Raw genomic sequence first — 57,252 nt, 5'->3', positions numbered from 1 at the left:
CCAGTACCGCTACGAACTGCAAGACGTCGCCAGCCGGGTGACCGCGGGCCTCGTTCCCGGCAGCCCGCTGGCGCTTGGTGTCGAAGACGGCCACGCCACGGTGACCCTCGACAAGGCCGACAATGGCCATTTCGAAGCGCGCATCCTGGTCAACGGCAACCCGATCCGGGCCGTTGTCGATACCGGCGCGACCAGCACGGTGCTGACGTCGGAAGATGCGCAGGCCGCCGGCTTCAATCCGGCGGCGCTCAATTACACGATACCGGTTTCGACAGCCAACGGCATGGCGCGGGCGGCCGCGGTAAAGACCGACGCGGTGGCGATCGGCGGCATCGTGCGCAAGGACATGTCGGTGATGGTCGCGGCACCCGGCATGCTGAGCCAAAGCCTGCTCGGCATGAACTTCATCGGCTCGCTGTCGGGCTTCGACGTGCGTGGCGACCGTATGATCCTTAGGGACTGAGCTCAGGCCGCCTCGGCGGCCCCTCCACCGAATTCGACGGCCGCGAAAGCCGTCTTCAGCACGTCGGGCCCGGCACCGGGCCGGTTTGCGTCGGTCGACAGGATCTGGCGGTAGCGGCGTGCACCGGGCAGCCCATGGAACAGCCCGACCATATGGCGGGTGACATGGCCGAGCCGCCCGCCCCGTTCGATGTGGCGCGCTGCGTAGTCCGCCATGGCATCGATCAGCCCAGCGAAATCGAACGCCTCAGGCCTTGCGCCGTAGAAGGCGGCGTCGATGCCGGCCAGTATGCCTGGCGTGTGGTAGGCGGCGCGGCCGAGCATGGCGCCGTCGACATGATCGAGATGCGCCCGCGTCTCTTCAAGCGACTGAATTCCGCCGTTGATGCCTATGAATTCGTTCGGCTTTTTGGCCTTCAGCCGATAGACCCTGTCATAGTCGAGCGGCGGGATGTCGCGGTTTTCCTTGGGGCTCAGCCCTTCCAGCCACGCCTTGCGCGCATGCACCCACAGGGTGTCGGCGCCGGCCGCGAAAACCCCGTTCGCCAGCGCATCCAGCGCCAGCTCCGGATCCTGTTCGTCGACGCCGATTCGGCACTTGACGGTGACGGGGATTGTCACGGTCGCCTTCATCGCCGCGACGCAGTCGGCGACGAGGTCGGGCACCTTCATCAGGCAGGCGCCGAACGTGCCCGACTGGACGCGGTCGGACGGGCAGCCGACATTGAGGTTGATCTCGTCATAGCCGAAGGCTTCGCCAATGCGCGCCGCTTCGGCAAGTTTCGCCGGATCCGAGCCGCCGAGCTGCAGCGCGACCGGATGCTCCACGTCATCGAAGCCGAGCAGCCTCTCGCGCGTGCCCTGTATGACCGCGTCGGCCACCACCATTTCGGTGTAGAGCAGCGCATGGCTCGTCAGCTGGCGATGGAAGAACCGGCAATGCCGGTCCGTCCAATCCATCATGGGTGCAATGGCGATCTTGGCGTTCAACATATTGTTCGGGTTGGCCTTCCAGGCGATCTATCTACCGGATCGGATCGATTGGCGCAGATGTAGCGTATTTGTCGTCCTATTCAAACGGCTGCCTCTTCGGGCATTTGCGATGATGCAGTCGGGCCGGATTGCGCGCTGAACCAAACGATGCCCAGACCTGATGCGGACCTGGAGCATCCGATTGCGTTAGGCTGCGTTCCGACAAGGGAGCTGCCGCCATGAACGATCCGAACGCCGGAAAGACCGCCTTCGACCCGCAGCAGCTGGAGCCTATAGCGAGACAGCATGCGGCCGACGTCGATGGCATGGTCGCGCTTTTCGAGGCGGACGCCGTGATCGACTGCGGCGGCGGACGTTCTCTGCGCGGTCATGAAGCCATTCGTGACTACTATGCCGAGATCGTTGCGTCTGGACGGAAGTTTGCGGTCGGCGAACAGCGACCGGCGCTCATTTGCGGTGACCTGGCGCTCACGTCTACCCGTCTTCCGGACGGGGACGTCACCAGCGAGGTTGCCCGGCGGCAGGCCGACGGCTCCTGGCTTTGGGTGATCGATCGCTATTCGGTCGCTTGGGATTAGGCCTTCCGGAAAAACCGGCCGGCCACGTCACCCCGGGCGCGTCAACACACTGCGGCCGTCATGGCCGCAGTCCTTGCGTTCGGCAATCCGGGTGCGGCTAGCGCCGCAGCGCGTACACGCCCGCCATGGTTTCGCCGGGGACGGGCAGCGCCGTGTCGTCGTCCAGGAGCCGCGTGATCCGGGCAAAGCCGGTGAATGCCTTCCTGGCCTCCTCCGCCGACATCTGCCCCGCCAAAGCTGCCGCGCAGCAATTCAGCGCGCACTGATACACTGGCCCACGTCGCCCCGTCGGCCATTTACGCAAGAAAACCATCGCCTCGGCGACACTATCCACTTCTTCTACAGGGTGTCCCTGCCCGCGCGAGATCCGCACGGGCGCAAAGAAATGCAGGTAGTCCATCGTTTCCTCCCGGTCGATCGCGATGCCGCCCGATCGAACCTTATGAAACGCACAGTCTTGCGGTTGGTTCCATACAGAAAACGGAACCTTTAAAAAATCTTTTGGTCGATGGTCGCCAGCTAAACCGTGGGGAAGTGGCAGGCCACTTTGCGGCCGGATCGATATTCTCTCAGCTCCGGCCGCTCGGTGCGGCATCGCTCGACCGCGATCGGGCATCTTGGGTGGAAACGGCAGCCGGATGGCGGCTTGAGCGGGCTCGGCACGTCGCCGGTGAGAATGATGCGCTTGCGCGTCCCGCTGGGCGTGGTCTCAACGACCGGAACCGCCGAGATCAGCGCCTGGCTGTAGGGATGGGCGGGCGTCGCGAATACATCCTCCGCCGGCCCTTCCTCGACGATCGACCCGAGATACATGACGGCGATGCGGGTCGACACCTGGCGTACCACGGACAGGTCATGCGCGATGAAGATGTAAGTGAGGTTCAGCTTCTCCTGTAGGTCGGCCAGCAGGTTGACGATCTGCGCCTGCACCGAGACGTCGAGCGCGGAGACCGGTTCATCCAGCACGACCAGATCGGGATTGAGCGCGATGGCCCGCGCAATGCCGACCCGCTGGCGCTGGCCGCCGGAGAATTCGTGCGGATAGCGCATGACATGGTCCGGCAGCAGGCCGACGAGCTCGAACAATTCGGCGACGCGTGCGGTGATCTCGCGCGACGAAACCTTGCCATGGATGCGCAGCGGCTCGGCCACCAGATCACCGACGCGCCGGCGCGGATTGAGCGAGGCCGACGGGTCCTGGAAGACCATTTGCAGGCGGCGTCGCAGCGGCCTCAACTCGGACAGCGATTTCGAGGTGATGTCCTCGCCTTCGAACAGCAGCTCTCCGTCGGATATGTCGTAGAGCCTCACCAGGCAGCGCGCCAGTGTGGACTTGCCGCAGCCGGATTCGCCGACCAGGCCGACCGTCTCGCCGCGCCGCACGGTCAGCGAAACATTGTCGACCGCATGCACGGTTCGCTTGCCTTCGGCGGAGAAACGGGTGCCGATCGAGAAGCGCTTGCCGAGTGAGCGCGTTTCGAGGATAGGGCTGTCGGTCATAGGTCCGCTCATGCCTGCGCCACCCGGAAGCACGCCGCGGCGTGGGTGCCGATGCCAAGCTCTGGCTTGTTGGTCACGCAGGCCTCGTAGTGCACCGGGCATCGCGGGCCGAAAGCGCAGCCCTGCGGCAATCGCAGCAGCGATGGCGGCGAACCGGGAATGGCCGGCAGGCGGCGCGGCTTTTCACCGGTCAGCGGCGGGATCGAACCCAGCAGCGCGCGCGTATAGGGATGCCGCGGGTCGGAAAACAGTTCCGTACGGCTGCCACGTTCCACCACGCGGCCGGCATACATGACCATCACCCGGTCGGCGAGTTCGGAGACCACGCCCATGTCGTGCGTGATGAACACGACCGCCGACCTGTGCGTCGCGCGCAGTTTTCTCACGAGGTCGAGAATGCCGGCCTGCACCGTGACGTCGAGCGCGGTGGTCGGCTCGTCCGCCACCAGCAGCGCCGGATTGCAGGACAATGCCATCGCGATCACCGCGCGCTGCCGCATGCCGCCCGAAAGCTGATGCGGATAACGCGACATCGCCTCGTGCGGATTGGGAAAATTCACCTCGGCCAGCAGTTCTTCGACGCGCACCATCGCCTTGGCCTTGCTGATATTCTGGTGCGCGCGGATCTGTTCGGCGATTTGCCAGCCGATCGTGTAGACCGGCGTCAGCGCCGTCATCGGATCCTGGAAGATCATCGCGATCTCGTTGCCGCGTAAACGACGAAGCTCCCGCGCGGGCAGCCCGACCAATTCGCGGCCCTTGTAGCGGATCGAGCCTTCGATGCTGGCGTTCGGATCGGTGATGAGGCCCATCACCGCCAGCAGCGACACCGTCTTGCCGGACCCGGATTCGCCGACGACGCCGAGAATCTCGCTTTCCTCGAGGTCGAAGGAAACGCCATCGATGGCCTGCACCAGACCGTCATTGGTGCGGAAGGATACTTTGAGGTCGCGCACCGACAATATCATGATGTCCTCAGGCGCGGATCGAGAAGGATGTAGACGAAATCGACGACCGCATTGGCGATGACCACGAACATGGACGCATACATCACCGTCGCCATGATCATCGGCAGGTCGAGATTCTGCAGCGCGTCATAGGTGAGCTTGCCGATGCCGTGCAGCCCGAACACCACCTCGGTCAAAAGGGCCGAGCCGCCCACCAGCGCGCCGAAGTCCAGGCCGAACAAGGTGACGAACGCGATGAGCGATGTGCGCAAGGCGTGGCGCAGCAGGATGCGCGTCTCCGACAGGCCCTTGGCCCTGGCCGTGCGGATAAAGTCCTCCTGCAAGGATTCGATGATGGCGGCGCGCAGCACGCGCCCATAAATGCCGATGTAGAGAATGGCCAAGGTGATCCAGGGTATGATCAGCGTCAGGAACCAGCCTTTGGGATCGTCGGAGAAATTCTTGTAGCCGAGCGGCGGGACCCATGAGAATGCCCAGCTGTCGTGGTAGCGGCTCTGGGTGATCAGGTTCATCACCTCGCCCAGCCAGTAGACCGGCATGGAGATGCCGAGCAGGCCCAAAGCCATCAGCAGCTTGTCCAGCCAGCTGTCGCGGGTGGCGGCCGCAACGATACCGATGATGATGGAGACAACCACCCAAAGGATCGCCGCCCCAAACACCAGCGAGAGCGTGACCGGGATCGAATCCATGACCGCCGGCACCACCTTCCAGCCGCGATTGACGAAGGAGGTCAGGTCGCCGGTGACGAAGATCTTCTCCATCATCTTCACATATTGCACGTAAAGTGGCCGGTCGAAGCCAAAATTGTGGCGCACCGCTTCCAGCACTTCGGGCGTTGCATTGCGCCCGGCGATGCGCGCTGCCGGGTCGGCGCCCGGCGTCGCGAAGAAGATCAGGAAGACGATGACCGAGATACCGAACATCACGAACAGCATCTGACCGAAACGGCGCAGGATGGCGTAGATCATCAGTCGCGCCCCAACCGAACCTTGGAGCGCGGGTCGAGCGCGTCGCGCAGGCCGTCGCCGAAGACATTGAGCGCCATGACGGACACCGCGATGGCCAGGCCTGGCACCAGCGCCACCAGCGGCCTGGTGTAGAGCAGCGCCTGCCCGTCCTGGATGATGGTGCCCCAGCTGGCGGCAGGCGGCTGCACGCCGATCGACAGGAAGGAAAGTGCGGATTCCGTCAGCATGTTCAGCGCCATCATCAACGGTACGAAGACGATGAGCGTGGTGGTGATGTTGGGCAGGATGTCGCGCCACAGGATGCGCCATCCCGGCACGCCGAGATTGATCGCGGCCAGCACGAATTCGCTGTGGCGCAGCGACAGCACCTGCCCGCGTATCGGGCGCGCCACATAGGGCACATAGACGATGCCGATGATGATGACCGGCAACCATAGACTGCCGGACTCGATATCGATCGGCCCGATCCTGATGCCTTGCGCGATGGTGACGATGGAAAGCGAAATCGCCAGCAGATAGATCGGGAACGCCCACAGGACATCCAGCAGGCGTGACAGCACCGTATCGGTGATGCCGCCGAAATAGCCTGCGATCAATCCCGCCGCCGTGCCGATAATCAGGGTGAAGATGGTGGCCGCACCGGAGATCAGCAGCGAGCTCAGCCCGCCATAGAGCATTCGGGCCATGACGTCGCGCCCTTGGCTGTCGGCGCCGAGGAAATAATTGCCGAGCCGCCAGGTCGGACCGAGCGGCGTGTAGCCGAGCCCCAGCCCCTCGGTCGATTGTTCCATCACCGGAACGTCGGCGCCGTCGATCTGGATGACGGCGTCGAGCGTCGAGGCGAAGGGGTCCACGCCGGCCCACTTCGCATAGAGAGGCGCGCTGAGGCAGGCCAGCACGATGAGGAGGAACACGGACAGGGATGCCATGGCAGCCCTGTCCCTTGCCAGCTTCGCAAACGCGACGGCCCAGGGCCCTCGCGTCTTGCGTGGCATGGCGACGGCTTGGTTCGACACGGACGTGCCCCTCCGCAGTTCGTTACTGCACCCAGGACTGGGTGATCATCCAGTTGAACTGCCGGTTGAACTTGAAATTGCCAACCCGTTTGCTGACGAAGTCAAGCCGCTTTGGCGTGAAGAGGCCGACTGCCGGTGCCTTGTCCGTGACCTGCTTGTCGATTTCGGCCCACATTTTGTCTGCGGCCTTCTGGTCGGTCACGCCGAGATCCAGCGCCTTTTGCATCTTGGCGTCGATGTCCTTGTCGCAGAAGCCGGCGATGTTGATCGAGGCATCCGAACCTTCACGGAAGGAGGCGCAGCTGAACAGGATGTTCAGGAAGTCGGAAGCCGCGGGATAGTCCTTGTACCATTGGGTGACCGACATCTGCACCTTGTTGTTGGTGTTCTGGATGTAGGTGAACTGGATGTTGGACGAGATCGGCTTGACGTCGGCGACATAGCCGATGGTGGTCAGCACGCTCTGCAGGTAGACGCCGATCGACCGCGAAATGGCGGTGTCCTCGACGATAATGGTCACCTTCTGGCCCTTGGTGCCCGATTCCTCGACGAGTTGCTTTGCCTTGTCGATATCCGGTGCCGACCATTTGGCGCCGGGGTTCTTGGTGAAGGGGCAATAGTCCTCATGGCCGGGGAAGTCCGGCGGCAGGACCTGACAGACCGGCGAGGCCAGCACCTTGCCGCCGAACAGCTTGACCAGCGTGTTGCGATCGATCGCATAGGCAACGGCCTGGCGCGCCTTTTCGTTGTCGAACGGTGCGAGACGGTTGTTGAGGGGTGCATACCACCATGCCGAAAGCGGCGAGATGTGCAGCTGGTCCATGGACTTGCTGCCAAGTTCGCCGAGGCGGTCGCTCGGCAGCGCGTCGAACATCCAGTCCGCTTCGCCGTTCTGGATCGCCGTCACGGCCGCTTCCTCGGACAGGCCGAAATCATACTGGACGACATCCGGGTAGCCGTCCGGTTGCGCTTCCTCGCTCCACTGCTTGAAGTTCGGGTTGCGCGACACCGTCATGCCCTTGTTGGGGTCGAAGGCGGAGATCATGTAGGCGCCGGTGCTGGGAACGGGCTTGGAGCCCATGTCTTCGGCGGGCGTATCCGCCGGCAGCACCACGGCATGCGGCAAGGCAAGCTTGTAGAGGATCTCTGCGTCCGGCTTGGTGAGATTGAGGGTGATGGTACCGGCCGCTTCATCACCGACGACGCCGCCCTCCAGCGTGCAATTCTTGGTATCGGCCAGGCATTTGTCGGCGCCGACAATGCCGGCATAGAAGGTGCCGGAAGTCGGCCCGGAAACCTTGAAGATGCGCTGGAAGGAGGCGACGACGTCCTTGACGCCCATATCCTGGCCGTTGGAGAACTTGATGCCCTTGCGCAGCTTGAAGGTGAAGGTCTTGCCGTCATTGCTGACCTGCGGCAGCGCCTCGGCCAGATCGGGGACGATGGTGAAGCCGTCCATGCCCTCGGCCTTGCGGAAGGCCACCAGGCCGTCATAGATCGGCTGGTACATCTGCCAGCCCTGGTCGGTATAGTTGATGTGCGGATCGAGTGTTCCCGCCGCGGAGCGGGCCAGAAGGCGGATGGTGCCACCTCGGTGCTCCTTGAGATATTCAGCCTGTGCCGGAGCGAGCCACGTGCCGACCAGCAGTGCCGCGGCTGATGCGGCCAAAAGCAGTTTCTTCATGTCTTGGTTCCCCTTTTCTCAGTTGTCGTTGTCGTCCAGGAAGTCACCCACCACCCGCATGCACGCGTCCTGCTCTTCGACATGCGGCATGTGGCTGGAATGCTCGAATATCTCCCAGCGCGATCCCTTGATGCCGTCCTTGAAGGGCTGCACGGTCGCGGGCGTGGCCTCGTCGTAGCGTCCGGAGATGATCAGCGTGGGAACATCGACAGCCTGCAGGCGATCGACGATGCTCCAGTTCTTCAGCGTTCCGATGACATGGAACTCGTTCGGCCCGTTCATCAGATGATAGACAGTCGGGTTGCGCACGACCTGGTCGAAGGTCTCCGTCACCTCCGGTGGGAAAGGCACGACCCGGCAGACATGCCGCTCGTAGAACACCATCGTCGCAGCCTGATAGGCCGGATCTTCCGTCGTGCCGGCCTGTTCGTGCCGGGTCAGTGTCTCCTGCACGTCTCCAGGCAGGTCGGCGCGCAACCGGTTGGCCTCTTCGACCCAAAGCTTCATGGAAGCCGGCGAGTTGGCGATGGTCAGCGACTTCAGGCCCTTCGGCCGCGTCACCCCATACTCGGCGCCCAGCATGCCGCCCCAGCTCTGACCCAGCACATGGAAACCCGCGCGGATGCCGAGATGATCGATCAGGTTTTCAAGCTCGTCGATGAAAAGCCGTGGCGTCCAGAAATCGGCGCCTTTCTCCGGCAGCAAGGTGGAATTGCCGCAGCCCAACTGATCGTAGTGGATGACGGCGCGGTCCCGTCGGGCGAGATGCTTGTAGGCATCGACGTAATTGTGGGCGGCGCCCGGCCCGCCATGCAGGATCACCACTGGGGCCTTGTCGGCATCGAGATCGCCAGAAATACGATACCAGGTCTCGTAGCTGCCGAACGCGGCTCGTCCCTCTTTGCTAGCGACCTCTGACGACATCCCGGTTCCCATCACGTTTGAACGCATTTTGTTTCTGTCCCCGACAGCAGGCGCTCAGTTCAGCCTGGCCTGCACCCACTCTTCCAGCATCTGGACGCCGAACGCCGTCGCGCCTTCGCGGCCGAGCGGACGATCCGCGTCGGCCATTTCCTTGCCGGCGATGTCGAGATGCACCCAGGGACGATCCTCGGTGAAATGGCGCAGGAACGCCGCCGCGTAAGGCGCGTCACCGTCTTCCATGTCCTTGGCGTGGTGCCGGATGTCGGCGAAGGGCGATTGCAGGCCCTCGTCATAAGCCTTGTCGAGCGGCAGTTGCCAGAACCGCTCGCCAACCGTTTCTCCGGCAGCGATCATCTGCGACGCCATGGCATCGTCGGTGCTGAAAAGACCGGCAAAGACCGATCCCAGGCCGCGCATCACCGAATAGGTCAGCGTCGCCAGATCGACGATCACCGACGGGTTGAAGCGCGATGCGGCATAATAGAGGCAATCGGCCAGGATCAAGCGCCCTTCCGCGTCCGTGTCGAACACCTCGACCGTCTGTCCTGACGCCGTGGTGATGATGTCGCGCGGCTTAAGCGCGGTGCCGGACGGCATGTTCTCGGCAATACCGAGAACGCCGACGGCATGCACAGGGCTGCCTTGCCGGGCAAGCGCGATCAGCAGGCCGACCACGGCAGCCGCGCCGCCCATATCTGCCTTCATGTCGAACATCTGCTCGCCGCGCTTGATGCAAAGGCCGCCGGAGTCAAAGCACACGCCCTTGCCGACGAAAGCCATCGGTTGGGAAGGAGCGCCCTTGCCGCGATAGCGCAGCACCGCGACGCGCGGCGGCCGCACCGACCCGGAGCCCACAGCCAGGATCGCGTTCATGCCGAGTTCCTTCAGCCGCGACGGATCGAGTATCTCGACATCGATGCCGGCTTCGCGCAGCGGCTCCAGATGATCGTGGAAATTGTCGGGATGGAGATGGTTCGGCGGCAGGTTGACCAGCGTGCGCGCATATTCGACACCGTCCGCTATGGCATTGATCCGCGCCAGTGCCGGGGTCAGCTCCGCGCTGCTTGCTCCGACCAGTTGTATCCGCAAGGTCCGGTCCGCTCCCGCCCCCTGGCGCCGGTTGCGCATGTCGAATCGATAGCGCCGCAGCCGCATGCCCAGCGCGACACGCGCCAGGATCTCGGCTGCGGGCAGGTCGATGCCGTCAATGGGGTCGAGGACAAGCGTCGCGGCGCACTCGCACTTGCCTTCCAGATGCGCGGCAAGCAAACCGCCGGCGCGCGCCAGGGACAGGGCGGTTACGGCCTCGGCCTTGCCGAGGGCCAGGACGATCACGCGCCGGGCCGATGCGCCCTGGGGGGCGATGAGATCGATACAGGCGCCGGATTCGGCCAGGGTGGCCGGGTCGGAGCAGGCACGCGACAGGATCCCGCTCATCTCGGCGTCCAGTGCCGCTGCCCGCGGGCCAAAGCCTGCCTGGGCAGTTCGCAAGATCACGACGACAGCGGTTTCCGCGGAAATCCCGTCCGCCGTTTCAAAGACCGGCACTGGCGATTGAGGCATAGACTGGCATTCTCCCATTTGCTGACGACCCCCGGCCTCGGCTCAGCGCGCATCGCTTCGCCCGCCAATGGCGAAAACCTGTTGCCGGTCTCTGCCGTTGGTGGAATGGTGCCGGAGGCCTCAAAAAATCGTTTTCGGATGGCGACTTAGCCGCTCTTGCCTTTTGGGTAGCGCCGAACAGGCCAGGCGATCAAACGCCAATTTTGCCCAAGTCGGTTGACAAAAACTCAACTGACAATTCATGATCGGCCAATGGCCCTACCTTCACTCAATGGCATGCGCGCTTTCGAAGCCGCCGCACGTCTCGGCAGCATCAAGGATGCAGCGGAAGAGTTGCACCTGACCCCGTCGGCCATCAGCCGCCATATCCGTGCGCTCGAAAGAAATCTCGGCCAGGATCTGTTCGAACGCGGCTTCCGCCAGATAACGCCGACCATCAGGGGTTCCTACTATGCGCGCAGCCTCTCCGAAGCGTTCGAGGCCATCTGGCGCGCCACCGACGACGTCAGCCTCGCCGATGGCCCAAGCCACGGCAGGACCCAACGCGTCCGGGTTTTGTGCGTCCCGGCGGTCCTGAACCTTTGGCTGGCGGACCGGTTGCCGAACTTTCGCAAGCTGCATCCGGCCGTGGAGCTGGAGATCTCGACGTCAGGCAAGCGTGCCAACTTCGATTTGGCCATTGTCGACGAGTTCGTCTACAAGGCCGGCCCAGCGCTGACGCTTTTGATCCCGCTGGTTCTGACGCCGGTCTGTGCGCCCTCATTGCTCGATGGGCCCGTGCGGCTGCGATCGCCCGCCGATCTGGTCAACCATCATCTTATCCACGAATGCGAGAGCATGAGATGGAAGCGTTGGCTGGAGCAGGAAGGCGTTTTGGACACGACGCCGAAATCCAGCACGACGCTGGATGACTGCACGCTGATCATGCGCGAGGCGATCAATGGCGCCGGAATTGCGCTCGCCGATACGATGATGGCGCAGGATCTTCTGCAGCAAGGCAAACTTGTCGCGCCGTTTGAGGCCCGCCATACCTATCCGGCCGGCATCTACCTGCATCAGCGCCGCAGCATCGGCAACAAGCCCGGCACCGGCCTGTTTCAGGACTGGTTGTTGTCGGAAGTCGAGGACCACAAGCGGGTCATGGCCATCGCCTAGGCGGAGAAGCGGCACCCGAATTCGAATCACCAGAATTCAACAGCGGCCCACCATTGCGACCCCTCGATAATCGCGGTTCGCATTGAATATCTTTAAGGCCAAAGCCGGCAAATGGATCGGTTGCCGGTTCCCCAGCGTCAGGCATAACCTGCACGGCTATCGCGTGGAGGCGCGTGGCCAATCAAGGGGAGGACATTGCAGTGACCATACAAGGCGCATCGCCTGACCTGTACAACGAGGATCTCGCTCCGGCCAAAGTTCGAAACTGGGGACCATTCTCGATCTTCAACGTCTGGACATCGGACGTCCACAGCCTGTGGGGCTACTATCTCGCCGCCAGCCTGTTCCTGTTCTGCGGCGGCTTCGTCAATTTCATCATCGCCATCGGCATCGGCTCGCTGATCATCTACGCGCTGATGAACATGGTCGGTTATGCCGGCGTGAAGACCGGCGTGCCCTATCCCGTGCTTGCTCGTGCCTCCTTCGGCATCTGGGGTGCCAACATCCCGGCCTTGGTGCGCGCCATCGTCGCCTGCTTCTGGTACGGCGCGCAAACGGCCGCCGCCTCCGGCGCCATCGTGGCATTGTTGACCCGCCTGCAATGGTTCGACGAATTCAACAAGACCTCGCATCTTCTCGGCCATTCCACCCTGGAGGTGATCTGCTTTGTCATCATCTGGGCGCTGCAGCTGCTGATCATCCAAAAGGGCATGGAAACGGTGCGCCGCTTCCAGGATTGGGCGGGGCCTGCCGTCTGGGTGATGATGCTGCTCCTGGCCATCTATCTCTGCGTCAAATCGGGGAGCTTCGCCTTTACCAGCGATATTCCGATGGATGTGCTGCGCGAAAAGACCGCCGACGCCGGCATTCCGGGCGATCCCGGATCGTGGACGGCGCTCTTCGGGGTCGCGGCGATCTGGGTGACCTATTTCTCGGCGCTCTATCTCAATTTCTGCGACTTCGCCCGCTATGCGCCGGACAAAGCCGCGCTGCGCAAAGGCAACATCTGGGGCCTGCCGGTCAATCTGATCCTGTTCTCACTGGTCGCCGGCGTCACCACCATTGCCGCCTATGACGTCTACCACGAAGTGCTGCTGCATCCCGACCAGATCTCGGCCAAGTTCGACAGCTGGTTCCTGGCGGCGCTTGCCGCCCTGACCTTCGCGGTTGCCACGCTCGGCATCAACGTCGTCGCCAACTTCGTCTCGCCAGCCTTCGACTTCTCCAACGTCTTCCCGCGTCAGATCGACTTCAAGAAGGGCGGCTACATTGCAGCACTTATCGCGCTGGTGCTCTATCCCTTCGCGCCGTGGGAAGGCAGTGCCGCGCATTTCGTCGGCATCATCGGCGCGACGATGGGGCCGATCTTCGGCGTCATGATGGTCGACTATTATCTGATCCGCAAAGGCGAGGTCGACGTCGAGGCGCTGTATCGCGAGGATGGCGAGTTCCGCTTCCAGGGCGGCTGGCACGTCAATGCCTTCATCGCGGCCGGCATCGGTGCTGTCTTCTCGTCGATATTGCCGAACTTCACCAACTGGCTGCCGTCCTGGTGGGGCGTCTATGGCTGGTTCTTCGGCGTGGCGATTGCCGGCATCATCTACTATGTGCTGCGCACCGCCGCCGTGGGTGCGGGCGCCAAGACAGCGAAGGCCTAAACACAGCGAAGGCCTAAACAAGGGAATAAGGCAGTAGGGGCAGTAAGGCGGTAGGGAAATACTGCCCTACTGCCCTACCATCTCCGCCAATTTGCGCACCGTGTTCCAGTTGCGCGACGTGCCTATGCCAAGGCGCTTGTGATTGACGGCCGCAAGCAGCCGCGAGCTTGGTCGTTCGCGCGAAAACACAAGCCATATGTCGCCGCCGATCAGGAGCACCTTCTCCTCCTCGGCGGCATAGGCCTGAAGCCCCGACAGGACATCTTCGGCCACAGGCTTGCGCATCACACGCACCGCGACCTGATCCCCGGCTTCCTCCGATTCGGTTGGGAACGGATTGCGCGAAGCGAGTTTCTGCCAATCTCCAGCGCCACGGACAATGATGTCGACGTGGCGGCCAAAGGCCGTTTCGAAGGCGGCCTCCAGCCGCTTCTCAAGCGCGGCAGTGGCGGTCCTCTCAGCCTCGAAGACCAGATTTCCCGTCGCCACCAGCGTGCGAACATTCCTCAAGCCGAGGCCTTCAGCCATCGCCTTGAGGTCCGCCATGACGACGCGCCGCCCCTCGCCCAGGATGATGCTGTAGAGGAGCGCGACATAGGTCTGCATGAGAGCTCCGCCCTGGCGGGTGCCTACACCAGGCGAGACTGTTCCACAGCAGCCTCGATGAAGCTGGCGAACAGCGGATGCGGATCGAGCGGTCGGCTCTTCAGCTCGGGGTGATACTGCACGCCGATGAACCAGGGATGGTCGGGATACTCGACCGTCTCCGGCAGCACGCCGTCTGGCGACATGCCGGCGAACACCAGGCCGCAATCCTCGAGCCGCTCCTTGTAGTCGATATTGACCTCGTAGCGGTGGCGGTGGCGTTCTGAAATCTGCGTGTCGCCATAGATCTCGGCGATCTTGGAGCCCTTGGCGAGGTCGGCCTGATAGGCCCCAAGACGCATTGTGCCACCGAGATCGCCGGTTTCCCGCCGCTTCTCCAGCATGTTGCCCTTCAGCCATTCGGTCATCAGGCCGACGACGGGCTCGTTGGTCGGACCGAACTCGGTCGAGGAGGCGTGCTCGACACCCGCCAGCGACCGCGCCGCCTCGATGCAGGCCATCTGCATACCGAAGCAGATGCCGAAATACGGCACCTTGCGCTCACGCGCGAATTTCGCCGCCAGGATCTTGCCTTCGGAGCCGCGTTCGCCAAAGCCGCCGGGAACCAGGATGCCATGCACCTTTTCCAGCCAAGGCGCCGGATCCTCCTTTTCGAAGATCTCCGATTCGATCCAGTCGAACTTGACCTTGACGTGGTTGGCCAGGCCGCCATGCGAAAGTGCTTCGATCAGCGATTTGTAGGCATCCTTGAGGCCAGTGTATTTGCCGACGATGGCGATGGTCACCTCGCCTTCGGGGCTGTGGATGCGGTCCGACACCTTCTGCCAGGGTTCCATGCGCGGCTTCGGCGCCGGGTCGATGCCAAAGGCGGCCAGGACTTCCGAATCGAGCCCTTCCTTGTGGTAGGCCATCGGCACGTCGTAGATGTGCGGCACGTCGAGCGCCTGGATGACGGCACTTTCCCGGACATTGCAGAACAGCGACAGCTTTCTGCGCTCCTCCTTGGGAATGGCGCGGTCGGCGCGGACCAGCAGGATGTCGGGCGCTATGCCGATGCCGCGCAGTTCCTTGACCGAATGCTGGGTCGGCTTGGTCTTCAGCTCACCCGCCGTCGGGATGTAGGGCATCAAGGTCAGATGCACGTAGACAGCATTGTTGCGCGGCAGATCGTTGCCGAGTTGCCGGATCGCCTCAAGGAACGGCATCGCCTCGATGTCGCCGACCGTGCCGCCGATCTCGCACAGCACGAAATCATAGTCGTCATTGCCGTTGAGGACGAAATTCTTGATCTCGTCGGTGACGTGCGGAATGACCTGCACGGTGGCACCGAGATAGTCGCCGCGCCGCTCGCGCTCGATGATGTTCTTGTAGATGCGGCCGGTGGTGATGTTGTCCTGCTGATTGGCCGAGCGGCCGGTGAAGCGCTCGTAGTGGCCAAGGTCAAGATCGGTCTCGGCACCGTCATCGGTGACGAACACCTCGCCATGCTGGTACGGCGACATCGTGCCGGGATCGACATTGAGATACGGGTCGAGTTTTTTGATGCGTGCGCGATAGCCTCGCGCCTGCAGGAGAGCCCCAAGGGCCGCTGCGGCTATGCCTTTTCCAAGTGAGGAAACCACGCCGCCTGTGATGAATACATATCGCGCCATGGGAGTCATCGCTTAACGCGGCTGGATTGATTCCGCCAGAGAAAAAACCACCGCGAAGGTTTTTTCCCAAGAAGGCGTCGGACCATGGTCCCGAAGAGTGGAACCCGGTTTCTCGGACAAACGGTTTTCCGTCTGTCCAGGGATCACGACCGGACAGGCTTGATCGTGAACGAGGCAAAACAAAAGGGCCGGCTGAGCCGGCCCTTTCGGCAGGATGATGGAACCGTCAGATGATGACGACTTTGGTGCCGACCCGGACGCGGCTGTAGAGATCCATGACGTGCTCGTTGATCATGCGGAAGCAGCCATTGGAAGCGCTGGTTCCGATCGACTGCGGCGCGATGGTGCCGTGGATGCGCAGATGCGTGTCCTTCTTGCCGTCATAGAGGTAGATGGCGCGGGCGCCGAGGGGGTTCTGGCCGCCGCCGGGCATGCCGTCCTTGTACTGGCCGTAATGCTTGGGCTCGCGCTTCTGCATGTCGAGCGTCGGGATCCAGCGCGGCCATTCCTGCTTGTCGCCGACCGCGACCGTGCCTTTGAACTGCAGGCCTTCACGGCCGACCGCGATTGCGTAGCGACGCGCGGTCGAAAACGATTCGACGAGATAGAGCCGGCGCGCGCTGGTGTCGATGACAATGGTGCCCGGCTCATAGCCGGTAAATTCCACATCCTGCGGCACGAATTCCGGCTTCACCTTGAACGGCTTCTTGCCGTCCTTCTTGGCGAGAGCCTGGTCGAGAGCCCGCGTCTCGGGCAGATAGCTGATCGACGAGCCGGACGAGGTGCCGCCGAACAGGCCGGCGAACAGGCCGCCGGCTGGCTGCTTCTGGCCGATGACCTCGCTGCGCAACTCACCATTGTTGCCCGTCAGCGCGACATTCATCGCTTCTGCCGGAAGCGGCTCGGCTGATTGGATTGGTGTGATCGGTTCGATCGGCTCGATGACCTTTGTGGTCTTCTTGGCCGGCTTGGCGTCAGCAACTTCGGCCGTTGTAGAAGCGCTCTTCCCCTTCTTGGCCAGGAAGACCTGCCGTTCGGCGTCGGCCTTGGCCTTGGCCGCCTCGCGCATCGCCAGCTTCCTGGCTTCGAGGGCCTTGGCCTTGGCGTCTTCCTTGTCGGCGACGATCTTGGCCTCGATTTTCTTGATCTGGGCGAGATCGTCCGGTGTCGGGCTTTTCTTCTTCTTGAGAGCCTTCAACTGCGCCGCATCGCTCTTGACTGCGACGTTGATGGCGTCGGTTTTGTCGACCGACTGATTGGCGGCCAAATTGGCCGGCACGCCGGCGAAAGCCGGGGAACTCAGGCCGAGTACGGCGCAAAGTCCCAGGAAAATGAAGCTGCGAAGCTGCATGGCGAAGATCCGATCGTTCAATGCTTGTTGCCCACGGCGTCGCCTGGCGTCCCCCAAGGACACCGAAAATGCCGCGCGCAATCTATAGTCGAATAAGCGCGGACGCCTCAAGCGCGAGACCACGCTGCTGCCCGTTGAATCTTCGTGATCGCGCAGCATTTGCCGCGACTGTGTTCAAACGATCACAGGTCGCGGTTTGGACCAGATGGGGTTACTGGTTCGGGACCTGCGGTGCCGCGGGCGCCGTGTTGGTGGTGCCGTTGTTTGCCGGCGGCGTCGCGCCAGAGGCGGGCGCGGTGGCCGGAGCAGCCGGCGCAGGCGTCGTCGCCGCGCCATTGCCCGACGGCGGCGTCGGGTTGGTGCTGCCCGCCGGTGCCGGAGTCGTCGTGCCAGGCAACTGGTTGAGCACGCCCTTGCCGGCGGCGCCCGAGGTCGCGGGGACGCGATCGAGAATGTCGATCGGCTTTTCGCCGTAGCGGGCAATGATCGACAAGGTCAGCGACGTGACGAAGAAAGCCGCCGCCAGGATCGCCGTTGCCCGGGTCAACGCGTTGGCGGCGCCGCGCGCCGTCATGAAGCCCGATCCGCCACCAATGCCAAGGCCGCCGCCTTCGGAGCGTTGCAGCAGCACCACGCCGACGAGGGCGAGCACGACCATGAGATGGATGACGATCAGTACGGTTTGCATAGTTTATCCTGGCAAGGCCTTGCCCGGCCGCGGACACGACCGGTGAATTGGAGGCGGCTCAATACAATGCTTTCACGGCATTTCCAAGCCCGTGGCCGGAATATGGGAAGCAACGCGCCCTTTGCAACGAATTTGGACGGGATGAGCCCCGTCCTGCGTCGTGAAACTTAGCCTGAAATGCTGCGATAGGCCTCGGCGATACCGAGGAAATCGGCTGCTTTCAGGCTGGCGCCGCCGACCAGCGCGCCATCGACATTCCTGACGCCCAGCAGTTCCACCGCGTTGGACGGCTTGACCGAGCCGCCGTAGAGGATGCGCATCTTGGCGGCAGCGGCACCAAGTTTCTCCGAGAGCTTTTCGCGGATGTGCGCATGCGCTTCGGCCACATCGGCCGCGGTCGGCGTCAGGCCGGTGCCGATTGCCCATACCGGCTCATAGGCAATGACGGTGTTGGATGGCGTGGCACTCGGCGGCACCGAGCCGGCGACCTGGCGCGACAGCACGTCGAGCGTGGCGCCCGCTTCACGCTGTTGCTGTGTCTCGCCGATGCAAATAATGGCCACGAGCCCGGCACGCCATGCGGCGGCCGCCTTGGCCTGGACCGTCGCATCGTCCTCGCCGCGTTGTTCGCGGCATTCGGAATGGCCGACAATGACATGGCTCGCGCCGGCATCCTTCAGCATCTCCGCCGAGATGCAGCCGGTGTAGGCGCCGCTTTCCTTGGTGTGGCAATCCTCGCCGCCGGCATGGACCGGCGTGCGCGACAGAATCTCGGCTGCATGAGAGAGCAGCGTCGCGGGAACGCAGACCAGGGCCTCGGTCTCCGCGTCGAGCCCGCTCATGAACCCGTTGCCGATCATCCTGAGTTCGTTCAGCGAAGCGCTGGTGCCGTTCATTTTCCAGTTGCCGGCGACAAGCGGGCGAATTCCTGGCGTCATGGTCTGCTTCTCCGGGCAATATCAGGCTCTGGCCCTCACTACCAAAATCAGGCCACAAAGCAATCGACAGTGGGCCGGAAGGGCGCTATTGCGCTTGTTTCAGACTCGGCGCATGCGAAAATGCGCATAAATCGGAAGTAACGATGCTTGGTATATTGAGAAGCGCGGCGGGTACATGGGTCGCGAAGACATTGCTTTCGCTGCTGGTGGTCAGTTTCGCCGCCTGGGGCATCTCCGGGCGGCTGATGGGCGGCTTTGCCGGCCACGATTCGGTGATAATAGCGGGTGGCACCAAGGTATCGATCAACGAATACCGCCTCGCCTATGATCGCCAGCTCGCCGTCATGTCGCAGCAGTTCGGTCAGCGCCTCACCCACGAACAGGCAAAGGCGCTCGGCATCGACAACCAGGTCCTGGCTCAGCTTGTCTCCGGCGCCGTTCTCGACGAACAGGCCCGCAAGCTTGGCCTCGGCCTGTCCAAGGACCGGTTGGCCGAACTGACGCGCGAGGACCCGGCGTTCAAGGGCCCGGGCGGCGAGTTCGACAGGAGAACATTCGAGTACATGCTGCGCCAGGTCGGCATGCGGCCCGAGGATTATCTGAAGAACCGCGCCCAGGTGGCGGTGCGCCAGCAGATCGTCGAGGCGGTCTCGGACGGCCTCAAGGCGCCGGACGCTTTCTTCAAGGCGGTCGCGCTCTATCGCGGCGAGGACCGCACCGTTGACTACCTGGTATTGCCGAAGAAGCTCGTCGAGCCGATCGAGGCACCGAGCGACAGCGTGCTTCAGGCCTATTTCGAGGCCAACAAGAAGACCTACGCCGCACCCGAGTACCGCAAATTCTCCTATGTCCGCCTCGAGCCGGCGGACATCATGGATCCGACTGCCGTCACCGATCAGCAGGTCAACGACGATTACAATAAGAACAAGGCGCGCTACACCACGCCCGAAATGCGGACGATCGAGCAGCTTGTGTTCAAGACGCCCGATGCAGCCAAGGCCGCGCTCGATTCGCTCAAGGCCGGCGCCACGTTCGAAAAGCTGGTGACAGCCGAAGGCAAGACCCCGGCCGACACGCTGCTTGGCACGTTGGCCAAGGACAAGATCGCCGACAAGGCGGTTGCCGATGCCGCCTTTGCGCTCAACGCCAATGAAGTCAGCCAGGTCGTTCAGGGGGCCTTCGGTCCGGTGCTGCTGCGCGTTACCGAGATCAAGCCCGAGGTGGTGAAGCCGCTCGCCGAAGTGTCCGACCAGATCCGCAAGGACCTGGCGTTGGGCGAGGCAAGCCGTATCCTTTTGGATGTGCACGACAATTACGAAGACACTCGCGCCTCCGGCAGTTCGCTGGCCGACGCGGCCGCCAAGCTGAAGCTGAAGGACGTCACAATAGACGCCATCGATCGCAGCGGCCTCAGGCCGGACGGCTCCATCGTCAAGGACCTGCCGGAATCGCCGGCGCTGATCAAGGCGGTCTTTGATGCCGAACCCAAAACCGAAAACGAAGCGCTGACCACGGCCGACAACGGCTTCATCTTCTATGAGGTCGCTTCGATCACGCCGGCTCGCGACCGGACGCTGGACGAGGTCCGCCAGAAAGTCGTCGCCGACTGGACGGCGGCTGAGACCACCAAGCGGCTTGCCGCCAAGGCGAGCGAGCTCGACAAGCGGCTCAAGGCTGGCGCCACGCTCGACGTTATTGCCGGCGATCTCAAGCTGGAGAAGCAGACCAAGCGCGGCCTGAAGCGCGAAGCCGACGATGCCGATTTCGGCAAGGACGGCGCTGCCGTGATGTTCGGCGTCGGCGAAGGCGGGACCGGCTTGATCCCCTCGCCCACCGGTGACGGGCAGATCCTCTTCAAGGTCGCAGAAGTGTTCGAGCCCGCCGGAGCCGATGCCAGCTCGGTGCCGGACGACGCACAGAAATCCTTCACTTCCGGCATGTCGGACGACCTGCTCGACCAATTGGTGGCGCAGTTGCAGACGCAGTATGATGTCCGCATCGACCAGGCCGCCGTTGCCCAAGCCTCGACAAGATGAGCGCGCTGAAAACCCATATCGCCAAGGTGGCGGCCGGCACCGCGCTTTCCTTCGAGGAAGCGCGCGAGGCCTTCGACATCATCATGTCGGGCGACGCGACCCCCGGCCAGATCGGCGGCTTCCTGATGGCGTTGCGCGTTCGCGGAGAGACAGTGAGCGAGATTTCGGGGGCTGTCGCCACGATGCGGGCCAAGATGCTGCGCGTCGAGGCGCCCGCGGGTGCCATCGATATCGTCGGCACGGGTGGCGACAATTCCCACAGCGTCAACATTTCGACGGGCTCGGCCTTCGTCATCGCCGCCGCCGGCGTGCCGGTCGCCAAGCACGGCAATCGCGGCCTGTCCTCATTGACCGGCGCGGCCGATGTCCTGATCGCGCTTGGGGTCAAGATAGACATTCCGCCGGAGACGATCGGCCGTTGCATCCATGAAGCCGGCGTCGGCTTCATGTTCGCGCCGGCGCACCATCCGGCCATGAAACATGTCGGCCCGACCCGCGTTGAGCTCGGAACCCGCACCATCTTCAATCTGCTCGGGCCTCTCTCCAATCCGGCTGGCGTCGTCAGGCAGATGGTCGGTGTGTTTCTGCCGGAATGGATCATGCCGGTGGCCGAGACATTGAAGGCGCTGGGCACCGAGCATGCCTGGGTCGTTCATGGCGACGGCTATGACGAAATCACCACCACCGGCGAGACGCAGGTGGCGGAACTGATCGGCGGCGAGATCCGCAGCTTCACACTGACCCCGGAAGAGGTCGGACTGAAGCGCCACACCAAGGACGAGCTGCGCGGTGGCGACGCCGCCTACAATGCCAAGGCCCTGCGCGACATGCTGGGTGGCGCTGCCGGCGCCTATCGCGACACCGTGCTAATGAATGCCGGCGCCGGGCTGGTGATCGCGGGCAAGGCGACGACGCTCGGCGATGGCATCGCGCTCGCAGCGCAAGCCATAGACAGCGGCCGGGCGCTGCAGGTGCTCGACCGGCTGGTCGAAATTTCGAACGGGTGAACCGTGTCTGATATTTTGCGCAAGATCGAGGCCTACAAGCGCGACGAGATCGCCGCCGCCAAGGCACGCGTGCCGCTGGCCGAGATCAAGGCGCGGGCGAAGGACGCCGACGCACCGCGCGGCTTTCTTGCAGCCCTCGAGGCGAAGCGCAGATCGGGTCGCTTCGCCCTCATCGCCGAAATCAAGAAGGCAAGTCCTTCCAAGGGGCTGATCCGTGCCGATTTCGATCCGCCGGCACTGGCGCAGGCCTATGAGAAGGGCGGCGCCGCCTGTCTTTCGGTATTGACCGATGCACCGTCCTTCCAGGGCGCGCCGGAATTCCTCACCAGGGCACGCGCAGCCGTCGCCCTGCCCGCGCTGCGCAAGGATTTCCTGTTCGACCCCTACCAGGTCTACGAGGCGCGCGCCTGGGGCGCGGATGCCATCCTGATCATCATGGCCAGCGTCGACGATGCCTTGGCGAGCGAATTGGAAGCGACCGCATTCGAACTCGGCATGGATGCGCTGATCGAGGTGCATGATGAGGCCGAGACGCAACGAGCGCTAAAACTGTCGTCGCGGCTGATCGGCATCAACAACCGCAATCTGAGAACGTTCGAGACCCGTCTGGAAACCTCCGAGCGACTGGCAACGATGGTGCCGGCCGACCGCTTGCTGGTCAGCGAGAGCGGCATCTTCACACATGACGATTGCCTCAGGCTGCAAAAGAAGGACATCGGCACCTTCCTTGTCGGCGAGAGCCTGATGCGGCAACAGGATGTCACCGCGGCGACCCGCATCCTGCTGACCGGCAAGGCGTTGGCCGAGGCCGTCTGACGATGAAGGCCGCCCTCACCCATCTCGGCGCGCAGGGCGAGGCCAACATGGTCGATGTCGGCGACAAGCAAGAGACGACACGCACGGCGATCGCCGAAGGGTTCGTCTCGATGCAGCCCGAGACGCTGAAGACCATCCTCGCCGGCAACGCCAAGAAGGGCGATGTGCTCGGCACCGCCCGCATCGCCGGCATCATGGCGGCGAAGAAGACGCATGAGCTGATCCCGCTCTGCCATCCCCTGCTCTTGACCAAGGTTTCCGTCGACATCGAGCCCGACCATGCGCTGCCGGGCCTGAAAGTCACCGCGCTGGCGCGCGTCACCGGCAAGACCGGCGTCGAGATGGAAGCGCTGACCGCTGCCTCCGTTGCCTGCCTGACCATTTACGACATGGCCAAGGCCGTGGACCGCGCCATGATCATCTCCGGTGTCCGCCTGGTGGAAAAGACCGGCGGCAAATCCGGCGACTACAAGGCTGGCGCCTAATGGCGCTGGTTCCGGTGGCCGAGGCGCTTGAGCGCCTGCTGGATGGCGCAGCCCCCTTGGCCGGCGAAAGCGTGCCTCTGTTCGAGGCAGTCGATCGGGTGCTGGCGGAACCGCTCGTCGCACTTCGCACTCAACCGCCGTTCAATGCTTCGGCCATGGATGGTTACGCGGTTCGCACGGCCGATGTGGCGTCCGTGCCGTCGAAACTCTCGGTGATCGGCATGGCGCCGGCCGGACGTGGCTTTGACGGCTCCGTCGGCGAGCGCCAGGCGGTGCGCATCTTCACCGGCGCGCCGCTGCCCGAAGGCGCCGACACCATCGTCATCCAGGAAAACGTCCGCGACCTCGGCGGCGGACGCATCGAAGTGATCGAACCGACGGCGGAGTGGCGCAACATCCGCCGCATTGGCCTCGATTTTTCGAAAGGCGATGTCCTGCTTGAAAGAGGCCGGCTACTCGATGCGGCGGCGCTCTCGCTGACGGCATCGGCCAACCATCCCAGAGTGAACGTGGTCAAACGGCCGCTGGTCGCCATCATCGCTACGGGCGACGAGCTGCTGTCGCCCGGCAGCGAACTCGGACCGGACCAGATCATCTCGTCCAACGCCTATGGCGTTGCCGCTACCGCGCAATCGGTCGGCGCCCGCGCGCTCGATCTTGGCATTGCCGCCGACCGCAAGGAAGCCATCGCAGCGCTGGTCAAAAAGGCGGTCGCGGCCGGTGCGGATGTCATCGTCACGCTTGGTGGCGCCTCGGTCGGTGACCATGACCTGATCCATGACGTGCTGACCGGCGAAGGCATGACGCTCGGCTTCTGGAAGATCGCCATGCGCCCCGGCAAGCCGCTGATGTTCGGACGCCTCGGCGCTATCAGATGTATCGGCCTGCCCGGCAACCCGGTGGCCAGCTTGGTCTGCTCGCAATTGTTCCTGAAGCCGCTTCTGGCGAGGCTCGGCGGCCGCAATCATCGTCAGGACATCCGTCCGGCGCGGCTGGGCGCCGCAATGCTGGCCAATGATCTGCGCCAGGACTATGTGCGCGCGGTGGTCAGGGAAGACGATGGCGAATTGGTGGCGACGCCGTTCAGCATCCAGGACTCGTCCATGCTGAGGATGCTGGCCGACGCCAATGGGCTGATCGTACGGGCGCCATTTGCCCCCGCATCCGCCCCCGGAGATTCTTGCAGCGTTCTAATGCTACGCTGAAGAATTACCCCATAACTGACTGATAACAGGACAAAAACGATCTCACCTATTCCGAGATCAAGGTTCGCGTCAGCGCATGCGCTGGATCGGCAAGGCCATCGACAATGTCGTAATGATGTCGGTCGGGCTCGACCACGCAGCTGGTGGCGACGCCAAGTCCGGTCCAGATGTTGGCCAGCAGCGCATTCTGCCGCAGGAACTCCGAGCGCTCGCCGCCGCCGGCCCAGCAGGTGATGCGGGCACCATCCAGGGGCCGCAGCAGCGCGGGGCTCTCGGCCTGGGCTTCGGCCTCGTCGATTGCCAAAGCGGCGTTCATACCGGTGCGCATCAGCGGGCGCAGGTCGTGCAGGCCCGAGATCGAAACGACATGACGTATTCGCTTTGCCACATCCGTCGCTAGCGGCGTTGATGTGGTCACCATGCGGCTGGCGAGATGGCCACCGGCCGAATGTCCGGTCAAAATCAGCGGTCCCTCGACCATCGCCGCCACTTTCTCGATCGCCGCGCCGATTTCACGGACGATGCCGGTGATGCGTATGTCCGGGCACTGCGTGTAGGACGGCATCGCCGCGGCAAAGCCGCTGCCGACAGCACCCTTGGCCAGATGCGACCAGTCGCTCTTGTCGGACTCCAGCCAGTAACCGCCATGGATGAACACGACGAGCCCCTTGGGCGCGGCCTCGGGAAGGAAAAGATCGAGGCGATTGCGCGGTCGCTCGCCATAGGCGATGTCCAGCCGTGCCCGTCCCGCCGCCGAAAGCGCGTCGCGAAACGCTTGCGCCGGTTCCGCCCAGGCGGCCGGCCAGCGGTCGCTGCCGGCGATATTCGCACCGTTGGCGTAGGCGTTGTCCCAATCGGCAATCTGACGTTCGAACATTTTGGCACCATCTCTCAAGGATCGGCATCGTTTGCGATTGGCAACGGCCGGCATCCCGGCTCAGCGCGTCACCGGGATACGGAAATGCGGTGGGTTACTGACGCAGATCGTGGACGCCGAGTTCTCGCCACATCCATTCGAAACTGTAGGTTGCCATAGGGTCTGCTGGACTCGGCCGTTTTGCGGACTGGTTTTCGAGATATTTGAGCCACTCGGCGACCTTCTGACGACCGGCTGGCGTTTTGGCGGCCTGGCGTGGCGTCTTGTTGCCGAGCATGCCGACCGGCTGATCGAGAGTTTCACGATACTTTCGGTCCATGAACTCGTGGACGACCTGCTCGGCGATTTCAGAAGGGATATCCGAAGAAGTCCGTCCACTCTTGCCGGTTGGCCGCTCGGCCATCAACTGCTCGACGGTCTGGACTTTGGTCTCAGGCATGCCGACCAGATCGCCGAGGGCCTGCTGGATCAGAGCGGTTCCTGTGTCCGCGCGCATGGCGGAATTGGCCGAAAGGTGCAGACAACGTCCCTTTAGTTCGACATTGCCCAACGCCCGCAAACCGTTGTCCATAGTGGTATCGAGGGAAAGCACGTCGCTGTGCCTCGTACTCCTTCCGCCTTTCGGCTCGTCCTCGAGCCAGTTCCAGAACCTCGGGTTTGCCTGTGACATTCCCGGAACAGCAGTCAACCGCGCGGCGATATCCTTCTGGGTTGTGCCGGATGACAGTGGAAACTGGACGTCGTGGAACACGATGTCATCGCCATCGGAGTTTTGGAGCAAAGGCATTTCCAAGGCTCGACCGAGCGTATCGAACAGCCATGACAGGGTGAACATGGAGGCGACCGCCTGCAGGTCTTCGTCCTTGATCGCGGGGAGTTTCTTCGCACCCTTTTTTCCGAACATGCCTCGCAGGCCATCGAACAGCACTTCCGTGGCCTGCGGCGTGAACGGCAGAAGGCCACCCGCGAAGCTGTTCTTGCCCATAACCGACACGATGCGGGCGGCGACCCTGTCCCACTGTTTCAAGGTCTTGGTGGCCGTACCCTCGCTGACGGCGACCGGATCGCCGCCGCGAATAAGGTCGCGCGCCATAAGTGACTTCCCCGGCACGATATCACTGACCTCGTAAAGGCTCATGATCGATGTTCGCAATGCCTTCATATAGCCCTTTGCCTGAGCGCCCTCCTTCCAGCCACGGCGCTTGAGATACTCGTCGACCATGTTACCGCCCTCGACGTCGAAGTCCTGGGTCAGAAAATCCTCGAAGGCGCAGCCCCACAGCGTCATGGCCCAGTCGCCGCCGAGGGTTTCGGCAAGGTCCTCGAACTCCATACCGTCGTCATCCAGGACTGGACCGAAATGATCGTCGAACACCTCTTCGAAGCAGTCGCGCCATTGGTCGCGACCGAGGAATTTCATCAGCCCCATAAGATCATGGCCGGTGGGCATGGCGGTGCTCCAGATTTTGTTCGGCGATGACACGCGAGAGACCGTCGGTTCGCTGAAATCGCAAAGCCCGCTGATTTATGCGCCGCCCTTGCGATCCGACAAGACGCTTTCGGCAATTTCCCGGCGTTTCTTGGGGTTGAGTTTCCTGGGCCAAGACAACACGGCAATGCTCGACGCGTAAAACATTTTAGGCTTGAAACAAATTTCGACTGGTGCGATCCTGCTTCATGGCCAGCCACGGTCATGAAGCAGATAGGGGCAGCCGCGACATGCTTGGGCCTTCAGCGCATATCGACACGTTCACGCGCGATCATCTGCCGCCGCCGGATCAATGGCCGGATTTCCTGCTCGACGGCTTCGAGTACCCCGAACATCTCAACGCCGGCGTCGAATTGACCGACAGGTTGGTCGAGAAGGGCCTCGGCGACCACACCGCCCTGATCGGCAATGGCCGCCGCCGCACCTACAAGGAACTGTCGGACTGGACCAACAGGGTGGCCCACGCGCTGGTCGAGAATTACGGCATCAAGCCGGGCAACCGGGTCCTGATCCGCTCCGCCAACAATCCCGCAATGGTCGCCTGCTGGCTGGCCGCGACCAAGGTCGGCGCCGTGGTCGTCAACACCATGCCGATGCTGCGCGCCGGCGAGCTGACCAAGATCGTCGACAAGGCGGAGATCACGACCGCGCTCTGCGACACCAGGTTGATGGACGAGATGACCGCCTGCGCTAAGGACAGCGCCTTCCTGAAGCAGGTGATCGGCTTCGACGGTACCGCCAACCATGATGCCGAGCTCGACCGCGCCGCCCTCGACAAGCCGGTCACCTTCACCGCCGTCAACACCGGCCGCGACGATGTCGCGCTGCTCGGCTTCACCTCGGGCACGACGGGCGTGCCGAAGGCGACGATGCATTTCCACCGCGACCTTCTGATCATCGCCGATGCCTATGCCCGCGAGATTCTCCAGGTCACGCCGGACGACATCTTCGTCGGCTCGCCGCCGCTCGCCTTCACCTTCGGCCTTGGCGGGCTCGCCATCTTCCCCTTGCGCTTCGGTGCCGCGGCGACGTTGCTGGAACAGGCGACGCCGCCCAACATGGTCCACATCATCGAGACCTACAAAGCGACCATTTCCTTCACCGCGCCGACCGCCTATCGCGCCATGCTGAAAGCCATGGATGAAGGTGCTGATTTGTCGTCGCTGCGCGTCGCCGTATCGGCCGGCGAGACCTTGCCGGCTCCGGTCTTCGAAGAATGGACCGAGAAGACCGGCAAGCCGATCCTCGACGGCATCGGCGCCACCGAAATGCTGCACATCTTCATCTCCAACCGTTTTGGCGACATGAAGCCTGCATCGACCGGCAAGCCGGTGGGCGGCTATGAGGCGCGCATCGTCGACGACACGATGCGCGAGGTGCCGCGCGGCGAGACCGGTCGGCTGGCGGTGCGCGGCCCGACCGGCTGCCGCTACATGGCCGACGACAGGCAGAAGGAATATGTGCGCGACGGCTGGAACCTCACCGGCGACACTTTTACCCAGGACGAGGACGGTTTCTTTCATTTCGCCGCGCGTTCCGACGACATGATCGTCAGCGCCGGCTACAACATTGCCGGGCCCGAGGTCGAGGCGGCACTGCTGTCGCATCCCGATGTCGCCGAATGCGCGGTCATCGGCGCGGAGGATGGCGAACGCGGCCAGATCGTCGAGGCGCATGTCGTGCTGGTGCAAGGCGTGGCGCCCGATGCATTGACCGTCAAGCGCCTGCAGGACCACGTCAAGGCCACGATCGCGCCCTACAAATATCCGCGCTCGGTCAAATTCATCGCCGCCCTGCCCAAGACCCAGACCGGCAAGATCCAGCGCTTCCGGCTGCGCACGGAGAAAATCAATTGAGCGAGCCCTACGATCCGGCGTCCGAGGGCGCACAGATGTCGTTCAAGGAGCGCATGTCCTACAGCGACTATCTGCACCTGGAAAAAGTGCTCGACGCACAGACGCCGCTGTCGTCAGCGCATGACGAGATGCTGTTCATCATCCAGCACCAGACCTCGGAACTCTGGATGAAGCTCGCTCTGCATGAGATCGGCGCCGCCATCCGCTCCATTCGCGCCGACCGGCTCGAGCCGAGCTTCAAGATGCTGTCGCGTGTCGCCCGGATTTTCGAGCAGTTGAACAATGCCTGGGACGTGCTGCGCACGATGACGCCCAGCGAATACACCGAGTTCCGCGACGCGCTCGGCCAGTCCTCCGGCTTTCAGTCCTGGCAGTACCGCGCCATCGAGTTCATGGCGGGCAACCGCAACCTCGCAATGCTCGGACCCCACAAGCACCGGCCGGACCTCACCGGCAAGCTGGAGGCAATCCTGGCCGAGCCGTCGCTCTATGATGAAGCGTTGCTGCTTCTGGCGCGCAATGGGTTCGACATCGGCGCCGACGCCAGGCGCACGGACTGGCGCGAGACGCGCAGCGAAAACGAAGAAGTCCTGGTCGCCTGGCAGACCGTCTACCGCGACCCGCAGCGCTACTGGATGTTCTATGAGTTTGCCGAGAAACTGGTCGATTTCGAGGACTATTTCCGCCGCTGGCGCTTCAACCATGTCACCACGGTCGAGCGCATCATCGGCCTGAAACGCGGCACCGGCGGCACCTCAGGCGCTTCCTACCTGAAGAAGATGCTTGAGGTTGTCCTGTTTCCCGAACTGTGGACGGTTCGCACCCGGCTTTGACTTTTTGCCTTGGCGCAATTCCCGTGGGAAAACCGCCAACACTTTTCCTGGAATTGCGCTGACTTTTCAGGTCACCGCCGTCTTGACCGCGAAACGCGCCTCCTGCCAGGCGCCGGTGCGCAGGATGTCCTCCAGCACCTCGACCGCCTGCCAGACGTCCTTGTAACCGACATAGAGCGGCGTGAAGCCGAAGCGGATGGTCGACGGCGCACGGAAATCGCCGATCACGCCGCGCTCGATCAAGGCCCGCATCACCTGGTAGCCATGCGGATGGACGAACGACACCTGGCTGCCGCGCGCATTGCCGTTGCGCGGGCCTTCGAGTTCGAGGCCGTAGGCGCCGCATCTGGCTTCCACGAGCTGGATGAACAGGTCGGTGAGCGCGATGCTCTTCTTGCGTACCGCCGCCATGTCGACGTCGTCCCAGATATCGAGTGCCCCTTTCAGCGCCCGCATCGACAGCACCGGCTGCGTGCCGCACAGGAACCGGCGGATACCGCTGCCGGCCGTGTAGCTTTGTTCAAAAGCGAAGGGCCGCGCATGGCCCCACCAGCCGCTGAGCGGCTGGTGGACATCTTCGTGATGGCGTTTCGCGGCATAGATGAAGGCGGGCGCGCCCGGACCGCCATTGAGATATTTGTAGGTGCAGCCGATGGCGAAATCGGCGTTCGCGGCATCGAGCTCGACAGGCAGTGCACCGGCTGTGTGGCAGAGATCCCAGACGATCAGCGCGCCGACCTGATGGGCCTTGCACGTCAACGCGGCCATGTCGCGCAATTGTCCGGTTTTGTAATTGACGTGGTTGACCAGGATGACGGCGACGCGCTCGTCGATCAGTTCCTCGATGGTGGGCGCATCGACACCTTCCAGCCGCAGCAGCGTGCCCGGCCGCGTCGAGGCCACGCCTTCGGCCATGTAGAGGTCGGTTGGAAAACTGTCGCCCTCGGCGACGATGACCGAGCGGTTCGGTCGCATACCGAGTGCCGCATGCAGCACCTTGTAGATGTTGATCGAGGTCGTGTCGCAGACCACCGTCTGGCCCGAAGCGGCGCCGATCAGCCGTCCGAGCTGGTCGCCGAGCGCGACCGGCATGTCGAACCAGCCGGCGGTGTTCCAAGCGCGGATGAGGTCTTGCGCCCATTCCTGCGTCGCCGCCTTCTGCAGTTCGTTGAAGACGGCGGGTGCCGCCGCACCCAGCGAGTTGCCGTCGAGGTAGATCACGCCTTCCGGCAGAATGAAGCGGTCGCGCATGGCACGCAGGGGATCGGCCGCATCCATGGCTTCGACTGCTGCGAGATCGAGCGGTGCACGCATGATTTGTGACATTCCCTGGTTGTTTAGGTCCTGATTATTCACGGATGGCTTCGCGGGCCGGTGCGGGTCCCCGGCTGCGCTTGAGGCTCGGCAGGGCAAGCATGGCGAGCACGAACAAGCCTGTGGCAAGCTTCAGGTCGGGAGGCGGCATGCCGGCGGCGAGGCAGAACGACACCAGCTGGTAGTAGATGATCGCGCCGGCAAAGGGTGCCAGCAGTTGGCGCCAGACCGTCTGCTTGCCGACGACCGCCTCGCCGATCATCAGCGCGGCAAGGCCGTTGATGAGGATGCCCAGCCCCATATTGACGTCGGCAAATCCCTGCGACTGCACCATCAGTGCGCCGCTCGACGCCGAAAACGCGCTCGCCAGCCCGACACCGCCGATGGTCGCCGCCCAGACATTGATGCCTTGCGCCTCGGCCATGTCGGGATTGGCGCCGACGGCGCGCACGGCAGTCCCCTTCTCGGTCCTGAAGAACATATAGAGCGCCGCGAAGACGACGAGCGCGAGAACGCCGGCGACGACGATCTTGCTGGCCGGAAAACCCGGCCGTGCGAACGGCACCCAGTCGAACACGGTGGGCGAGCCGAAAACCGAGAGGTTGGACTTGCCCATGATGCGCAGGTTGATGCTGTAAAGCATCGTCATCATCAGGATGCCCGCCAGCAGCGTGTGGATGCGGAAGCGCAGATGGATGAAGGCGGTGCAGCAGCCCGCCGCGAAGCCCGCCGCGAATGCGACGACGATGCAGGTCAGCGGCGATACACCGGCGGCAAGAAGCACGCCGCAGACGCAGCCGCCCAGCGGAAAGGCGCCTTCGCTGGTGAGATCGGGAAAATTCAGCATGCGGAACGGGATCATGATGCCGAGCACGACAAAGGCCAGGATCAGGCTTTGCGCCAGGGTCACCGGCATGATCGCGACAAAGCTGCTGAGAACATCCTGAATAAAGCCCATGATGGTTCAGCTCGCCAGCAACATGCGGTCGGTCTTGATGGAAAAATGGCCGATCAGATCGATAACCGTGACCCTGGCCTTCTCCTCGCCAGTGACCTCCAACAAGACCCGGCCCGCATCGAGCATGATCACCCGGCTGCCATAGTCGACGGCGTGCTGCATGTTGTGGGTCACCATCAGCGTGGTCAGTTTCAGCGCGTTGACGGCGCGCACCGTCGCCTGCATGACGATCTCGGCCGTGCGCGGGTCGAGTGCCGCGGTATGCTCGTCGAGCAGCAGCAGGTCCGGCGATCCGCCGACTGCCATGATCAGCGACAGCGACTGACGCTGCCCGCCCGAGAGCAGGTCGACGCGGGTGTCGAGACGATTTTCAAGGCCGAGACCCAATATCGACAGGCGCTCCTTGTAGGACGCGAGCCGTGCGGCGTTCAGCCCCTGTCGCAGCGTGCGTTTTTGGCTGCGCAGATCGGCCAGCAGCATGTTCTCCGCCACGGTCATGCTGGCGGCGGTGCCGCGCATCGGATCCTGGAAGACGCGCGCCAATCGCGTGGCGCGCTTGTGCACCGGCATGGCCGTCACGTCCGCACCGTTGATCAGGATCTTGCCGGAATCCAGGACAAGAGCTCCGGAAATGGCGTTGAGCATGCTGCTCTTGCCGGCCCCGTTGGAGCCGATGACGATGCCGAAATCGCCGGTGGCCAATGACAGGCTGAGGCCGTCCAGCGCGACCTTCTCGTCGGCCTGCCCCTTGTAGAATACTTTGCGCGCGGATCGGATATCGAGCATCGTTCCTCCTTGGCCTGAAGGGCGACGGCGCCGCCGCCGTCGCCCCGTCCAGCCCGATATCAGTCGACGATGCAGCCGCACTCGGCCATCGAAGCCGGTATCTCGATGCCGAACGCAGCCATCGCCTTGCGGGAAATCGTTGCCATATGGTCCTTGTAGGCCGGGCGCGACGGCGCGATCGTCTTGGGATCCTTGCCCTTGAGGATCTCGGCCGCGATGTTGCCGGCGTTGATGCCGACCTGCGTGTAATTGACCGCGAAGCTCGCCGGCACGGTACCATTGCGGACCGCGCTGTCATCGGAGTTGACGACCGGGATTCCCGCCTGGCGTGCGGCCGCGGAGACAGCGGCGATCGCCGGCTGGATGAGGTTCGAGGCCGGACCGTAGATCACGTCTGCCTTGCCGGCGAGCGAAGCGATGCGTTGCTGGATGTCATTGACGTTGTCGATGCCGACTTCGACGACCTCAAAGCCGGCGGCGGGTGCCGCCGCCTTGATCTTTTCGATCAGGGCAACGTCATTGGCCTCGCCCGGATTGTAGGGAACCCCGAAGCGCTTGGCGTTCGGCAGCAGCTTCTTGGTGAAGGCCATCACCGCGGCGACATCCTGCAGATCGCTGGCGCCGGTCATGCCTTCGTCTCCGGCGTCCCACGACGGCACCAGCTTGGCCGCCACCGGATCGGTGACCGCGGCAAAGACGATCGGAATCCCGGAACCGGCGAGCGCCTTCTTGGCGATCTGCGAGACCGGCGTGGTGATGGTGTAGATCAGCTTGGGCTGCTCCGCCTGCAGCTTGGCGATCATCTGCGGCACCAGCGATGCATCGAAGTTGGTATGGCTTTCGGTGTAGACGACGTCCTTGCCCTCGACAAAGCCGTTGTCCGTCAGTGCCTTCTTGAAGCCCGCTATGGCGGCATTGAGCTGCGGATGCTCGCCGAAATTGGCGATGCCGATGCGTATCTGATCGGCTGCGGCGCTGCCGGCGCTGACCATCAATGCGCCTGCCAGGGCCAATCCCGACAGCCAAGCGGATTTCGACTTCAACATCATTTCCTCCCAGATTTGATCAGCGCCGCTCACAAGGACGGCAACTGCGGCGATCATGGTCAGTCCCTCGCCGCGTGTCAAACATTATATATAATTCTTGCCATGCTTCCCCTTCATATATAATTTTCACAAGCCGACGATGGACGGATCGCGATGCAGGATCAGAACAATCCCACCAAGACCGAAGCAGCCTATCAGCTGCTGCGGCGCGATATCCTGACCACCCGCCTCATGCCGGGGGCGCCGCTCAAGCTGAGCGCGCTGCGCGGCACATACGGCGTCGGCTGGACGCCGCTGCGTGAAGCCTTGTCCCGACTTGAAGCCGAACGCTTGGTCACCGCCATCAGCAATCGCGGCTTTGCCGTCGCACCCGTGTCGCGCGCCGAGCTCGAGGACCTGGCGCGCGCGAGGATGGTTGTCGAAATGCCGCTGTTCCTGGAATCGATCACGAACGGCGGCAGGGAATGGGAGGACGCGGTCGTCACCGCTCATTACCGGCTCTCCCGCTGCAAGACCGCGGTCGATGACCCTTCCGATGCGGCCGTCGACAAATGGGACGAGAGCCACGAGGCCTTCCACGCGGCGCTGCTGAGCGCGGCGACGTCCAACTGGCTGTTGCGCTTCCGCTCGACGATCGCCGATCAGCTGCGTCGGCATCATCGGTTTCTCGGCCTGGCGCCGACATTGCGGGCGGCGGCCGGCCTGAAGGACGGCTATGGCGAGGCAATGGACGCGCTGCGCGAGGCGATCGCCATCGAGCATCATACCGCGATCATGGAAGCGGCGCTCGATCGCGATGTCGAACGGGCAAAGGCGCTGATGACGGCGCATATCGGCTACACCCTACATGTCTATGTACACAGCGAAGACAACGGCGCCAACACTTACACCGCGCGCGCCGGCAGCCTGAAAGCGGTTTCCGGATGATGCTTCCGCGGCGTCCAAATCCACGCGGCCGTGCCGGCCCTGAACACACGATTGTTGGCGTTTTGGTTTCGTTTCGTTCTGCCGGAAATGGATCGATACATTGTACAATTCGGCCCCGTGGACGCCTCCCAAATGCCTGATGCCAAACCGCATTCAGGGCTAGGCCACAGGCCATTAACCGAAACGATTTCAATGCGCGTACCGGCAGGGAAATGATTGATCGCGACCCTCTGCCCCGGCCAAAAAACTTCAGACGCGTTAACAAATTCATTAAACTTTAAACAGTTGCGGAACACAACTGGAACAGATAGTGTTTGTTCTGGGTTTGTTTTTCGATTCTGATTCACCCTTCGTTCAATGCCTTGGGGGCCGCCATGCTGACACGCAAGCAACATGAACTGCTGATGTTCATTCATGAACGGCTCAAGGAAAGCGGCATTCCGCCGTCCTTCGACGAGATGAAGGAAGCGCTCGATCTCGCCTCCAAGTCGGGCATCCATCGCCTGATCACGGCACTGGAGGAACGCGGCTTCATCCGCCGGCTGCCCAACCGGGCGCGGGCGCTGGAAGTGCTGCGGCTGCCGGATTCGATCGCGCCCGGCCTTAACGCGGCAAAGAAATTCTCGCCAAGCGTCATCCAGGGCAGTCTCGGCCAGGGCGGTCTTGGCCGCCAAATCAAGCCGGCGCAGTCGCGCTTGCCTGCGGCCGGCAATGATGATGATGCGGTTTCCGCCGTGTCGATCCCGGTGATGGGCCGCATCGCTGCCGGTGTGCCGATCGATGCCATCCAGCACCAGACGCATTCGATCTCGGTGCCGCCGGATATGATCATGGGTGGCGAGCACTATGCGCTGGAGGTCAAGGGCGACTCGATGATCGACGCCGGCATCTTCGACGGCGACACGGTCATCATCCGCAACGCCGACACGGCGAGCCCGGGCGAGATCATCGTGGCGCTGGTGGATGAGGAGGAAGCAACCCTGAAACGGTTCCGCCGCAAGGGCGCCTCGATCGCCCTTGAAGCCGCCAATCCTGCCTACGAGACGCGCATTTTCGGGCCAGACAGGGTCAAGGTGCAAGGCAAACTTGTCGGACTGATCCGGCGCTACTGAGCAGGAACGGCCGTCTTTTCGGGTTTTTGATAGGGCGCCAGCCCCCTCGCCTCACGCGAAAATTTTCGCTGCTCGTGCCAAGGCCGATACGGCCCGTCCACCGCGAAGCTGACGGTTGGCGGACCGGTTGCCGATTGGCGGTCGAAGAACACGGCGGCACTGCCTTTGCGGGCAAGTTGCCGTTTGGTGACAACAAGAACCAGCGGATTGTGGCAGGCGTCATAGCCCGTCGCGTCATTGACGACGATCAGGTCGGCGAAACCGCAGGCTTTCCAGGTATTCTTGCGGTCTTCGACATGCGCAATGATCGCACCCGACGGGTGCCGGGCAAGACAGACGCCATCCGTGCAGTAGAACGGTGCTCCCGGCGGCAGATTGACGGCATCGGCAATGTCGAATTGCCCGTCCGCCCTGTCGAACATCTCCGGCACGACGATGGTTTCGGACACCAGCGCGCGTTTCCAATTGTCGACGGTGAACTCGCTCGGGCGAGTCCGGCTGACCGCGAGTTCTCCACCGCCGATCGGCAACGCCACCAACCGCGCATCTTCGGAAATCAGCACATCCGGGGTGCGCGTATCCGATATTGTCAGCAGGCCGGCAAGCGCGAATGGCACTGCCGCGAGCCGCAGCCAGGTCGTCGCCATCGTCGCGATGACCAGGGCGATGGTCACCAGCAGCACGGATTGCTGCGAGATCAGCCCGACCGCATCGACCGGGGAGCGTTCCGATATCCACGCCGATATGGCGATCATTGCGGTCAGGCCCTTGCCCATCACGTAAAGGAAGGGACCGTCGGCACCAAAGGGCATCGCAAGAGAACTGAGAACAGCGAAAGGCATGACAATCAGTGACACGATCGGCATGACGGCCAGATTGGCGAACAGGCTGAGCGGCGACACACGCTGGAAATGCCAGATGGCAAACAGCGCCGTGGCGCAGCCGGCGATGATGGAGGTCATCGCCAGCCCGCCCGTCGCCAGCAGGAATTTTCGCGTGAGAGAACCCGGCAGAGTTCGCTTTGGCGGTGGCGGTCTTGCCTCTCCTGCGTGGTGATCCGCCCAGCCGGCATAGGCGCCGACCAGCGCGGCGGTCGCGGCGAACGACATCTGGAAGCTTGGGCCGACAACCTCATGCGGCGACACCACAATGACGGCGATCGCCGAGATGGCGAGGTTGCGCATGGTCAGTGCCGCGCGATCGAATAGGACGGCGATAAGCATCACCGCCAGCATGATGAAGCTGCGCTCGGCGGCAACGACGACACCGGAAATGACGAGATAGGCGGCGATCGAGAACAGGGCGGCGGCGGCGGCGTATTTCTTCACCGGCCGACGCGCGGAAAAGTCCGGAAACAGCGCGAAGGCACCGCGCAGCAGCCCCATGATGGTACCGGCGACCAGCGCCATATGCAGTCCGGAAATGGAGATGATGTGATAGATGCCGGTGCGCCGCATCGCCTCGTTGATTTCATCGGGAATGCCGGCCCGCACGCCGACGATCAGCGCCGCCGCGATCTCACCCTCGGCACCGCCAACCCTGGCCCTGATGTGGTCGGCAATGGCTTGACGAGCATTTTCTATCCCCGAGAAAAGGCGGGCCGTGAGCGGCACCTCGTCGTCCATGGCTGAGACAAGCTTTGGATTGCCGAGAAAGAAGCCGCTGCCGCCAATACCGGCGAAATAGCTGTCGAAGGAGAAATCGTAACTGTCCGGCCGCACCGGGCCGGTCGGCGGCAACAGTTTAGCGTAGCCGGTGACCATGGAGCCGGCGGTCATTTCCGCCGGGATATCCCGCGCCGAAAGCCTGACCCTTTCCGGCGCATAGCGCAGTTTCGGCCGTGCGGTCGACGTCACGTCGATGGTCAGCCGGATGCGGCCGGTCTCCATCCGGTCGAGCGAAACGACGCGGCCGGTCACTTGCGTCGAGATTTCCGAACCCAGCATCTGGGTGCTCGCCCGCCATGTCTCGACCTTGGCGACAAGCAGGCCAAGCGCGCACAACAATGCCGCCATGAAGCCCAGATGGGTTTTCGGCCAGGAGCGCGAAACAAGCGCACAGACCGCCATCAGCACGACGACCGCGACAGGCTTTGCAAAATCAGGCTCCGCCGCGAGCGAATAATAGCCGATCGCTCCAGCGGCCAGACAAACCGGCACCAGCAGGAAGGCGATGCCCCGGTCAAGCTCGAGCTCGGCTGCCGTCGCCGCACTATGGCGCAGGCGAGGCCAGGAAACCCGGGCGAGTCGCCGCCGGACACGCACAATCCGGCCTGACGCAGGCGGCGGAGGTATCGGCGGCATATCTGCCCGCGGCGATTGACCATCGGAGCCCGGCACCAGAGGCGATAGCGGCTGCGAGACTGGCGGCGCAATCGCAAACAGGGACCGTTCGCTGACGCCAACACCAGCGTCCTCGCCCTGTTCCGAGCCCCGGCCTCGTCCAGCCATCGGGTCTGCCCCTTGCACCCCTGACGCCCTATGCTACATGAACGCGCGACGCGCGAAAGTCCGCGCAGCCGCACCCCGCTTCAGATGGTTTCCGAGAGTTTCATGTCCGACAAGGTCGTCACCCGTTTTGCCCCCTCGCCCACCGGCTATCTGCACATCGGCGGCGCGCGCACGGCGCTGTTCAACTGGCTCTATGCCAAGCACACCAGCGGCACGATGCTGCTGCGCATCGAAGACACCGATCGCGAGCGTTCGACCGCCGCCGCGACGGCCGCCATCCTCGACGGCCTCACCTGGCTCGGCTTGACCTGGGACGGCGCCGCAGTCTCGCAATTCGAGCGCGCGCCGCGCCACCGCGAGGTCGCCGAAGAACTCGTTCGCTTGGGCAAGGCCTATTACAGCTACGAAACGCCGGCCGAGCTCGAAGCGATGCGCGAGGCAGCACGGGCCAAGGGCCTGCCGCCGCGCTACAACGGCCAGTGGCGCGACCGCGCCCACTCGGAGGCGCCTGCGGGCGTCAAGGGCGCCATCCGCATCAAGGCGCCCACCGAAGGCGAGACGATCGTCCATGACCGCGTCCAGGGCGAGGTGCGTTTCCCCAACAAGGATCTCGACGACTTCATCATCCTGCGTTCGGACGGCAACCCGACCTACATGCATGCCGTCGTCGTCGATGATCACGACATGGGTGTCACGCACATCATCCGCGGCGACGACCACCTGACCAATGCCGCCCGCCAGACCGTGATCTACAACGCCATGGGCTGGGACGTGCCGTCCATGTCGCACATCCCGCTGATCCATGGCGCCGATGGCGCCAAGCTGTCGAAGCGCCATGGCGCGCTCGGCGTCGAAGCCTATCGGGCCATGGGCTACCTGCCGGAGGCACTGCTCAACTACCTGGCGCGCCTGGGCTGGAGTCATGGCGATGACGAGATCATGTCGATCAAGGACATGATCTCGTGGTTCGATATCGGCGACGTCAACAAGGGCGCTGCCCGCTTCGATTTCGCCAAGCTGGAAGCCATCAACGGCGCGCATATGCGACGCATGGCCGACGCGGAGCTGTTGGACATCTTCATCGCCACCCTGCCCTATCTCGAGGGCGGCCCGGCGATGGCCGCGCGCCTCAACGAACACAGCAAGGCACAGTTGCTGGCGGCCCTTCCGGGCCTGAAGGAGCGCGCCAAGACGCTGGTCGAGCTCGTCGATGGCGCGGCCTATCTGTTCGCCACGCGCCCGCTGCCGGTCGACGAGAAGGCGGCCCTCCTGCTCAATGACGGTGCCCGCAAGATCCTGCGCGGCGCTCACGAAGCTTTGAATGCGCTGTCGAGCGACTGGACGGCGGCCGAGGCGGAAGCCGCGATCCGCGACTATGCGCTGGCCGGTGGCCACAAGCTTGGCGCCGTGGCCCAACCGTTGCGGGCCGCGCTGACCGGCAAAAGCACCTCGCCCGGCGTGTTCGACGTGCTTGCCGTGCTTGGGCGCGAGGAAAGCCTGGCGCGCATAGCGGATCAAATCGATTAGGAGCAAACTGGCCCAAGAAGATTGGCATTGAAAGGCGCGTTTCGCAGTGCAACATTAGGCCTTGGCCCAATCTGGCACGCACCTCCTAAAATGCGGTGGCGAATACGCGCATTGCGGTGATTTCGACGTGTCGCTCTGCAGAATTTGCCCTTGCCGGCATGAGGAAACAACAAGGAGTTTGCAATGACCGAAGCTGCGAAAAAACTGGATATGGGCGGCGCGAACCAAGAAGCTACCGCAACGCTTCAATTCGCCGGCAAGACCCATGAATTCAAGGTGCGAAGCGGCTCCGTCGGACCCGACGTCATCGACATCGCCTCGCTCTACAGCACGACCGGCGCCTTCACCTACGACCCCGGCTTCACTTCGACGGCAAGCTGCGAGTCCGAGATCACCTTCATCGACGGCGATGCCGGTATTCTCCTGCACCGCGGCTATCCGATCGACCAGTTGGCGGAACACGGCGACTTCCTCGAAGTCTGCTATCTCCTGCTCTACGGCGAACTGCCGACCAAGGCGCAGAAGGACGATTTCGACTATCGCGTGACGCGGCACACGATGGTGCACGAGCAGATGTCGCGCTTCTTCACCGGCTTCCGCCGCGACGCGCATCCGATGGCGGTGATGTGCGGCGTGGTCGGCGCGCTGTCGGCCTTCTATCACGACTCCACCGACATCTCGGACCCGTACCAGCGCATGGTGGCGTCGATGCGTCTGATCGCCAAGATGCCGACGATTGCGGCCATGGCCTACAAGTACCACATCGGCCAGCCCTTCATTTACCCGAAGAACGATCTCGGTTTCGCGGCAAACTTCCTGCATATGTGCTTCGCCGTGCCGTGCGAGGAGTACAAGATCAACCCGGTGCTGGCGCGCGCCATGGAGCGCATATTCATCCTGCACGCCGATCACGAGCAGAATGCCTCGACCTCGACGGTTCGCCTCGCCGGCTCTTCGGGCGCCAACCCGTTCGCCTGCATCGCCGCCGGCATCGCTTGCCTGTGGGGCCCGGCCCATGGCGGCGCCAATGAAGCGGCGCTGAACATGCTGGGCGAGATCGGCCATGTCGATCACATCCCGGAGTTCATCGCCCGCGCCAAGGACAAGGACGACCCGTTCCGCCTGATGGGCTTTGGCCACCGCGTCTACAAGAACTACGATCCTCGAGCGAAAATCATGCAGAAGACCGCGCACGAGGTGCTGGGCGAACTCGGCATCAAGGACGATCCGCTGCTCGACATCGCCATGGAACTGGAAAAGATCGCGCTGACCGATCCCTATTTCATCGAGAAGAAGCTCTATCCGAATGTCGACTTCTATTCCGGCATCACGCTGAAGGCGCTGGGCTTCCCCACCACCATGTTCACCGTGCTGTTCGCGGTCGCCCGCACCGTCGGCTGGATCGCGCAGTGGAAGGAGATGATCGAGGATCCGCGCCAGAAGATCGGCCGCCCGCGCCAGCTCTACACCGGTGCGCCGGAGCGCGACTACGTGCCGATCGCCAAGCGCTGACCGAAGCTGTCCAGATCATAAAAAGGCGCCTCTCAGGGCGCCTTTTTTATATGGTTTATATGGCGCAGCACCACGCCCGCCGCGATCTCACCCGATGGCTTGTCCGTCGCCATGCGCCGAGCGATCTCGGCAAAGCCGTCCTTCTGCCAGGCGCGCATGCCGCTGTCGGCGAACAACGCTTCCAGTTGGCGAGCCAGATTGTTCGGCTTGACGTACTCGTTGTAGAACTCCGGGATAAGGGCGCGATCCGAGATGAGATTTGGCAGCAGCGCCGACCAGACCGACACAAGATACGGCGCAACGGCACGGGCGACCGGATCGAGCCTGTAGGACGACACCATCGGCACACCAGCCAAAGCCAGTTCCAGCGATACGGTTCCCGATGCGATCAGCGCGGCGTCGGCCTTGCCGAAAGCCTGCCATTTGCGTTGCGGATCAACGATGATTTCGGGTTTTTCATCCCAACAGTTGACCGAGGATTTGACGAGATCGGCGACATGCGGAACCGTCGGTAGCAGCAGTCGCAGCCGATGCCCGCGCGCGCGCAGCATCGACACGGTCTCGCCGAATGGTTCGATCAGCCGCCGTACCTCGCCGCGCCGCGAGCCCGGCAGGACGAGCAATGTCTTGATCCGGTCCTGGGCAAGATCGCGCGGCAAGGCCTGCGCCTTCTGGGCGGCAAGAACGCCCCCATCATGCGTCAGGCGATGCCCGACATAGGTGCCCGGCGGGCCGTCCAGCCGGCCGAGTTCCTTCACCTCGAACGGCAGGATGCAGAGGATATGGTCGACATAGGGCTTCATCGCCACCGCCCTGCCCGGCCGCCAGGCCCAGACGCTCGGGCAGACATAGTGGATGATCGGTATCGACGGATTGGCCGCCCGTACCTTCCTGGCGACGCGCAAGGAAAAGTCCGGACTGTCGATGGTGACCAGGCAGTCCGGCTTTTCCTCGGCGATGGTTTTGGCCAGTTGACCGATCCGCCTGATGAGACGCGGCAGATCGCGCAGGACGGCACTGAAACCCATCAGCGCGATCTCACCGGCATCAAAGGGCGACACTAGGCCCAATTCGCCGAGATGCCGGCCGCCGAGGCCAACAAGCCGCACCTCGCGGCCGGTTGCCTGCCGGAGCGAGCGCACGATGTCGGCGCCAAGCAGGTCACCCGATTCCTCGCCGGCGACGATCGCGATCTTCAGCGCCTTGTCAGCCATGCGCGGGCTCCGCTACGGCCAGGCCGACGATGAACAGGCCAAATTCATTGGCACGCGACAGAGTGGCGGGGCCTTCGAGGATCAGCGAGCGCCCCGCTTCGACGGCAATGCCGGCAAGCCCCGCCGCATGGGCCGCTTCGACCGTCTGCGGCCCGATGGACGGAAGGTCCGCGCGCAGTTCCTGGCCAGGCTTGGCGCATTTGACCAGGACGCCGCGGGTCTTGCCGGCGATGCGGCCGTGGCCACGCAGCAGTTTGGCGCGGTCGAGCAATCCGGCCGTACCCTCGATGCCCTCGAGCGCGATGGCCCGGCCGCCGACCGCGATCGCCGCCTGGCCGATATCCAGCGCCCCGATGGCCTTCGCCGCCGCAAAGCCTGCCTCGATGTCGCGCCAATCCGATTTCTGCGGCGCCGCTTTGGTCAAGACGCCTTCGGCGGCGACCAGGCTCGGCACGATCTCGTGGGCGCCCATGACCTTTATCCCGCGGGCCTCGAGACCGCGCGCCACCACCTTCAACAGGCCATCGTCGCCACGCGCCAGCGCCATGACGACAATTGGTATCACAGCCAGCAGACTGAGGCTCGGGCGCAGATGCGTCAGCCTTGGCCGGCGCTTGATCTCGCCGGCAAGCACCAGATGGGTAATTCTGTGGCGTTTGAGCAAAGGAATAAGCGAGCCGATCGCCTCAAGGGCCAGGGTCTCATGCTCGTACCGGCACAATTCCGGCAGACGGTCGGCTTCGCCTTCCATGAGGACGACGAAGGGCAGATAACCTTGCCCGGCCGAGCCGGCCGCGACTTCGACCGGAAGACTGCCGCCGCCTGCGATGATGCCGACCCTGGCATCTGGCGGGAGATCAAGACCGGCGGAAGCGGCCTCAGTCTTCATCGTCGGTATCGTCGCCATCGTTGCCTTTTAGCGATGGCACTGCATAGTGCCGCTTGCCGCGACTGCCGACGAAGTCGACGATCTTCATGGCGGTCGGCGAAGAGGCGAACTCGGCCTTGGCGAATTCGATGTTCTCGCCGACGGTGCGGGAGCGGTCGAAAATCGTCCTATAGGCTTTGCGCAACAGATAGATTTCGGAACGCGGCAGACCGGCGCGCTTGAGGCCAACGATGTTCAAACCGCGCAAGCTGGCGCGGTTGCCGACGGCAATGGCATAGGGAATGACGTCACCAACGAAGGCCGAGCACCCGCCAAGAAAAGCATTGTCGCCGACGCGCACGAATTGATGAACGGCACTGAGGCCGCCTATATAGACGTTGTCGCCAATCTCGCAGTGGCCGCCCAGCGTCGCGCCATTGGCGAAGGTGGCGTTCTTGCCGACAACGCAATCATGGGCGATGTGGGCGTAGGCAAGGAAATTGCCATTGTCGCCCACTGTCGTTTCGCCGCGGCTGGTGTCGGTGCCGACATGCATCGTGACGCCTTCGCGGATGGTGCAGTTGGCGCCGATGACCAGCGTCGTGCGGCCGCCCTTGTGTTTGGTGTTCTGCGGCGGTGCGCCCAATGTCGCCATCGGATAGACCTTGGTCGAGGCGCCGATGGTGGTCGCGCCCATGACGGAGACATGGCTGACCAGTTCGACACCATCGCCGATCACGGCATCGGCGCTGATGTGGCAAAACGGCCCTATGCGCACACCCTGACCGATTTGAGCGCCCTCTTCCACGACGGAGGAAGGATGGATTGAAGTCTTGATTTTCATAAGCACTCGATCGTCAGTCGCCGGTGACCATCATGGCTGAAATCTCGGCCTCGGCCGCCTTGGTGCCATCGACCAGGGCTTCGCAGGCGAATTTGAGCAGGTTGCCGCGCTTCTTGATTTTCTTGACGTGAATCTTCAACTGGTCGCCGGGAACGACCGGTTTGCGGAATTTGGCGTTGTCGATGGTCAGGAAATAGACCAGCGACGGCTTCGACGCCCCTAGGCTGCGGATGCAGATGGCGCCTGCCGTCTGCGCCATGGCCTCGACGATCAGCACGCCCGGCATCACCGGCTGCTCCGGAAAATGTCCCTGAAAATGCGGCTCGTTGATGGTGACGTTCTTGATGCCGACGGCGGAATCGTCGCCATCGATGTCGACGATGCGGTCGATCATCAGAAAGGGATAGCGGTGCGGCAGGAGCTTCATCAGCCCCAGTATGTCGACCGCTTCCAGCGTCGTCGCCGCCACCATATCAGCCATTGTCCTTGCCCTGCTTGCGTGCCCTGGCCATCGTGCGCAACATGGCTATCTCCCGCATGGCTTCCGCCATCGGCTGTGCCGGATAACCGCCCCAGATCTCGCCGGCGGGAACATTGCTCATAAATCCACTTCTGGCGGCAAGCTTGGCCCCTGAGCCGATGGTCAAGTGATCCGCGAGCCCGACGCCGCCGCCCATCGTAACGTTGTCACCCACGATCACGGAACCGGAAATACCTGAAAGCCCGGCCACTATGCAATTGCGGCCGATGCGGACGTTATGGGCGATCTGCACGAGATTGTCGATCTTGGTGCCCTGACCGATGACCGTATCGGACATGGCGCCGCGATCGACGGTGGAATTGGAGCCGATCTCGACATCATCCTGGATGACGACCCGTCCGATCTGGGGAACGCGTTCCGGACCCTTGGCACCGCCGACAAAGCCGAAGCCGTCCTGGCCGATCCTGGCGCCGCCATGGATGATGACCCGATTGCCGATCAGCGCATACTGGATGCTGGCGCCCGGGCCGACATAGCCGTCACGGCCGATCTGGCAGGATTGTCCAATGACCGCGTTTGGCGCGATGACGGTGCCCTTGCCGATCGAGACGCCTGGCCCGATGACCACACCGGCCTCGATAATGGCGCCGGCTTCGACATGCGCGGTCGGATCGATATGGGCATGCGGTGAAACGCCGGTTTCGCCGGTCATCGGCCCCGGCGTGGCAGCTGTCGGGAACAGCAGGCGCCCAACCAGCGCGAATGCCTGTTGCGGACGCGGATGGATCAAAACGGCGACGCCGGCCGGCGCCTTGTTGGCGAATTCCGCCGGACACAGCACTGCGGCCGCCCGCAATGACGGCATCAGCGCGGAATTGCGCCTGCCGTCGACAAAGACGAGCGCATTGGCCCCGCCTTCGTGGGCCGGCGCCAGCGCCTCGATCGAAACGTCGGATTGGCCGGAATCGACAAGCACCGAGCCGGTCAGATTCGCGACTTCGGCCGCCGTATACCGGCGTGATGGCGCGAAGAACACCGGATCGGTCATTCCAGAAGCTATATCCAGCTAGGTCGGAACATTTCTCCCGGATCCAAAAATCCGGGAGCATCGTTGGCCGCCGATCAGAAGCGGGTCGATATGCCGAAGTTGAATTCCTGCACGTCGTCGCTCGCTTCCTTCCTGACCGGGATCGCATAGTCGATACGGATCGGACCGAACGGCGAGGCCCACATCAGGCCGACACCGACCGAAGCGCGCAATTTCATGCGGGTCGAATCCTGATCGACCAGTGTCTGATCCGCAATCTTGTTGCCGTAGAGCGTCGCCGCGTCGGCGAACACCGCGCCACGCAGGCCGAAGCTCTCGGGAACGACCGGCAGCGGGAACTGGGCTTCGGCCGAGGCGTTGAAATAGGTCGTGCCGCCCAGATGGTCGCCAACACCGGCGGAGTCGACCGGGCCGATACCGCCATAGGCAAAGCCGCGGATCATGCGGTCGGTGCTCTGGAACTGATCGAAGATGCGCAGACCACCTTCGTTGCCGTAACCCTCGACGTGGCCCGCGCCACCTGAAATGAGGCCGACTAGGTCGAGCTGCTCGGACAGCGTCTGATAGACGCTGCCGCGACCGGTGATCTTCACGAACTTGGCATCGCCGCCGACACCCGCGACCTCCACGGTCGTGTTGGCGTAGATACCCTCATGCGGGTTCTTCATGTCGTCGATGGTGTTGTAAACCAGCCCAAGGCTGATAGACGACTTGATCCACGGGCTTTGCGCGATGCCATCCAGGATGGCTGGCGAAATCGTACAGGCGCCGTCTGGATCTGCGACGCTGGTAGGGCCGCAACTGTTGTCGACCTTATACTTCTCCTGAGAGATATTATACGCCAGCTGGGTCGTGATGCTGTTGGTGATCGGCAGCCCGAAGCGAACCGTCGCACCTATGGTATCGCTGTCATAGTTGTTGTTGTATTCCCTCGTCGACTTGTAGATGTCGAAGCCGGCGGCGATGCGCCGTCCGAGGAAATACGGCTCGGTGAACGAGACGGCATAGTCACGCGAATTCTTGCCGCCACCCGCCGACAGCTTGATGAACTGGCCGCGACCGAGGAAGTTGCGCTCGGTGATCGATCCTTCGACGGACGGGCCTGCCGAGTCACCGCCGGTCGAATAGCCGGCACCAACGGAGAATTCACCGGTCGACTTCTCGACCACGTCGACCACCAGCACGACCTGATCGGGCTGCGAGCCGGGCACCGTCGAGATTTCGACCTTGTCAAAATAATTCAGGTCTTCAAGGCGTTTCTTCGCGCGCTGGATGAGCACCTGGTTAAACGCATCGCCTTCGCTGACATCGAACTCGCGGCGGATGACATAGTCACGCGTGCGGTCATTGCCGCGGATCTCGATGCGCTCGATATAGGCCTTGGTGCCCTGGTCGACCGTATAGACCACCGAAATCGTATGGTTCTCGAAATTGCGGTCGCCGCGCGGCGTCACCTGCGCGAAGGCATAGCCTGAACCGGCCACCTTCTCGGTGAGAGCGATGATGGAGTCCTCGACATCCTTGGCGTTGTAGACATCGCCCTTGTGGGTCTCGACCACAGATTCCAGCGACTTGGAGTCGACTTCCGGGATCGTGCTTTCGACGCTGATATCGCCGAAATTATAGCGCTCGCCTTCCTGGACGGTGATGGTGACCGTGTATTTGTTCGTCGCATTGTCGAGTTCGCCGACGGCCGACACGACCTGGAAATCGGCGTAGCCGTGATTGTAGTAGAAGCGGCGCAGCAGCTCCTGGTCGGCGCGCAACTTGTCCTCGTCATAGACGTCGTCGCGCAGGATGAACGACACCCAGGACGAACGCTTGGTGTTGATCACGTCCGACAGACGGCGGCTCGAATAGGCGCTGTTGCCGACGAAATTGATCGCCGCGATCTGCGTACGGTCGCCTTCGGTGATGTGGAACACCACGTTCACGCGGTTGTCGCCGAGTTCCATGACCTGCGTGGTCACGCCGGCATCATCGCGGCCAATGCGCCTATAAGCGGCCTTCACGGCCTCGACGTCGGAATCGAGCGTCGCCTGCGAAAATGTGCCACGCGGCTTCAGCTGAACCGCCGCCTCAAGCGCATTGTCCTTGAGCTTCTTGTTGCCCTGGAACAGCACCTGGTTGACGACCTTGTATTCGGCAACCTTGACCACCAGCGTCGAGCCGACCTGATTGATCTGGACGTCCGAGAACAGGCCGGTGCCGAACAGCGCCTTGACGGCCGCGTCCACATCGGAACTGGAGAAGGTCTTGCCGGGCTTGATGGTGATGTAGTTGCGAATGGTATCGGCGTCGACACGCTGGTTGCCGCTCACCTCGACCCTGCTGACGACAGCGGCCTCAGCCGCCGATGTGGCAACGAATTGTACTGCGAGCGCACCTGGCACGACCAGAGCGGCGGACAGTGCCGCCGCTGACGCGGCGCTCAGAAACTTGGATGCTGCCTTCATCGGGCTTAATAACCTTTTCTCGTAGTCCCCACGGCGAGAAAACCGGACGTGCGGTAATTTCCCCTACCGTATTAACCGGATTTTCCCTACACGCAAGGCTTCTGGTTAATTTGTATTTACTTAACCCTGGTGCGTGGCTTTCGCGTCACTCATATCCCCGTGCATGGTAAACGGCGTCTCAACATCGACCATGCCAAAGCCAAATTTCTTCATGATTTCAGCATCCAAACAGATCGTTCCAGAATACGAAGCCCATGAAGCACAAGACCAGGAGCAGACCGGCCCGATAGGCCATTTCCATCATCCGTTCCGACACCGGCCGGCGAATGACGGCCTCCACCCCGTAGAACAACAGATGGCCGCCGTCGAGGGGGGGAATCGGCAAAAGGTTTAGAATACCTATGCCAATCGAGAGCAGCGCGACGAGTTGCACGAGCCATTCGAAACCGAGTTTCGCAGCCTTGCCGGCCATGTCCGCGATCTTGACGGGACCGCCCAATTGGCACTTGTCCTCGCGCCCGACGGCGAAACGCTGCAAGAACTGGCCGGTGCGTTGGATGACGTGGCCTGTTTCCTCAACTGCCGCCGCAACCGCCCCGACCGGTGTGTAGGTCATGAGACGCGGCTGACCGAGTTCCTTGTTGTTGACGACGCCGATCACGGCGACCTTGACCTTGTTGCCGAGCGCGTCTTGCTGCTCCATCAACTGCGGCGTCGCGGTCACCGTGACTTCCTTGCCGTCGCGCAGCATGACAAAGGTGATGGTATCGCCGGCGCGGCCCGAGACCAGCCGCTGCACATCGCCAAAGGTTTCGACCTTGCTGCCGTCGACACTGACGAATCGATCGCCAGGCTGAATGCCGGCCTTTGCCGCCGGACTGTCCGCCGTGACTTCCGCCACCATGGGCTCTGCGACATAACGCCCATAGGACGCAAACAGCACGGAGAAGACGACGATCGCCAGCAGGAAATTGAACAGGGGCCCGGCCACCACGGTCGCCGCACGCTTCCAGATGGCCTGTGTGTGGAAGGCGACCTTGCGCTCCGCGTCGGTCAGCGTTTCGAGCTCTTGCGAGGTGGGCTGGCTGGAGGTGGCGTTCATGTCGCCGACAAATTTGACATAGCCGCCAAGCGGTATGGCGCAAAGCTTCCAGCGCGTGCCATGCCGGTCGTTGAAGCCGATGAGTTCAGGACCGAAGCCGATCGAGAAGGCCCTGACCCCGATGCCGCACCAGCGGCCGACGAGGTAGTGGCCCATCTCGTGGACGAACACGACCACGGTCAGCACGAAGAGAAACGGCACGAGCGTGCCGAGAAAAAAGCTTTCGGTGCTGAAAAACGCGTGAAGAATCCCGTTCAACTCATGCCCTCAAATTCTTCCGCTGTCGCGGTGACTGTGACATCAATCCAGGCGAATCCAAGGCACGCCCGCACCAGATCGTGAAACGACACCGTTCAAATCGGAAATAGCCCCTGCGCCGGATGATCGGCGCCCGCCGAAATCCAGCCAATGACGTATAGGGCAAGAGCCGCCGCGACAAGCCCGTCGACACGGTCCATGACACCGCCATGGCCTGGAATGAGCACGCCCGAATCCTTGCGGCCATGCCGCCGTTTGACCCAGGATTCGAACAGGTCTCCAGCCTGAGCGATAATCGAAAGCACAAGCGCCGCGAGGCCAAGCAAGGCCAGATTGCCGGCACCGGCGGCTGCTGCCAGCATGACCCCGGCGACAACGCCACCGACCGCGCCGCCGACCGCGCCGCTGCGCGTCTTGCCGGGCGAAATCGACGGCGCCAGCTTGGGACCACCGACGGCGCGCCCGACGAAATAGGCAAAAATGTCGGTCGCCCAGACGACCGCGAACAGAAACAGGATGGCGACGAGGCCCGGATGGTCGCCATCACGCAGCAACGCAAGCGACAGGCCGGACACGCTGGCATAGGCAAGACCGCTTGCCTCCCACTGCCCGGCCTTGCGAACCAGGGCGGCAGTCGCCGTAACGGCGATCAGAAACGCGACGAGCAGCAGCAGCCACGATGCGGCGAGCCCGGCGATCAAGGCGCCGATGAAAACGACGAACAGCGCCTCGGGCAGGAAGCCCAGCCCATTGGCCGCGGCTGGCCGCGACATGCGTGTCCACTCGTGGAAGATCATCGCCGACATGGCCGCGCACAGCAGTCGGAATGGCAGGCCACCAAGCCAGGTCAGGCCAAGGGCGATAACGGCAAGCACGACCGCTGAAATGACGCGGAGCTGAAGGTTGCTCATCCCGCGGCCGGTCGCGAAGCGACGTCTTGCGGGCCCAATCCGCCGAAACGGCGTTCGCGGCCGGCAAATTCGCGCAACGCCTCGGCAAGGTGTTCGCGGCCGAAGTCAGGCCAATAGCAAGGCAGGAAGACGAGCTCGCTGTAAGCGGCCTGCCACAAGAGGAAGTTGGACAGGCGAAGCTCGCCGCTGGTGCGTATGACCAGTTCCGGATCGGGTATGCCTTGCGTGTCGAGACAGCCGGCAAAGCTCTCTGCGGTGATCGATTCGGCGTCGATTTCGCCGCGCGCCGCGGCCAAGGCAAGCTTGCGCGCCGTGCGGACGATCTCGTCGCGCCCGCCATAATTGAAGGCGATTACCAGCGTCAGGGACTCGTTACGGGCGGTCAGCGATTCTGCCTCTTCGAGCAACCCTCGGATGTCGGCCTGCAGCCCTGTCCTGTCGCCTATGATCCTGACGCGCACGCCGCTCTGGTGCAGTTCGGCGAGATCACGGCGGATGAACAGCTTCAACAGCCCCATCAGGTCGCTGACCTCGGCCTTCGGCCGCGACCAGTTCTCCGACGAGAACGCATAGACGGTCAGGAAGGAGATGCCGAGATCGGGCGCCGCGCGCACCGTCTTGCGCAATGCTTCGACCCCGGCGCGATGACCGGCAAGCCTCGGCATGCCGCGCGCCTTGGCCCAGCGTCCATTTCCATCCATGATGATCGCGACATGCGCGGGCGTTGTCATAATCTCGCTTTCGGGCCAGCCGGCGGCCGCCAACCCTAAACCTGCATGATTTCAGCTTCCTTGTCGGAAAGCAGATGATCGATGGTGCTGATCGTTTCGTCTGTAAGCTTCTGGACCTGATCCGAACGCTTGCGCTGATCATCCTCGCTGATGACGCCGTCCTTCTCGGCCTTCTTCAGGAAGTCCATGCCGTCGCGGCGCACATGGCGCGCGGCGACACGCGCATTCTCGGCATAGCCGTGCGAGATCTTGACCAGTTCCTTGCGGCGCTGCTCGTTGAGCTCCGGCAGCGGAATCCTCAGATTGGTGCCGTCGACGATGGGGTTGAAGCCCAGATTGGATTCGCGGATGGCGCGGTCGACGGCGCCGACCATCGACTTGTCCCAGATCGACACCGAGATCATGCGCGGCTCCGGCACCGTGACGTTGGCGACCTGGTTGATCGGCATGGTGGTGCCATAGGCCTGCACCTGGATGGCATCGAGCAGATTGCTTGAGGCGCGGCCGGTCCGCAGCGAAGCCAAATCATGCTTGAACGCGGCGATTGCCCCATCCATGCGCCGCTTTAGATCGTCGTACTCACCACTCATCTTAGTCTCCTCGACCCGTCTGCCGCGGGTTCACTGCCTCGGGGCAAGGCCCCGTTCGAGCCTGATTTTCGAAAAGCCGGTCTCCCTTTCCAGGGATCAGGCTCCGGATCAACCGTCGGCGACGACCGTGCAGCGGCCGCCGCCCCTCAGAATATCGCCGAAACCACCTTTTTCGTGGATCGAATAGACGATTATCGGAATGTTGTTTTCGCGCGCAAGTGCAATCGCAGCCGTATCCATGATGGAAAGGCCTCGATTTATGACTTCGGCATGGCTGATGCGCTCGAAACGCGTCGCATTCGGATCCTTTTTCGGGTCGGCCGAATAGACGCCATCGACCTGCGTGCCCTTGAACAGCGCATCGGCGCCGATTTCGGCCGCGCGCAGTGCCGCCGCCGAATCAGTGGTGAAGAACGGATTGCCCGTGCCGCCGGCAAAGATCACGACCTTGCCCTGGTTCATGTAGGCGGTGGCCTGGCGCTGCGAAAAGCTTTCGCACAACTCCGGCATGGCGATCGCGGACAGCACCACGGCGTCGACGCCGATCTTGTTCAGCGAGGTGCGCAGCGCCAGCGAGTTGATGACCGTGGCAAGCATGCCCATGTGGTCGCCGGTAACGCGGTCTCCGCCCTTGGAGGCGACGGCCACACCACGGAAGATATTGCCGCCGCCGATGACGACGCCGACCTCGATGCCCAGCGCTCGGGCCTCGGCGATGTCGGCGGCGATGCGATCCACGACCGAGACATCGATGCCGAAATGCTGTTCGCCCATCAACGCTTCGCCCGACGCTTTCAGCAAGACACGTCGGTAGAGGGGCTTCACCGTCATCTGGTCCTCGTCATTTTTCATGTGGTCGCGCCTGGGCTGGCCGCCCTCGCCCAGGCGCCGCGCCCCAACATTGGCATGATGCCGAGTTCCGATACACGAAGGGCGCCGCGATGTCACGCGGCGCCCGACCGGCAAATTGGTGGCCAGCTGCGGGATCGATCAGTCGGTCGACACGCTGGCCGGCTCGCCCTCGACAAGCACCGGCGATGCGTAGCCGGAGGGCTTGTCGCCGGTTGCCGCACCACCGGTGACGCGTGCCTGTATCTGCGATCCGAAATAGGAATAGGGGAACGGCGCCGGCGTTCTGCTGACCGCATCCAGCCGGTCGCGAAGCCCTGCCGGAATCTCGAAATCCAGCGCGCCAAGATTGTCCTTGATCTGGGCAAGCGTCGTCGCACCGAGGATGACGGTGGCGATCCCCGGCTGCGTCGCCACCCAGTTGAGCGCGACCTGCGGCATGCTGCAGCCGAGTTCGGATGCGACCTTTTCGAGTTCGGCCACGATGGCCCAGTTGCGCTCCGTGAATTTCTGGAATCCCGGATGCGTCGAATTGCGGAACCCGTCAAGCCGGCCCACATTTCCGGCCTGGGCGGGCCGATACTTGCCGCTGAGCAGCCCGCTGGCGAGCGGGCTCCAGACCATGATGCCGGCGCCATGGCGCGTGCCGAAAGGTACAAACTCGTTCTCGATCGAGCGCTCGGCCAGGGAATATTCGAGCTGCAGGGCCGAAACCGGCTCATATCCGCGCAGCTCGGCGATCGCCTGTGCCCGTCCCGCATACCAGGCCGGCACATCGGACAGGCCGACATGGCGAATTTTCCCCGCACGCACGAGATCATCCAGCGAGCGCATGACCTCCTCGGCCGGCGTCAGCCTGTCCCACACATGCATGAGATAGAGGTCTATATAGTCGGTGCCCAGCCGCTTCAGCGAAGCATCGACCGCGCGCATGATGTTCTTGCGGCCGTTGCCGCCGGCATTCGGATTGCCCGGCTGCATGTTCATGGTGAACTTGCTGGCGATCACCGCAGTGTCGCGCAAGCCCCGCTCGGCGATGAATTCGCCAAGCCAGGCTTCAGCCGTGCCGCCGGTGTAGAGGTCCGCCGTGTCGAAGAAATTGCCGCCCGCCTCGACATAGGCGTCGAACATCGCGCGGGCTGTCTCCCTGTCGGCTCCCCAGCCCCATTCCTTGCCGAAAGTCATCGTGCCGAGCGCCAGCCGGCTGACCCTGAGGCCGCTATTGCCGAGTGTGTAATAGGTCATGGTCATGATCGTTTTCCAATACTTGCTGGTGAAAGCTGTGGCCTCACAGGCCTGGGGTCGCCTTGACCCAAGGATTGCCGCGCTCATGCGTCATGCGGAACGTGAAGCCGTCCACCTTCCAGCCGGAGGAGGAGCGCGTCAGGTGATGCTCATAGGTGCCCCAGACTTCCCAAAGCGGGTCGCCATTGCCTTCCATCCGGTTCCAGGCATAGCCATTCGAACGGACGGTCGCCGTGTCCGCCTCGAGAACGACCTGATGATTGGTACGAAGATGCAGGCTTGTCTTCGAGCCCTTGAGATTGCCGGCCCAGGCACCGATCAGGTCGTCGGAGGCGATGTTGGCCGCCGGCTGCCCGGACAGGCTGCTGAAATCGGCGATGACCCGATCCGCGAAGTAGCTGCGCGCCAGTTTCCAGTCCTGCGCGTCGACGGCGCGGTCGATGCCGTCGGCGATGCGGATGACCGCGCGTTCGTCCGCGAGCGCCTGCCAGCCGGAAGGTTCGGCCCCGCCGGCATCGACCGGCGCCAGCGCCATGCCTGCCGCGAACGTAACGTGCTTCAATGCATTCATGTCTCTTCTCCTTGATACCATCGGCCGATTGCCGTGGGCGCCGACGTGTTGGCGACAATGTGGATCACCGCGTTGGCATCGATAAGATTGCATTGTCTGCAAAGACCATGCGATATCGTGCATGAATGGATCGGGATCTCCTCACGCATCTGCCTGTCATCGTGGCCGTTGCCCGGCGTGGCGGCTTCGCGCTTGCCGCGGCCGAACTCGGCATGAGCCCGTCAGCGGTCAGCCATGCGGTGCGCCTCGTTGAGGAGCGCGTCGGGCAGCCCTTGTTCGCGCGCACGACGCGCAGCGTTTCGCTGACCGAGGCCGGCAAGGCGCTGGTGGAGACCGCGGCCCCTGCCCTTCAGGATATTGGCGAGCGGATCGATCGGATCCGCAGCGTCAAGGGCAGGCCGTCCGGCCTGCTCAGGATCAACGCCTCCACCATCGCGATTCCGTTGGCGGTGACGCCTGTCGTCGCGGCAATGGCCGAGCGTTATCCGGACGTCACGGTGGAGATTTTCGCCGACCAGGGGCTGGTCGACATCGTCGGCGAAGGCTTTGACGCCGGCATCCGGCTGGGCGAGATGATCGCGCAGGACATGGTGGCCGTGCGGCTCACACCTCCGTTCAAAACCGTCATCGTCGCCTCTCCCGCCTATATCGGGCGCCGCGGCCGTCCGCGCAGCGTCGCCGATCTCGCCAACCACAATTGCATCGGCTACCGGCTTGTCCGCTCCGGTGCCCTCTATCGCTGGGATTTGACCGAAGACGGCAAGGATGTCGTGATGCAGACCGGCGGTACGGTCATCGTCACGGATTCGCTCGCGGCGATTGACCTGGCGCTAGCCGGAGTGGGCCTTGCCTACATGTTCGAACCGCTGGCGCGCGCCGATCTTGCGGCCGGCCGCCTGGTGCAGGTCCTGCCGCAATCGGCAATCGAGGAACCCGGCCTTTTCCTCTATTTCCCGCGCCGTGCGGCGATGGCGCCGAAACTGCGGGCCTTTATCGACACCGCACAAGAAATCGGCCGGACATCCCTGCGGGCATCCGGCCGAAAAACGCTTTCGGAATAAAGCGGTAGGAAGTTTACTTCTTGACCGCCGCCGCGACTTCCGCCGCGAAGTCGGTCTCTTCCTTCTCGATGCCCTCGCCGAGCGCGAAGCGCAAATAGGCGGTGATCTTGGCCGGCGCGCCGATTTCCTTCTCGGCATCCTTCAGCGCCTTCTCGACGGTGATGTCGGGATTGAGCACGAAGGCCTGCTTCAGGAGCACGACTTCCTCGTAGAACTTGCGCATGCGGCCCTCGACCATCTTTTCGATGATCGCTTCCGGCTTTCCGGACTGGCGTGCCTGATCGGAGAAGATCGCCTTCTCACGTTCGACCGCTGCCGGATCGATCTGCTCCGCCGTCAACGCCATCGGGTTGGTGGCGGCGACATGCATGGCGACCTGACGGCCAAAAGCGTTGGCGGCATGCTCATTGCCGGTGGTTTCGATCGCAACCAGCACGCCGAGCTTGCCGAGGCCGTCGGCAACCGCGTTGTGGACATAGGTCGCAACCGCGCCGTGCGGAACCGTCAGCTTGGCCGAGCGGCGGAAGCCCAGATTCTCGCCAATGGTGCCGACCGCATCCTTGATGGTGTCGGTGACGGACTTGTCGGAACCCGGATACTTCGCGGCAGCGACGGCTTCCGTCGTGCCGTAGGCGAGAGCAACCTTGGCAACGTTGGCGACGATCTCCTGGAACGCGGCGTTGCGGGCGACGAAGTCGGTCTCGGAATTGACCTCGACGACGGCAGCTTCGCGCACGCCGGCGTCGACGCCGATCAGACCCTCGGCCGCGGTGCGGCCGGCCTTCTTGTCGGCCTTGGAAATGCCCTTCTTGCGCAGCCAGTCGACGGCTTCTTCCATGTTGCCGTTGGTCTCGTTCAACGCCGCCTTGCAGTCCATCATGCCCGCGCCGGTCAAGTCGCGGAGTTCTTTGACCTGTGCAGCCGAAATGCTCATTGTCGCCTCTTTGTTTTAAATGCACCGACGCACCACCGGTACTCGATGATGCGTCCGTTTAGCGTGCCAAAATATTAGAAAGATGAAGGCCGGAACCGGCCCTCGCCGTTTTACGCCTGAGGGGTCTCGGTCGACGGAGCCGGATCGAGCGCCGGCTCGACCGGGGCTTCAACCGAAGCGCCGATATCGACGCCGAGCGCGCCCTGCTGACGGGCGATGCCGTCGATCGCAGCCTTGGCGATCAAGTCGCAATAGAGCTGGATGGCGCGGGCCGCGTCGTCATTGCCGGGGATCGGGAAGTCGATCTTGTCCGGATCGCAGTTCGAATCGATGATGGCGACGACCGGAATGCCGAGACGCTTGGCCTCGAGGATGGCGATCGCTTCCTTGTTGGTGTCGATCACGAACATCAGGTCAGGGGTCGAGCCCATGTCCTTGATGCCGCCCAGAGCCTTGTCGAGCTTCTCGCGCTCGCGGTCGAGGTTCAGGCGCTCCTTCTTGGTGAGGCCCTGGGCCTCGCCGGCCAGCATCTCGTCGAGCTTGCGCAGGCGCTGGATCGAATTCGAGATCGTCTTCCAGTTGGTCAGCATGCCGCCGAGCCAACGCGAATTGACATAGTACTGAGCCGAACGCTGCGCCGCATCGGCGACGATGTCAGAGGCCTGGCGCTTGGTGCCGACAAACAGCACGCGGCCGCCCTTGGCGACGGTGTCGGAAACCTGCTTCAGCGCCTGGTGCAGCAAAGGCACCGTCTGCGAGAGGTCGATGATGTGGATGTTGTTGCGGGCGCCATAGATGTAGGGCGCCATCTTCGGATTCCAGCGGTGGGTCTGGTGGCCGAAGTGAATGCCAGCTTCCAAAAGCTGGCGCATGCTGAAATCAGGCAGAGCCATTCTCATTTTCCTTTCCGGTTAGCCTCCACGGACACAGGCATTTTTGGACGATGTCCTCTAACGCCACCGGAGGTTTCAGCCGGATTTCTCCCGGGCAGACACCAAAGTCCGTGTGTGGAATGAGCGCGCATATAGAGGGGAAGCGCGACAAACGCAAGCGGGGCAGCGTTTTACCTGTCGTAAGCACATGAGTTGTCCGGATTAGGTAGCACATGAGTTGTCCGGTTTTATCGCCAGCCAATGGAGGCTGGGGATG

The 57,252-nt window shown here is 63.1% G+C and carries 53 protein-coding genes (1 of these 53 only partly in view); 17 read left to right on the top strand and 36 right to left on the bottom strand.

The window, feature by feature from the left end:
• Positions 1-463: the 3' portion of a TIGR02281 family clan AA aspartic protease gene (locus tag FJ546_RS19210; RefSeq protein WP_140890767.1), read on the top strand. 245 nt of this gene lie to the left of the window's left edge; only the last 463 of its 708 coding nucleotides appear in the window; its start codon lies beyond the left edge, outside the window; its stop codon occupies positions 461-463.
• 2 nt (positions 464-465) lie between these two features.
• Here the strand turns inward: FJ546_RS19210 and dusA are convergent, their stop codons facing one another.
• Positions 466-1,455: a tRNA dihydrouridine(20/20a) synthase DusA gene (gene dusA, locus FJ546_RS19205; RefSeq protein ID WP_140890766.1), complete on the bottom strand. Its 990-nt coding sequence runs from the start codon at positions 1,453-1,455 to the stop codon at positions 466-468.
• A 218-nt stretch (positions 1,456-1,673) separates the two neighbouring features.
• Between dusA and FJ546_RS19200 the strand changes: the two genes are divergently transcribed.
• On the top strand, positions 1,674-2,033 hold the full coding sequence (locus FJ546_RS19200) for a nuclear transport factor 2 family protein (RefSeq protein ID WP_140890765.1): 360 nt from the start codon (positions 1,674-1,676) through the stop codon (positions 2,031-2,033).
• A 97-nt stretch (positions 2,034-2,130) separates the two neighbouring features.
• On the opposite strand, the gene FJ546_RS19195 is transcribed toward FJ546_RS19200, so the two are convergent.
• From FJ546_RS19195 to FJ546_RS19160, 8 genes are all read right to left on the bottom strand, one after another.
• Complete coding sequence (locus FJ546_RS19195) at positions 2,131-2,433, bottom strand: DUF982 domain-containing protein (protein ID WP_140890764.1); 303 nt, start codon at positions 2,431-2,433, stop codon at positions 2,131-2,133.
• A 119-nt stretch (positions 2,434-2,552) separates the two neighbouring features.
• Positions 2,553-3,533 carry a dipeptide ABC transporter ATP-binding protein gene (locus FJ546_RS19190; protein WP_140890763.1) on the bottom strand — a complete coding sequence of 327 codons (981 nt, stop codon included), beginning with the start codon at positions 3,531-3,533 and terminating at the stop codon, positions 2,553-2,555.
• An 8-nt stretch (positions 3,534-3,541) separates the two neighbouring features.
• Entirely contained in the window at positions 3,542-4,501 is a 960-nt protein-coding gene (locus tag FJ546_RS19185; protein WP_140890762.1) for an ABC transporter ATP-binding protein, read from the bottom strand.
• A complete protein-coding gene (locus tag FJ546_RS19180) occupies positions 4,498-5,469 on the bottom strand; it encodes an ABC transporter permease (protein ID WP_019858158.1) in 972 nt (323 codons plus the stop codon). Before FJ546_RS19180 ends, FJ546_RS19185 begins: the two co-directional genes overlap by 4 nt.
• Entirely contained in the window at positions 5,469-6,485 is a 1,017-nt protein-coding gene (locus FJ546_RS19175) for an ABC transporter permease (protein ID WP_140890761.1), read from the bottom strand. Before FJ546_RS19175 ends, FJ546_RS19180 begins: the two co-directional genes overlap by 1 nt.
• A 22-nt stretch (positions 6,486-6,507) precedes the next feature.
• A complete protein-coding gene (locus FJ546_RS19170; RefSeq protein WP_140890760.1) occupies positions 6,508-8,169 on the bottom strand; it encodes an ABC transporter substrate-binding protein in 1,662 nt (553 codons plus the stop codon).
• Positions 8,170-8,187: 18 nt separating this feature from the next.
• On the bottom strand, positions 8,188-9,093 hold the full coding sequence (locus tag FJ546_RS19165) for a proline iminopeptidase-family hydrolase (RefSeq protein WP_140890880.1): 906 nt from the start codon (positions 9,091-9,093) through the stop codon (positions 8,188-8,190).
• Positions 9,094-9,147: 54 nt separating this feature from the next.
• Positions 9,148-10,656, bottom strand: coding sequence for a leucyl aminopeptidase (locus FJ546_RS19160; RefSeq protein WP_140890759.1), 1,509 nt, complete (start codon positions 10,654-10,656; stop codon positions 9,148-9,150).
• Positions 10,657-10,908: 252 nt separating this feature from the next.
• Here FJ546_RS19160 and FJ546_RS19155 point away from each other — a divergent pair, with 252 nt between their 5' ends.
• Together FJ546_RS19155 and FJ546_RS19150 are read left to right on the top strand one after the other, a co-directional pair.
• Positions 10,909-11,811, top strand: coding sequence for a LysR substrate-binding domain-containing protein (locus tag FJ546_RS19155; protein WP_140890758.1), 903 nt, complete (start codon positions 10,909-10,911; stop codon positions 11,809-11,811).
• 200 nt (positions 11,812-12,011) lie between these two features.
• On the top strand, positions 12,012-13,469 hold the full coding sequence (locus tag FJ546_RS19150; RefSeq protein WP_140890757.1) for an NCS1 family nucleobase:cation symporter-1: 1,458 nt from the start codon (positions 12,012-12,014) through the stop codon (positions 13,467-13,469).
• A 66-nt stretch (positions 13,470-13,535) separates the two neighbouring features.
• Here the strand turns inward: FJ546_RS19150 and FJ546_RS19145 are convergent, their stop codons facing one another.
• The 5 genes from FJ546_RS19145 to tpiA all read right to left on the bottom strand — a co-directional run bounded on the left by FJ546_RS19145 (position 13,536) and on the right by tpiA (position 18,704).
• Positions 13,536-14,075, bottom strand: coding sequence for a DUF1697 domain-containing protein (locus tag FJ546_RS19145; RefSeq protein ID WP_140890756.1), 540 nt, complete (start codon positions 14,073-14,075; stop codon positions 13,536-13,538).
• Positions 14,076-14,098: 23 nt separating this feature from the next.
• Positions 14,099-15,736, bottom strand: a complete 1,638-nt coding sequence (locus tag FJ546_RS19140) for a CTP synthase (RefSeq protein ID WP_095774362.1) — start codon at positions 15,734-15,736, stop codon at positions 14,099-14,101.
• A gap of 217 nt (positions 15,737-15,953) precedes the next feature.
• Entirely contained in the window at positions 15,954-17,078 is a 1,125-nt protein-coding gene (locus FJ546_RS19135; RefSeq protein ID WP_140890755.1) for a L,D-transpeptidase, read from the bottom strand.
• Between the two features lie 211 nt (positions 17,079-17,289).
• Complete coding sequence (gene secG, locus FJ546_RS19130) at positions 17,290-17,766, bottom strand: preprotein translocase subunit SecG (RefSeq protein ID WP_140890754.1); 477 nt, start codon at positions 17,764-17,766, stop codon at positions 17,290-17,292.
• 167 nt (positions 17,767-17,933) lie between these two features.
• Positions 17,934-18,704: a triose-phosphate isomerase gene (gene tpiA, locus FJ546_RS19125; protein WP_140890753.1), complete on the bottom strand. Its 771-nt coding sequence runs from the start codon at positions 18,702-18,704 to the stop codon at positions 17,934-17,936.
• 143 nt (positions 18,705-18,847) lie between these two features.
• On the opposite strand from tpiA, the gene FJ546_RS19120 reads away from it, so the two are divergent.
• From FJ546_RS19120 to glp, 5 genes are read left to right on the top strand one after another with little or no spacing between them, the layout of a single operon-like run.
• Positions 18,848-20,740: a SurA N-terminal domain-containing protein gene (locus FJ546_RS19120; protein WP_140890752.1), complete on the top strand. Its 1,893-nt coding sequence runs from the start codon at positions 18,848-18,850 to the stop codon at positions 20,738-20,740.
• Complete coding sequence (trpD, locus tag FJ546_RS19115; protein ID WP_095774358.1) at positions 20,737-21,747, top strand: anthranilate phosphoribosyltransferase; 1,011 nt, start codon at positions 20,737-20,739, stop codon at positions 21,745-21,747. The genes FJ546_RS19120 and trpD overlap by 4 nt, the downstream gene beginning before the upstream one ends.
• A gap of 3 nt (positions 21,748-21,750) precedes the next feature.
• On the top strand, positions 21,751-22,563 hold the full coding sequence (gene trpC / locus FJ546_RS19110; protein WP_140890751.1) for an indole-3-glycerol phosphate synthase TrpC: 813 nt from the start codon (positions 21,751-21,753) through the stop codon (positions 22,561-22,563).
• A gap of 2 nt (positions 22,564-22,565) precedes the next feature.
• Positions 22,566-23,048: a cyclic pyranopterin monophosphate synthase MoaC gene (gene moaC / locus FJ546_RS19105; protein ID WP_140890750.1), complete on the top strand. Its 483-nt coding sequence runs from the start codon at positions 22,566-22,568 to the stop codon at positions 23,046-23,048.
• Positions 23,048-24,253 carry a gephyrin-like molybdotransferase Glp gene (gene glp, locus FJ546_RS19100; protein ID WP_140890749.1) on the top strand — a complete coding sequence of 402 codons (1,206 nt, stop codon included), beginning with the start codon at positions 23,048-23,050 and terminating at the stop codon, positions 24,251-24,253. Before moaC ends, glp begins: the two co-directional genes overlap by 1 nt.
• A gap of 46 nt (positions 24,254-24,299) precedes the next feature.
• Here glp and FJ546_RS19095 read toward each other — a convergent pair whose 3' ends face one another.
• Both FJ546_RS19095 and FJ546_RS19090 read right to left on the bottom strand, forming a co-directional pair.
• Positions 24,300-25,130 (bottom strand): alpha/beta hydrolase, encoded by an 831-nt coding sequence (locus FJ546_RS19095; RefSeq protein ID WP_140890748.1) that lies wholly within the window; start codon positions 25,128-25,130, stop codon positions 24,300-24,302.
• A gap of 94 nt (positions 25,131-25,224) precedes the next feature.
• Positions 25,225-26,580 carry a hypothetical protein gene (locus tag FJ546_RS19090; RefSeq protein ID WP_140890747.1) on the bottom strand — a complete coding sequence of 452 codons (1,356 nt, stop codon included), beginning with the start codon at positions 26,578-26,580 and terminating at the stop codon, positions 25,225-25,227.
• Between FJ546_RS19090 and FJ546_RS19085 the strand changes: the two genes are divergently transcribed.
• The 3 genes from FJ546_RS19085 to kynA all read left to right on the top strand — a co-directional run bounded on the left by FJ546_RS19085 (position 26,579) and on the right by kynA (position 29,308).
• Positions 26,579-26,761 carry a hypothetical protein gene (locus FJ546_RS19085; protein ID WP_140890746.1) on the top strand — a complete coding sequence of 61 codons (183 nt, stop codon included), beginning with the start codon at positions 26,579-26,581 and terminating at the stop codon, positions 26,759-26,761. The two genes, FJ546_RS19090 and FJ546_RS19085, sit on opposite strands and share 2 nt — an antisense overlap.
• Positions 26,762-26,849: 88 nt before the next feature.
• Positions 26,850-28,475, top strand: coding sequence for an AMP-binding protein (locus FJ546_RS19080; RefSeq protein WP_140890745.1), 1,626 nt, complete (start codon positions 26,850-26,852; stop codon positions 28,473-28,475).
• Positions 28,472-29,308: a tryptophan 2,3-dioxygenase gene (gene kynA, locus FJ546_RS19075; protein WP_140890744.1), complete on the top strand. Its 837-nt coding sequence runs from the start codon at positions 28,472-28,474 to the stop codon at positions 29,306-29,308. Before FJ546_RS19080 ends, kynA begins: the two co-directional genes overlap by 4 nt.
• A gap of 66 nt (positions 29,309-29,374) precedes the next feature.
• On the opposite strand, the gene kynU is transcribed toward kynA, so the two are convergent.
• Genes kynU through FJ546_RS19055 form a run of 4 tightly spaced genes read right to left on the bottom strand, consistent with a single transcriptional unit; the run spans position 29,375 to position 33,412 of the window.
• A complete protein-coding gene (gene kynU / locus FJ546_RS19070; protein ID WP_140890743.1) occupies positions 29,375-30,622 on the bottom strand; it encodes a kynureninase in 1,248 nt (415 codons plus the stop codon).
• A 34-nt stretch (positions 30,623-30,656) separates the two neighbouring features.
• Positions 30,657-31,580 carry an ABC transporter permease gene (locus tag FJ546_RS19065; RefSeq protein ID WP_140890742.1) on the bottom strand — a complete coding sequence of 308 codons (924 nt, stop codon included), beginning with the start codon at positions 31,578-31,580 and terminating at the stop codon, positions 30,657-30,659.
• A 6-nt stretch (positions 31,581-31,586) separates the two neighbouring features.
• Entirely contained in the window at positions 31,587-32,366 is a 780-nt protein-coding gene (locus FJ546_RS19060; protein WP_140890741.1) for an ABC transporter ATP-binding protein, read from the bottom strand.
• Positions 32,367-32,425: 59 nt separating this feature from the next.
• Positions 32,426-33,412, bottom strand: a complete 987-nt coding sequence (locus tag FJ546_RS19055; RefSeq protein ID WP_140890740.1) for an ABC transporter substrate-binding protein — start codon at positions 33,410-33,412, stop codon at positions 32,426-32,428.
• A gap of 153 nt (positions 33,413-33,565) precedes the next feature.
• Here FJ546_RS19055 and FJ546_RS19050 point away from each other — a divergent pair, with 153 nt between their 5' ends.
• Together FJ546_RS19050 and lexA are read left to right on the top strand one after the other, a co-directional pair.
• Positions 33,566-34,339 carry a GntR family transcriptional regulator gene (locus FJ546_RS19050; RefSeq protein ID WP_140890739.1) on the top strand — a complete coding sequence of 258 codons (774 nt, stop codon included), beginning with the start codon at positions 33,566-33,568 and terminating at the stop codon, positions 34,337-34,339.
• Between the two features lie 374 nt (positions 34,340-34,713).
• Entirely contained in the window at positions 34,714-35,451 is a 738-nt protein-coding gene (gene lexA / locus FJ546_RS19045) for a transcriptional repressor LexA (RefSeq protein ID WP_140890738.1), read from the top strand.
• Here lexA and FJ546_RS19040 read toward each other — a convergent pair.
• A complete protein-coding gene (locus FJ546_RS19040; RefSeq protein ID WP_140890737.1) occupies positions 35,445-37,901 on the bottom strand; it encodes a ComEC/Rec2 family competence protein in 2,457 nt (818 codons plus the stop codon). The two genes, lexA and FJ546_RS19040, sit on opposite strands and share 7 nt — an antisense overlap.
• Positions 37,902-38,003: 102 nt before the next feature.
• Here FJ546_RS19040 and gltX point away from each other — a divergent pair, with 102 nt between their 5' ends.
• Together gltX and gltA are read left to right on the top strand one after the other, a co-directional pair.
• Entirely contained in the window at positions 38,004-39,428 is a 1,425-nt protein-coding gene (gene gltX / locus FJ546_RS19035; protein WP_140890736.1) for a glutamate--tRNA ligase, read from the top strand.
• A gap of 183 nt (positions 39,429-39,611) precedes the next feature.
• Complete coding sequence (gene gltA / locus FJ546_RS19030; protein WP_140890735.1) at positions 39,612-40,940, top strand: citrate synthase; 1,329 nt, start codon at positions 39,612-39,614, stop codon at positions 40,938-40,940.
• A gap of 32 nt (positions 40,941-40,972) precedes the next feature.
• On the opposite strand, the gene lpxB is transcribed toward gltA, so the two are convergent.
• The 13 genes from lpxB to FJ546_RS18965 form a co-directional block, all read right to left on the bottom strand.
• On the bottom strand, positions 40,973-42,154 hold the full coding sequence (gene lpxB, locus FJ546_RS19025) for a lipid-A-disaccharide synthase (RefSeq protein ID WP_140890734.1): 1,182 nt from the start codon (positions 42,152-42,154) through the stop codon (positions 40,973-40,975).
• Positions 42,147-43,061: an LpxI family protein gene (locus tag FJ546_RS19020; RefSeq protein ID WP_140890733.1), complete on the bottom strand. Its 915-nt coding sequence runs from the start codon at positions 43,059-43,061 to the stop codon at positions 42,147-42,149. The genes lpxB and FJ546_RS19020 overlap by 8 nt, the downstream gene beginning before the upstream one ends.
• Positions 43,033-43,866, bottom strand: coding sequence for an acyl-ACP--UDP-N-acetylglucosamine O-acyltransferase (gene lpxA, locus FJ546_RS19015; protein WP_140890732.1), 834 nt, complete (start codon positions 43,864-43,866; stop codon positions 43,033-43,035). The genes FJ546_RS19020 and lpxA overlap by 29 nt, the downstream gene beginning before the upstream one ends.
• A gap of 13 nt (positions 43,867-43,879) precedes the next feature.
• The gene (gene fabZ, locus FJ546_RS19010; protein WP_020628878.1) at positions 43,880-44,347 is read right to left on the bottom strand and encodes a 3-hydroxyacyl-ACP dehydratase FabZ; all 468 of its coding nucleotides are present in this window, start codon (positions 44,345-44,347) and stop codon (positions 43,880-43,882) included.
• Entirely contained in the window at positions 44,340-45,395 is a 1,056-nt protein-coding gene (gene lpxD, locus FJ546_RS19005) for a UDP-3-O-(3-hydroxymyristoyl)glucosamine N-acyltransferase (RefSeq protein WP_140890731.1), read from the bottom strand. The genes fabZ and lpxD overlap by 8 nt, the downstream gene beginning before the upstream one ends.
• A gap of 74 nt (positions 45,396-45,469) precedes the next feature.
• The gene (gene bamA / locus FJ546_RS19000; protein WP_140890730.1) at positions 45,470-47,851 is read right to left on the bottom strand and encodes an outer membrane protein assembly factor BamA; all 2,382 of its coding nucleotides are present in this window, start codon (positions 47,849-47,851) and stop codon (positions 45,470-45,472) included.
• A 217-nt stretch (positions 47,852-48,068) separates the two neighbouring features.
• Positions 48,069-49,211, bottom strand: coding sequence for an RIP metalloprotease RseP (rseP, locus tag FJ546_RS18995; protein WP_140890729.1), 1,143 nt, complete (start codon positions 49,209-49,211; stop codon positions 48,069-48,071).
• 95 nt (positions 49,212-49,306) lie between these two features.
• Entirely contained in the window at positions 49,307-50,122 is an 816-nt protein-coding gene (locus tag FJ546_RS18990) for a phosphatidate cytidylyltransferase (RefSeq protein ID WP_140890728.1), read from the bottom strand.
• Positions 50,119-50,886: an isoprenyl transferase gene (locus FJ546_RS18985; RefSeq protein ID WP_281405652.1), complete on the bottom strand. Its 768-nt coding sequence runs from the start codon at positions 50,884-50,886 to the stop codon at positions 50,119-50,121. Before FJ546_RS18985 ends, FJ546_RS18990 begins: the two co-directional genes overlap by 4 nt.
• A 2-nt stretch (positions 50,887-50,888) precedes the next feature.
• Positions 50,889-51,443 carry a ribosome recycling factor gene (gene frr, locus FJ546_RS18980; protein WP_010909550.1) on the bottom strand — a complete coding sequence of 185 codons (555 nt, stop codon included), beginning with the start codon at positions 51,441-51,443 and terminating at the stop codon, positions 50,889-50,891.
• Positions 51,444-51,551: 108 nt separating this feature from the next.
• Positions 51,552-52,274: a UMP kinase gene (gene pyrH / locus FJ546_RS18975; RefSeq protein WP_095774470.1), complete on the bottom strand. Its 723-nt coding sequence runs from the start codon at positions 52,272-52,274 to the stop codon at positions 51,552-51,554.
• Between the two features lie 159 nt (positions 52,275-52,433).
• Complete coding sequence (locus FJ546_RS18970; protein ID WP_140890726.1) at positions 52,434-53,543, bottom strand: aldo/keto reductase; 1,110 nt, start codon at positions 53,541-53,543, stop codon at positions 52,434-52,436.
• A gap of 37 nt (positions 53,544-53,580) precedes the next feature.
• Positions 53,581-54,108 carry a nuclear transport factor 2 family protein gene (locus tag FJ546_RS18965; RefSeq protein ID WP_140890725.1) on the bottom strand — a complete coding sequence of 176 codons (528 nt, stop codon included), beginning with the start codon at positions 54,106-54,108 and terminating at the stop codon, positions 53,581-53,583.
• Positions 54,109-54,233: 125 nt separating this feature from the next.
• Between FJ546_RS18965 and FJ546_RS18960 the strand changes: the two genes are divergently transcribed.
• Positions 54,234-55,169 carry a LysR family transcriptional regulator gene (locus FJ546_RS18960; protein ID WP_140890724.1) on the top strand — a complete coding sequence of 312 codons (936 nt, stop codon included), beginning with the start codon at positions 54,234-54,236 and terminating at the stop codon, positions 55,167-55,169.
• Between the two features lie 13 nt (positions 55,170-55,182).
• Here FJ546_RS18960 and tsf read toward each other — a convergent pair whose 3' ends face one another.
• Together tsf and rpsB are read right to left on the bottom strand one after the other, a co-directional pair.
• On the bottom strand, positions 55,183-56,103 hold the full coding sequence (gene tsf, locus FJ546_RS18955) for a translation elongation factor Ts (protein ID WP_010909555.1): 921 nt from the start codon (positions 56,101-56,103) through the stop codon (positions 55,183-55,185).
• A 110-nt stretch (positions 56,104-56,213) separates the two neighbouring features.
• Positions 56,214-56,996, bottom strand: a complete 783-nt coding sequence (gene rpsB, locus FJ546_RS18950; RefSeq protein ID WP_019858207.1) for a 30S ribosomal protein S2 — start codon at positions 56,994-56,996, stop codon at positions 56,214-56,216.
• Positions 56,997-57,252: the final 256 nt, after the last annotated feature.

This window comes from Mesorhizobium sp. B2-4-19, from assembly GCF_006441315.1.
In the GTDB taxonomy this organism is placed as follows: Bacteria; Pseudomonadota; Alphaproteobacteria; order Rhizobiales; family Rhizobiaceae; genus Mesorhizobium.
This window is presented reverse-complemented; position numbering and strand designations above follow the sequence as displayed.

Coding starts and splice junctions, on each gene's coding strand:
- FJ546_RS19140 (WP_095774362.1), bottom strand. CDS start 15,736: ATGACTCCCATGGCGCGATATGTATTCATCACAGGCGGCGTGGTTTCC.
- pyrH (WP_095774470.1), bottom strand. CDS start 52,274: ATGACGGTGAAGCCCCTCTACCGACGTGTCTTGCTGAAAGCGTCGGGC.
- frr (WP_010909550.1), bottom strand. CDS start 51,443: ATGAGTGGTGAGTACGACGATCTAAAGCGGCGCATGGATGGGGCAATC.
- FJ546_RS19055 (WP_140890740.1), bottom strand. CDS start 33,412: ATGTTGAAGTCGAAATCCGCTTGGCTGTCGGGATTGGCCCTGGCAGGC.
- FJ546_RS19085 (WP_140890746.1), top strand. CDS start 26,579: ATGGCGGTGCTCCAGATTTTGTTCGGCGATGACACGCGAGAGACCGTC.
- kynU (WP_140890743.1), bottom strand. CDS start 30,622: ATGCGTGCACCGCTCGATCTCGCAGCAGTCGAAGCCATGGATGCGGCC.
- tsf (WP_010909555.1), bottom strand. CDS start 56,103: ATGAGCATTTCGGCTGCACAGGTCAAAGAACTCCGCGACTTGACCGGC.
- FJ546_RS19090 (WP_140890747.1), bottom strand. CDS start 26,580: ATGCCCACCGGCCATGATCTTATGGGGCTGATGAAATTCCTCGGTCGC.
- lexA (WP_140890738.1), top strand. CDS start 34,714: ATGCTGACACGCAAGCAACATGAACTGCTGATGTTCATTCATGAACGG.
- rpsB (WP_019858207.1), bottom strand. CDS start 56,996: ATGGCTCTGCCTGATTTCAGCATGCGCCAGCTTTTGGAAGCTGGCATT.
- moaC (WP_140890750.1), top strand. CDS start 22,566: ATGAAGGCCGCCCTCACCCATCTCGGCGCGCAGGGCGAGGCCAACATG.
- lpxB (WP_140890734.1), bottom strand. CDS start 42,154: ATGGCTGACAAGGCGCTGAAGATCGCGATCGTCGCCGGCGAGGAATCG.
- bamA (WP_140890730.1), bottom strand. CDS start 47,851: ATGAAGGCAGCATCCAAGTTTCTGAGCGCCGCGTCAGCGGCGGCACTG.
- FJ546_RS19135 (WP_140890755.1), bottom strand. CDS start 17,078: ATGCAGCTTCGCAGCTTCATTTTCCTGGGACTTTGCGCCGTACTCGGC.
- FJ546_RS19065 (WP_140890742.1), bottom strand. CDS start 31,580: ATGGGCTTTATTCAGGATGTTCTCAGCAGCTTTGTCGCGATCATGCCG.
- FJ546_RS19185 (WP_140890762.1), bottom strand. CDS start 4,501: ATGATATTGTCGGTGCGCGACCTCAAAGTATCCTTCCGCACCAATGAC.
- secG (WP_140890754.1), bottom strand. CDS start 17,766: ATGCAAACCGTACTGATCGTCATCCATCTCATGGTCGTGCTCGCCCTC.
- FJ546_RS19060 (WP_140890741.1), bottom strand. CDS start 32,366: ATGCTCGATATCCGATCCGCGCGCAAAGTATTCTACAAGGGGCAGGCC.
- FJ546_RS18990 (WP_140890728.1), bottom strand. CDS start 50,122: ATGAGCAACCTTCAGCTCCGCGTCATTTCAGCGGTCGTGCTTGCCGTT.
- tpiA (WP_140890753.1), bottom strand. CDS start 18,704: ATGACGCCAGGAATTCGCCCGCTTGTCGCCGGCAACTGGAAAATGAAC.
- FJ546_RS19080 (WP_140890745.1), top strand. CDS start 26,850: ATGCTTGGGCCTTCAGCGCATATCGACACGTTCACGCGCGATCATCTG.
- trpD (WP_095774358.1), top strand. CDS start 20,737: ATGAGCGCGCTGAAAACCCATATCGCCAAGGTGGCGGCCGGCACCGCG.
- FJ546_RS18970 (WP_140890726.1), bottom strand. CDS start 53,543: ATGACCATGACCTATTACACACTCGGCAATAGCGGCCTCAGGGTCAGC.
- dusA (WP_140890766.1), bottom strand. CDS start 1,455: ATGTTGAACGCCAAGATCGCCATTGCACCCATGATGGATTGGACGGAC.
- FJ546_RS19095 (WP_140890748.1), bottom strand. CDS start 25,130: ATGTTCGAACGTCAGATTGCCGATTGGGACAACGCCTACGCCAACGGT.
- lpxD (WP_140890731.1), bottom strand. CDS start 45,395: ATGACCGATCCGGTGTTCTTCGCGCCATCACGCCGGTATACGGCGGCC.
- FJ546_RS19190 (WP_140890763.1), bottom strand. CDS start 3,533: ATGACCGACAGCCCTATCCTCGAAACGCGCTCACTCGGCAAGCGCTTC.
- glp (WP_140890749.1), top strand. CDS start 23,048: ATGGCGCTGGTTCCGGTGGCCGAGGCGCTTGAGCGCCTGCTGGATGGC.
- FJ546_RS19180 (WP_019858158.1), bottom strand. CDS start 5,469: ATGATCTACGCCATCCTGCGCCGTTTCGGTCAGATGCTGTTCGTGATG.
- FJ546_RS18965 (WP_140890725.1), bottom strand. CDS start 54,108: ATGAATGCATTGAAGCACGTTACGTTCGCGGCAGGCATGGCGCTGGCG.
- FJ546_RS19120 (WP_140890752.1), top strand. CDS start 18,848: ATGCTTGGTATATTGAGAAGCGCGGCGGGTACATGGGTCGCGAAGACA.
- FJ546_RS19020 (WP_140890733.1), bottom strand. CDS start 43,061: ATGGCGACGATACCGACGATGAAGACTGAGGCCGCTTCCGCCGGTCTT.
- gltX (WP_140890736.1), top strand. CDS start 38,004: ATGTCCGACAAGGTCGTCACCCGTTTTGCCCCCTCGCCCACCGGCTAT.
- FJ546_RS18960 (WP_140890724.1), top strand. CDS start 54,234: ATGGATCGGGATCTCCTCACGCATCTGCCTGTCATCGTGGCCGTTGCC.
- gltA (WP_140890735.1), top strand. CDS start 39,612: ATGACCGAAGCTGCGAAAAAACTGGATATGGGCGGCGCGAACCAAGAA.
- FJ546_RS19155 (WP_140890758.1), top strand. CDS start 10,909: ATGGCCCTACCTTCACTCAATGGCATGCGCGCTTTCGAAGCCGCCGCA.
- fabZ (WP_020628878.1), bottom strand. CDS start 44,347: ATGGCTGATATGGTGGCGGCGACGACGCTGGAAGCGGTCGACATACTG.
- FJ546_RS19050 (WP_140890739.1), top strand. CDS start 33,566: ATGCAGGATCAGAACAATCCCACCAAGACCGAAGCAGCCTATCAGCTG.
- FJ546_RS19170 (WP_140890760.1), bottom strand. CDS start 8,169: ATGAAGAAACTGCTTTTGGCCGCATCAGCCGCGGCACTGCTGGTCGGC.
- FJ546_RS19145 (WP_140890756.1), bottom strand. CDS start 14,075: ATGCAGACCTATGTCGCGCTCCTCTACAGCATCATCCTGGGCGAGGGG.
- FJ546_RS19165 (WP_140890880.1), bottom strand. CDS start 9,093: ATGTCGTCAGAGGTCGCTAGCAAAGAGGGACGAGCCGCGTTCGGCAGC.
- FJ546_RS19160 (WP_140890759.1), bottom strand. CDS start 10,656: ATGCCTCAATCGCCAGTGCCGGTCTTTGAAACGGCGGACGGGATTTCC.
- lpxA (WP_140890732.1), bottom strand. CDS start 43,866: ATGAAAATCAAGACTTCAATCCATCCTTCCTCCGTCGTGGAAGAGGGC.
- FJ546_RS19040 (WP_140890737.1), bottom strand. CDS start 37,901: ATGGCTGGACGAGGCCGGGGCTCGGAACAGGGCGAGGACGCTGGTGTT.
- FJ546_RS19195 (WP_140890764.1), bottom strand. CDS start 2,433: ATGGACTACCTGCATTTCTTTGCGCCCGTGCGGATCTCGCGCGGGCAG.
- FJ546_RS19200 (WP_140890765.1), top strand. CDS start 1,674: ATGAACGATCCGAACGCCGGAAAGACCGCCTTCGACCCGCAGCAGCTG.